The sequence below is a fragment of the Mycobacterium sp. SP-6446 genome, assembly GCF_001954045.1.
Taxonomy (GTDB): Bacteria; Actinomycetota; Actinomycetes; order Mycobacteriales; family Mycobacteriaceae; genus Mycobacterium.
Genome location: NZ_MBEM01000100.1, coordinates 1 through 50,260, shown reverse-complemented (window position 1 = coordinate 50,260; position 50,260 = coordinate 1). Strand labels below are relative to the sequence as shown.

General features: G+C 66.5%; 53 protein-coding genes, 1 tRNA gene and 1 pseudogene. 32 read left to right on the top strand and 23 right to left on the bottom strand.

Annotated elements, in window-relative coordinates; all coding sequences use genetic code 11:
• The first annotated feature begins 112 nt into the window (after positions 1 to 112).
• From A5736_RS27070 to A5736_RS08275, 5 genes are read left to right on the top strand one after another with little or no spacing between them, the layout of a single operon-like run.
• Positions 113 to 1,840, top strand: a complete 1,728-nt coding sequence (locus tag A5736_RS27070) for a serine/threonine-protein kinase PknH/PknJ (protein ID WP_076245559.1) — start codon at positions 113 to 115, stop codon at positions 1,838 to 1,840.
• Between the two features lie 44 nt (positions 1,841 to 1,884).
• On the top strand, positions 1,885 to 2,364 hold the full coding sequence (locus A5736_RS08290; protein ID WP_076245558.1) for a hypothetical protein: 480 nt from the start codon (positions 1,885 to 1,887) through the stop codon (positions 2,362 to 2,364).
• Positions 2,365 to 2,369: 5 nt separating this feature from the next.
• The gene (locus A5736_RS08285; protein ID WP_076245556.1) at positions 2,370 to 3,629 is read left to right on the top strand and encodes a hypothetical protein; all 1,260 of its coding nucleotides are present in this window, start codon (positions 2,370 to 2,372) and stop codon (positions 3,627 to 3,629) included.
• Between the two features lie 47 nt (positions 3,630 to 3,676).
• Positions 3,677 to 4,696, top strand: a complete 1,020-nt coding sequence (locus tag A5736_RS08280; protein WP_076245555.1) for a sensor domain-containing protein — start codon at positions 3,677 to 3,679, stop codon at positions 4,694 to 4,696.
• A gap of 30 nt (positions 4,697 to 4,726) precedes the next feature.
• A complete protein-coding gene (locus tag A5736_RS08275; RefSeq protein ID WP_076245553.1) occupies positions 4,727 to 5,695 on the top strand; it encodes an aldo/keto reductase in 969 nt (322 codons plus the stop codon).
• Between the two features lie 8 nt (positions 5,696 to 5,703).
• Here the strand turns inward: A5736_RS08275 and A5736_RS08270 are convergent, their stop codons facing one another.
• The 4 genes from A5736_RS08270 to A5736_RS08255 form a co-directional block, all read right to left on the bottom strand.
• Positions 5,704 to 6,471: an SDR family oxidoreductase gene (locus A5736_RS08270; RefSeq protein WP_083667260.1), complete on the bottom strand. Its 768-nt coding sequence runs from the start codon at positions 6,469 to 6,471 to the stop codon at positions 5,704 to 5,706.
• Positions 6,472 to 6,525: 54 nt separating this feature from the next.
• Positions 6,526 to 8,691 carry a glycogen debranching protein GlgX gene (gene glgX / locus A5736_RS08265; RefSeq protein WP_076245551.1) on the bottom strand — a complete coding sequence of 722 codons (2,166 nt, stop codon included), beginning with the start codon at positions 8,689 to 8,691 and terminating at the stop codon, positions 6,526 to 6,528.
• A 68-nt stretch (positions 8,692 to 8,759) separates the two neighbouring features.
• A complete protein-coding gene (locus A5736_RS08260; RefSeq protein ID WP_076245550.1) occupies positions 8,760 to 9,941 on the bottom strand; it encodes a zinc-dependent alcohol dehydrogenase in 1,182 nt (393 codons plus the stop codon).
• A 59-nt stretch (positions 9,942 to 10,000) separates the two neighbouring features.
• Positions 10,001 to 10,738, bottom strand: coding sequence for a GAF and ANTAR domain-containing protein (locus A5736_RS08255; protein ID WP_076245548.1), 738 nt, complete (start codon positions 10,736 to 10,738; stop codon positions 10,001 to 10,003).
• A 224-nt stretch (positions 10,739 to 10,962) separates the two neighbouring features.
• Here A5736_RS08255 and A5736_RS08250 point away from each other — a divergent pair, with 224 nt between their 5' ends.
• Positions 10,963 to 12,273 (top strand): NAD(P)/FAD-dependent oxidoreductase, encoded by a 1,311-nt coding sequence (locus A5736_RS08250; protein ID WP_076245546.1) that lies wholly within the window; start codon positions 10,963 to 10,965, stop codon positions 12,271 to 12,273.
• A gap of 117 nt (positions 12,274 to 12,390) precedes the next feature.
• Positions 12,391 to 12,660 carry a hypothetical protein gene (locus A5736_RS08245; protein ID WP_076124220.1) on the top strand — a complete coding sequence of 90 codons (270 nt, stop codon included), beginning with the start codon at positions 12,391 to 12,393 and terminating at the stop codon, positions 12,658 to 12,660.
• Between the two features lie 65 nt (positions 12,661 to 12,725).
• Here A5736_RS08245 and A5736_RS08240 read toward each other — a convergent pair whose 3' ends face one another.
• Both A5736_RS08240 and A5736_RS08235 read right to left on the bottom strand, forming a co-directional pair.
• Complete coding sequence (locus tag A5736_RS08240) at positions 12,726 to 13,277, bottom strand: DUF1360 domain-containing protein (protein ID WP_076245544.1); 552 nt, start codon at positions 13,275 to 13,277, stop codon at positions 12,726 to 12,728.
• A 62-nt stretch (positions 13,278 to 13,339) separates the two neighbouring features.
• Positions 13,340 to 15,082, bottom strand: a complete 1,743-nt coding sequence (locus A5736_RS08235) for a glycoside hydrolase family 15 protein (protein ID WP_254848325.1) — start codon at positions 15,080 to 15,082, stop codon at positions 13,340 to 13,342.
• 96 nt (positions 15,083 to 15,178) lie between these two features.
• Between A5736_RS08235 and A5736_RS08230 the strand changes: the two genes are divergently transcribed.
• Positions 15,179 to 16,648, top strand: coding sequence for an aminotransferase class I/II-fold pyridoxal phosphate-dependent enzyme (locus A5736_RS08230; RefSeq protein WP_076245540.1), 1,470 nt, complete (start codon positions 15,179 to 15,181; stop codon positions 16,646 to 16,648).
• Positions 16,649 to 16,651: 3 nt separating this feature from the next.
• On the opposite strand, the gene A5736_RS08225 is transcribed toward A5736_RS08230, so the two are convergent.
• On the bottom strand, positions 16,652 to 17,008 hold the full coding sequence (locus tag A5736_RS08225; RefSeq protein WP_076245538.1) for a helix-turn-helix transcriptional regulator: 357 nt from the start codon (positions 17,006 to 17,008) through the stop codon (positions 16,652 to 16,654).
• 140 nt (positions 17,009 to 17,148) lie between these two features.
• Between A5736_RS08225 and A5736_RS08220 the strand changes: the two genes are divergently transcribed.
• Together A5736_RS08220 and A5736_RS08215 are read left to right on the top strand one after the other, a co-directional pair.
• Positions 17,149 to 17,598 carry an Hsp20/alpha crystallin family protein gene (locus A5736_RS08220; protein WP_076064549.1) on the top strand — a complete coding sequence of 150 codons (450 nt, stop codon included), beginning with the start codon at positions 17,149 to 17,151 and terminating at the stop codon, positions 17,596 to 17,598.
• A gap of 277 nt (positions 17,599 to 17,875) precedes the next feature.
• Positions 17,876 to 18,562, top strand: a complete 687-nt coding sequence (locus A5736_RS08215; RefSeq protein WP_076124161.1) for a PAS and ANTAR domain-containing protein — start codon at positions 17,876 to 17,878, stop codon at positions 18,560 to 18,562.
• A 79-nt stretch (positions 18,563 to 18,641) separates the two neighbouring features.
• Here A5736_RS08215 and A5736_RS08210 read toward each other — a convergent pair whose 3' ends face one another.
• Complete coding sequence (locus A5736_RS08210; RefSeq protein ID WP_254848324.1) at positions 18,642 to 18,854, bottom strand: deoxyribodipyrimidine photolyase; 213 nt, start codon at positions 18,852 to 18,854, stop codon at positions 18,642 to 18,644.
• 199 nt (positions 18,855 to 19,053) lie between these two features.
• Positions 19,054 to 19,482, bottom strand: a complete 429-nt coding sequence (locus A5736_RS08205; protein ID WP_076124165.1) for a TIGR03618 family F420-dependent PPOX class oxidoreductase — start codon at positions 19,480 to 19,482, stop codon at positions 19,054 to 19,056.
• Positions 19,483 to 19,624: 142 nt separating this feature from the next.
• On the opposite strand from A5736_RS08205, the gene A5736_RS27030 reads away from it, so the two are divergent.
• Together A5736_RS27030 and A5736_RS08200 are read left to right on the top strand one after the other, a co-directional pair.
• Positions 19,625 to 19,747 carry a hypothetical protein gene (locus A5736_RS27030; RefSeq protein ID WP_256386091.1) on the top strand — a complete coding sequence of 41 codons (123 nt, stop codon included), beginning with the start codon at positions 19,625 to 19,627 and terminating at the stop codon, positions 19,745 to 19,747.
• A gap of 65 nt (positions 19,748 to 19,812) precedes the next feature.
• Positions 19,813 to 21,369 carry a succinic semialdehyde dehydrogenase gene (locus tag A5736_RS08200; protein ID WP_076245534.1) on the top strand — a complete coding sequence of 519 codons (1,557 nt, stop codon included), beginning with the start codon at positions 19,813 to 19,815 and terminating at the stop codon, positions 21,367 to 21,369.
• 29 nt (positions 21,370 to 21,398) lie between these two features.
• Here the strand turns inward: A5736_RS08200 and A5736_RS08195 are convergent, their stop codons facing one another.
• The gene (locus A5736_RS08195) at positions 21,399 to 22,289 is read right to left on the bottom strand and encodes a TIGR03619 family F420-dependent LLM class oxidoreductase (RefSeq protein ID WP_076245533.1); all 891 of its coding nucleotides are present in this window, start codon (positions 22,287 to 22,289) and stop codon (positions 21,399 to 21,401) included.
• Positions 22,290 to 22,341: 52 nt separating this feature from the next.
• Positions 22,342 to 22,965 (bottom strand): NADPH-dependent F420 reductase, encoded by a 624-nt coding sequence (locus tag A5736_RS08190; RefSeq protein WP_076245531.1) that lies wholly within the window; start codon positions 22,963 to 22,965, stop codon positions 22,342 to 22,344.
• A gap of 96 nt (positions 22,966 to 23,061) precedes the next feature.
• Between A5736_RS08190 and A5736_RS08185 the strand changes: the two genes are divergently transcribed.
• Complete coding sequence (locus A5736_RS08185; protein WP_076245529.1) at positions 23,062 to 23,544, top strand: MarR family winged helix-turn-helix transcriptional regulator; 483 nt, start codon at positions 23,062 to 23,064, stop codon at positions 23,542 to 23,544.
• 169 nt (positions 23,545 to 23,713) lie between these two features.
• Here the strand turns inward: A5736_RS08185 and A5736_RS08180 are convergent.
• From A5736_RS08180 to A5736_RS08165, 4 genes are all read right to left on the bottom strand, one after another.
• Positions 23,714 to 23,787, bottom strand: a tRNA-Met gene (locus A5736_RS08180).
• Between the two features lie 73 nt (positions 23,788 to 23,860).
• Positions 23,861 to 24,397 (bottom strand): cupin domain-containing protein, encoded by a 537-nt coding sequence (locus A5736_RS08175; protein WP_076124173.1) that lies wholly within the window; start codon positions 24,395 to 24,397, stop codon positions 23,861 to 23,863.
• Between the two features lie 47 nt (positions 24,398 to 24,444).
• The gene (locus A5736_RS08170) at positions 24,445 to 25,140 is read right to left on the bottom strand and encodes a nitroreductase family protein (protein WP_076245527.1); all 696 of its coding nucleotides are present in this window, start codon (positions 25,138 to 25,140) and stop codon (positions 24,445 to 24,447) included.
• Positions 25,141 to 25,170: 30 nt separating this feature from the next.
• Positions 25,171 to 25,818, bottom strand: coding sequence for an HD domain-containing protein (locus A5736_RS08165; RefSeq protein ID WP_076245525.1), 648 nt, complete (start codon positions 25,816 to 25,818; stop codon positions 25,171 to 25,173).
• A gap of 107 nt (positions 25,819 to 25,925) precedes the next feature.
• Here A5736_RS08165 and A5736_RS08160 point away from each other — a divergent pair, with 107 nt between their 5' ends.
• On the top strand, positions 25,926 to 26,891 hold the full coding sequence (locus tag A5736_RS08160) for a GlxA family transcriptional regulator (protein ID WP_371328369.1): 966 nt from the start codon (positions 25,926 to 25,928) through the stop codon (positions 26,889 to 26,891).
• Between the two features lie 3 nt (positions 26,892 to 26,894).
• Here the strand turns inward: A5736_RS08160 and A5736_RS08155 are convergent, their stop codons facing one another.
• Both A5736_RS08155 and A5736_RS08150 read right to left on the bottom strand, forming a co-directional pair.
• The gene (locus A5736_RS08155) at positions 26,895 to 29,885 is read right to left on the bottom strand and encodes a UPF0182 family protein (RefSeq protein WP_076245522.1); all 2,991 of its coding nucleotides are present in this window, start codon (positions 29,883 to 29,885) and stop codon (positions 26,895 to 26,897) included.
• An 83-nt stretch (positions 29,886 to 29,968) separates the two neighbouring features.
• Positions 29,969 to 30,991 carry a PDZ domain-containing protein gene (locus A5736_RS08150; protein ID WP_076124182.1) on the bottom strand — a complete coding sequence of 341 codons (1,023 nt, stop codon included), beginning with the start codon at positions 30,989 to 30,991 and terminating at the stop codon, positions 29,969 to 29,971.
• A gap of 94 nt (positions 30,992 to 31,085) precedes the next feature.
• On the opposite strand from A5736_RS08150, the gene A5736_RS08145 reads away from it, so the two are divergent.
• The 3 genes and pseudogenes from A5736_RS08145 to A5736_RS08130 form a co-directional block, all read left to right on the top strand.
• Positions 31,086 to 32,447: a zinc-dependent metalloprotease gene (locus A5736_RS08145; RefSeq protein ID WP_076245521.1), complete on the top strand. Its 1,362-nt coding sequence runs from the start codon at positions 31,086 to 31,088 to the stop codon at positions 32,445 to 32,447.
• A gap of 631 nt (positions 32,448 to 33,078) precedes the next feature.
• Positions 33,079 to 34,074: a hypothetical protein gene (locus A5736_RS26275; protein WP_076124188.1), complete on the top strand. Its 996-nt coding sequence runs from the start codon at positions 33,079 to 33,081 to the stop codon at positions 34,072 to 34,074.
• 85 nt (positions 34,075 to 34,159) lie between these two features.
• A pseudogene (locus A5736_RS08130) lies at positions 34,160 to 34,741 on the top strand (cyclodehydratase); the annotation flags it as partial.
• A 526-nt stretch (positions 34,742 to 35,267) separates the two neighbouring features.
• Here the strand turns inward: A5736_RS08130 and A5736_RS25895 are convergent.
• Positions 35,268 to 35,960: a DUF732 domain-containing protein gene (locus A5736_RS25895; protein ID WP_175611226.1), complete on the bottom strand. Its 693-nt coding sequence runs from the start codon at positions 35,958 to 35,960 to the stop codon at positions 35,268 to 35,270.
• A gap of 665 nt (positions 35,961 to 36,625) precedes the next feature.
• Between A5736_RS25895 and A5736_RS08120 the strand changes: the two genes are divergently transcribed.
• The 3 genes from A5736_RS08120 to A5736_RS08110 all read left to right on the top strand — a co-directional run bounded on the left by A5736_RS08120 (position 36,626) and on the right by A5736_RS08110 (position 37,760).
• On the top strand, positions 36,626 to 36,850 hold the full coding sequence (locus A5736_RS08120) for a hypothetical protein (protein ID WP_076245516.1): 225 nt from the start codon (positions 36,626 to 36,628) through the stop codon (positions 36,848 to 36,850).
• 152 nt (positions 36,851 to 37,002) lie between these two features.
• A complete protein-coding gene (locus A5736_RS08115) occupies positions 37,003 to 37,248 on the top strand; it encodes a hypothetical protein (protein ID WP_076245514.1) in 246 nt (81 codons plus the stop codon).
• 17 nt (positions 37,249 to 37,265) lie between these two features.
• Positions 37,266 to 37,760 (top strand): hypothetical protein, encoded by a 495-nt coding sequence (locus A5736_RS08110; RefSeq protein ID WP_076245513.1) that lies wholly within the window; start codon positions 37,266 to 37,268, stop codon positions 37,758 to 37,760.
• Between the two features lie 188 nt (positions 37,761 to 37,948).
• On the opposite strand, the gene A5736_RS08105 is transcribed toward A5736_RS08110, so the two are convergent.
• Positions 37,949 to 39,004 carry a hypothetical protein gene (locus tag A5736_RS08105; RefSeq protein WP_076245511.1) on the bottom strand — a complete coding sequence of 352 codons (1,056 nt, stop codon included), beginning with the start codon at positions 39,002 to 39,004 and terminating at the stop codon, positions 37,949 to 37,951.
• A 232-nt stretch (positions 39,005 to 39,236) separates the two neighbouring features.
• Here A5736_RS08105 and A5736_RS08100 point away from each other — a divergent pair, with 232 nt between their 5' ends.
• From A5736_RS08100 to A5736_RS08090, 3 genes are all read left to right on the top strand, one after another.
• Positions 39,237 to 39,530 (top strand): hypothetical protein, encoded by a 294-nt coding sequence (locus A5736_RS08100; RefSeq protein WP_076245509.1) that lies wholly within the window; start codon positions 39,237 to 39,239, stop codon positions 39,528 to 39,530.
• On the top strand, positions 39,531 to 40,547 hold the full coding sequence (locus A5736_RS08095; RefSeq protein WP_076245508.1) for a hypothetical protein: 1,017 nt from the start codon (positions 39,531 to 39,533) through the stop codon (positions 40,545 to 40,547). It abuts the gene before it with no gap.
• 69 nt (positions 40,548 to 40,616) lie between these two features.
• Positions 40,617 to 40,808 (top strand): hypothetical protein, encoded by a 192-nt coding sequence (locus A5736_RS08090; protein WP_076245561.1) that lies wholly within the window; start codon positions 40,617 to 40,619, stop codon positions 40,806 to 40,808.
• 302 nt (positions 40,809 to 41,110) lie between these two features.
• On the opposite strand, the gene A5736_RS08085 is transcribed toward A5736_RS08090, so the two are convergent.
• Positions 41,111 to 41,341 (bottom strand): helix-turn-helix domain-containing protein, encoded by a 231-nt coding sequence (locus A5736_RS08085; protein WP_076245506.1) that lies wholly within the window; start codon positions 41,339 to 41,341, stop codon positions 41,111 to 41,113.
• A gap of 383 nt (positions 41,342 to 41,724) precedes the next feature.
• Between A5736_RS08085 and A5736_RS08080 the strand changes: the two genes are divergently transcribed.
• The 4 genes from A5736_RS08080 to A5736_RS08065 all read left to right on the top strand — a co-directional run bounded on the left by A5736_RS08080 (position 41,725) and on the right by A5736_RS08065 (position 43,290).
• Positions 41,725 to 42,108 carry a DUF732 domain-containing protein gene (locus A5736_RS08080; RefSeq protein WP_083667256.1) on the top strand — a complete coding sequence of 128 codons (384 nt, stop codon included), beginning with the start codon at positions 41,725 to 41,727 and terminating at the stop codon, positions 42,106 to 42,108.
• A gap of 45 nt (positions 42,109 to 42,153) precedes the next feature.
• On the top strand, positions 42,154 to 42,570 hold the full coding sequence (locus tag A5736_RS08075) for a hypothetical protein (RefSeq protein WP_076245503.1): 417 nt from the start codon (positions 42,154 to 42,156) through the stop codon (positions 42,568 to 42,570).
• A gap of 25 nt (positions 42,571 to 42,595) precedes the next feature.
• Positions 42,596 to 42,994: a DUF2510 domain-containing protein gene (locus A5736_RS08070; protein WP_076245502.1), complete on the top strand. Its 399-nt coding sequence runs from the start codon at positions 42,596 to 42,598 to the stop codon at positions 42,992 to 42,994.
• Positions 42,995 to 43,074: 80 nt separating this feature from the next.
• A complete protein-coding gene (locus A5736_RS08065; RefSeq protein ID WP_076245500.1) occupies positions 43,075 to 43,290 on the top strand; it encodes a hypothetical protein in 216 nt (71 codons plus the stop codon).
• Positions 43,291 to 43,605: 315 nt separating this feature from the next.
• Here the strand turns inward: A5736_RS08065 and A5736_RS08060 are convergent, their stop codons facing one another.
• From A5736_RS08060 to A5736_RS27195, 3 genes are all read right to left on the bottom strand, one after another.
• The gene (locus tag A5736_RS08060; RefSeq protein WP_254848322.1) at positions 43,606 to 44,265 is read right to left on the bottom strand and encodes a recombinase family protein; all 660 of its coding nucleotides are present in this window, start codon (positions 44,263 to 44,265) and stop codon (positions 43,606 to 43,608) included.
• Positions 44,266 to 44,570: 305 nt separating this feature from the next.
• Positions 44,571 to 45,059, bottom strand: a complete 489-nt coding sequence (locus tag A5736_RS08055) for a hypothetical protein (protein ID WP_076245499.1) — start codon at positions 45,057 to 45,059, stop codon at positions 44,571 to 44,573.
• A 12-nt stretch (positions 45,060 to 45,071) separates the two neighbouring features.
• Complete coding sequence (locus A5736_RS27195) at positions 45,072 to 45,956, bottom strand: anti-anti-sigma factor (protein ID WP_371328368.1); 885 nt, start codon at positions 45,954 to 45,956, stop codon at positions 45,072 to 45,074.
• Between the two features lie 153 nt (positions 45,957 to 46,109).
• Between A5736_RS27195 and A5736_RS08045 the strand changes: the two genes are divergently transcribed.
• From A5736_RS08045 to A5736_RS08025, 5 genes are all read left to right on the top strand, one after another.
• Positions 46,110 to 46,871, top strand: coding sequence for a YfbU family protein (locus A5736_RS08045; protein WP_076245497.1), 762 nt, complete (start codon positions 46,110 to 46,112; stop codon positions 46,869 to 46,871).
• A gap of 161 nt (positions 46,872 to 47,032) precedes the next feature.
• A complete protein-coding gene (locus A5736_RS08040; RefSeq protein ID WP_076245496.1) occupies positions 47,033 to 47,518 on the top strand; it encodes a hypothetical protein in 486 nt (161 codons plus the stop codon).
• A gap of 401 nt (positions 47,519 to 47,919) precedes the next feature.
• Positions 47,920 to 48,210 carry a hypothetical protein gene (locus tag A5736_RS26725; protein WP_254848321.1) on the top strand — a complete coding sequence of 97 codons (291 nt, stop codon included), beginning with the start codon at positions 47,920 to 47,922 and terminating at the stop codon, positions 48,208 to 48,210.
• 35 nt (positions 48,211 to 48,245) lie between these two features.
• On the top strand, positions 48,246 to 49,421 hold the full coding sequence (locus tag A5736_RS08030; protein ID WP_076245493.1) for a hypothetical protein: 1,176 nt from the start codon (positions 48,246 to 48,248) through the stop codon (positions 49,419 to 49,421).
• Positions 49,422 to 49,568: 147 nt separating this feature from the next.
• Positions 49,569 to 50,042: a DUF488 family protein gene (locus A5736_RS08025; protein WP_076245491.1), complete on the top strand. Its 474-nt coding sequence runs from the start codon at positions 49,569 to 49,571 to the stop codon at positions 50,040 to 50,042.
• Positions 50,043 to 50,260 lie beyond the last annotated feature (218 nt).

Genomic DNA, 50,260 nt, shown 5'->3' with positions numbered 1-50,260 from the left:
ACGCGGGTGGCGCGGGGAGCCTCGTGGCGGGGTGACTTGGCCGTATGCCGGTTTTGGCGCAACATTGCCGGACACGCCCCTACGGAACGGGGTTGACCTTAGGGTGTTTTGCATGCTGACGGTGGGATCCGTGGTGGGCGGTTACCGCGTTGAGCGTGTCCTGGGCACCGGCGGGATGGGCGCGGTTTATCTGGCCGCTGACCCCGGCCTTCCGCGCCACATCGCGCTCAAGGTGCTCTCGGCCCAGCTGTCGCGCGACCCCGACTTCCGGGCGCGGTTCATCCGGGAGGCCGACATGGCGGCGGCCCTCGATCACCCCCAGATCGTGTCGGTGTACAACCGCGGGCAGACCGAGGACGGCCAGCTGTGGATCGCGATGCAGTTCGTCGACGGCACCGACGCCGATGCCGCGCTGCACGCGGGAACCATGAGCCCGCAACGCGTCGTGCACATCCTCGTCGAGGTGGCCAAGGCGCTCGACTTCGCGCATGCCCGCAACGTGGTGCACCGCGATGTCAAGCCCGCGAACTTTCTGCTTTCGGGGCCCATCGGTCCCGGCGAACGGGTCCTGCTCGGCGATTTCGGCGTGGCGCGCGCCCTCGACGACGTCGGCCTGACCGCGACGAATTCGGTGATGGCGACCGTCGCCTACGCCGCCCCGGAAGTGCTGTCGAATTCGCCGATCGACGGCCGGATCGACATCTACTCCCTGGGCTGCACCATGTTTCGGTTGCTGACGGGCAAGACGCCGTTCCCGGATACCAACGGGGTGGCGGGGGTGATGGCGGCCCACCTGTTCGCCCCGCCGCCCCGGGTCACCGAGCCGATGCCCTGGCTGCCGGTCGCGCTCGACCACGTCGTCGCCACCGCGATGGCCAAGGATCCCGCGGCCCGCTTCCCCTCGGCCGGCGCACTGGCCGAAGCGGCGGCCGCGGCGTTGCACGATCGCCCGGTGAGTGCGCCGTTGCCGCCCGTGCCCAGCCGCAAGGTCCGCGCCTATCCGCGGACCGACTCTCCGGCACGACCGGGCTGGGAGCACGGCGGTCCGCGCACCATGACCCCCTGGCCCGGTCCGCCCGCCCGGCGGCGCCGGCGCACCCTGATGGCCCTCGCGCTGTCCACGGTGGCGGTGCTCGTTGTCGGCACGGTCGCCGTCCTGGCCTGGCCCAACGACTCGACCGAGAACCCCGGCGGCGCCTCCCGGTCGGGATCCGGGCCCCAGGCATCCGTGCCCGCTCTGGCCGACGGTCCGCCGGCAACCGATATCACCGCCGCGCAGCTACGGCCGATCCTGCTGACCACCGCGGAGATCGCGGGGGTCGCACACGGCGATACCGTCACCCTCGAGCGAGACGGCGCCGGCCTGCTCGACGACGCCGCGACGATCGACAACCAGCAGTGCCTGCCGGCCTGGGCCCCCGCGCAACAATCCGTCTACGCGAACAGTGCCTACACCGGCGTGGCCGCGCAGGAGTTGCGTGCCATGTACCAAAAGGCGTGGCAAGACAGCATCACCCAGGCCGTCATCGCCTTCCCGTCCCAGGACAAGGGCGGGTTGTCGTATATCTCCCAACGCGAGCAGTGGGGGCTGTGCGGTGGCAAAGCCGTCACGATCACCGCGCCCGGCGAGGGACCCCAGGTGTGGGAATTCGGCCAGCCGTTCACCACCTCCGGCGTCCTGACGATCTCGGCCGGCCTGCGCGGAGGCAACGCGTCCTGCCAGCACGGAATGATGGAGCGCGGCAACGTGATCATCGATATCGTCCAGTGCCATGCCGGCGGCGGGGCCGACGTCGGCGCGCTCGTCACCGCGACGGCCGCGAAAGTGCCCCGGCAGTGACAGGCGCTTACTGGGGCGGGCCCTGTGACAGAGAGGTCGAATCCATGACTGCATCGAATGCATCCGCGTCGATTCTCGCCACCGTCGGGGCCGCGCTGGCCGTCGCCGCAGTCACCGCCTCGTGTTCGAACGTCATCGGCGGCACCCCGGTGGCCCAGCACGGCGGCGCTCCGATGGCGGCGCCCGCGCCCGCCCCCACCACCTCGCTCGCCGCATCGCCCTCCGCGGAAGATCAGGTCCGCCAGACGGTCATGGCGTTTCAAGATGCCTACAACACCCAGAACTGGGACGCCTACACCGAGCTGATGTGCTCGGCGATGCGGGCCCAATTCGTCGGGCCGGTAATGGGTTACGTGAAGAAGGGTCGCGCCGAAACGGGTCTTACCTCGGTCAAAAACATCTCGGTCGCCATCACCGGCGACACCGCCACGGCGACGATGGACGCCCAGAACGAGGCCTTGGGCAGCCGCACGGTCAGCCTGCCCTTGAAACTCGAAGACGGCTGGAAGATCTGCAAAACATGAGCCCAATGCGGACCAGCCAACTGCGACACGGGAAACCAATGGCGGCGCTGCTCGCCGCTGCTCTGCTGGGCTGCAGCCACACGACCACGGCGGGCACCGCGCGTCCGGCGCCCCAATCGCCCTCGGGCCCTTCGGCATCGGTGAACGTACCCCTGCTCGACCCGGGCAATTACCCGATCGTCCCGCAGTCGCCGCTGGGCAATGCGGGTTCGGACCACGACGGCCGGCTCATCGAGGGCAGGCGCATGGCCGACTATGTCGTCGGTCCGTGGCAGGCCGACGCGGGGCTGTCCACCCGGGGATCCAGCAGCGCGGCCGTAGTGATCGAGGACTACCAGCAGCTCTCCCACGTGATGTGGACGCCGATTCTGGGCGGTGCCTATGGCTTGCCCTTCGTGGTCGGGTTTATGTCCGAGCGACAAGGCCCGGGCCCGGATTCACAGATGTTGCTGCGCAACGCGGTGCTGCGGTTTGCGGGTCCGGCCGCGGCATCGGCTGCGGCCCAAGGGATGTACGGGAAGGCGATGGCGATGCCCCGCGTTCCCAGCGCCACGCCCATCGTCACTGAACCCGAGCGCGCGGTCCCGGTCCCCGGCCATCCCGATGCCACCGCGGCGCTGCTGACCTTCCAGGAGGGCCCCCAGACGGTCCGCGAACTGAGCGTTTTCACCGCGCACGGTCCCTATGTTCTGGTCCAGGTCGCCCGGTGCCCCGCCGGCGCCGACTGCGAAGCTCCGCTGGCCGCGCGTAGCCTCGACCTTCAGATTCCATTGATCGACAAGTTTTCGCCGACTTCCGCCGACCAGTTCGCGGCGCTTCCCAGGGATCCCACCGGGCTGGTCGCCCGCACGCTGCCGCTGCCGCCCGATCAGGGCACCTCCACGACCGGGGCCACCTACCAGGTAGCGGGCGCGTTGCATCTGGAAGACAACCCGGCGCGAATCGGTCCCGCCCTGACGACCGCGGGTGTCGATCTCGTGTCGACCAGCCTGACGACCGTGTATCAAGCCAAGGACGCCGCGAGCGCGCAGACCTTGTCGCAGGCCTACAGCGACGCCGTGGCGGCGACGGCCGCGGCGCAAGGCGCCGCACCGGTGCCGGGGCTACCGCAGAGCCGTTGCACCAGGGTCGCCGGGGCCAGCGGGTTGGTGCCGCACTTCTGGTGCCTGGCGACCGCCGGCCGCTACGCCATCAAAGCCGTTGCCCGCCAACTCGATACCGCACATCAACAGATCGCAGCCCAATATCGCATGCTGACCGGATAGCCGGACCGCGTTAAGGAGCGTTGAGGAGCGTTGAGGAGGCAGCTGGGGTGACCGACCCTCAGGATCCGTTCGGGGACAACCCTTTTACGTACGACCCGCTGGGTCGCGTCCCCTTCACGAGCCCGTCCGCCCCGCCGCCGGGCTTCCCGCCGCCAATCTTCACGCCACCGCCGACGCAACCGCCGTACCCGCCCCGCGTCAACGCCTTGGCAACGCTGTCGGTGGTGTTCGCGTTCGTGTTCGCCCCCGCGGGCGCGATTCTGGGGCACCTGGGGCTGGCGCAAATCCGGCGCACCGGTGAGCTTGGCCGTGACCGCGCCCTGGTCGGGGTGGTGCTGTCGTATTCGTTCATCACGATGGCGATCCTCGCCCTCGTCGGATGGGCCACCCTGACGGCGTTCCCGTCACGCCAGAACGCGGCACCGCCGAGTTCCACAACCACCACCACCGCCACGGTGCCGCCACGACCCACCGTGGCGCCGGACAAGATCAGCACGCTGCTGCCCAATCTCGAGGACCTCAAACAGATCACCACCGACGAAAATCTGCGGCCCGGTCAAACGTGGGACCGGCCCATCAAGTCCGACAGGGAGGCAAGCATCGACCGGCCCGAGTGCTGGGAAAGCGTCATCCCCGGGGCCCCGGAGGCCTACAACGCGATCCAGCGCTACCACGCGGCCGAATTCGACGACACACGTAGCTTCCTCAAATCGACCCAAGTCATGCAGGCCGTCGCCGCGTTCGCCGATCCGAACGCGGCCCAATCGCAACTGGCGACACTGCTCGACGGTTGGCGCCAATGCGGCGGGACAACCGTGACGGTGACGGACCGCAGCGGACCGTCGTACCCCCTTTCCCTGAGCGCCCCCGCCGACGCCGGCAACGGCATCACGACGATGGACCTGACGCCGAAGGGATTGAAGGTGTGCTTCGTCCGCGCACTCGCCGCCAAGGCCAACGTCGTCATCGACCTCGAGGTAACCAACCTCGGCAGCACCGACGTCGGCGCCGCCCGGCAGACGGTGGTGAGCATCGCCAACTACATCCTCAACAAGATCCCCGGCTAGGGGTCACACTCGAAGCCCTAGGGTGAACCCATGAAGTATCTCGACGTCGATGGAGTGGGACGGGTCAGCCGGATTGGGCTGGGGACGTGGCAGTTCGGCTCGCGCGAGTGGGGCTATGGCGACAGTTACGCCTCCGGAGCCGCGCGTGACATCGTGCGCCGGGCCCTCGAGCTGGGGGTGACGCTGTTCGACACCGCCGAGGTGTACGGACTGGGCAAGAGCGAGCGGATCCTGGGCGAGGCGCTCGGCGACCAGCGCGCCGAGGTCGCGGTGGCCAGCAAGGTCATGCCGGTCGCCCCCTTCCCCGCGGTGATCAAGCAGCGCGAGCGCGCCAGCGCGCGCAGGCTGGGGCTGGACCGCATCCCGCTCTACCAGATCCACCAGCCAAACCCGGTCGTCCCCGATTCGGTGATCATGCCGGGGCTGCGCGACCTGCTCGACGACGGAAAGATCGGCGCCGCAGGCGTTTCCAACTACTCGCTGGCGCGGTGGCGCAAGGCCGACGCCGCGCTCGGGCGGCCGGTGATCAGCAACCAGGTACATTTTTCGCTCGCCCACCCCGGCGCGCTGGAGGACCTAGTGCCCTTCGCCGAGCGCGAGAACCGCATCGTGATCGCCTACCAACCGCTGGAGCAGGGGCTGCTGGGCGGCAAATACGGCGTGGACAACCGTCCCGGCGGCGTCCGCGCGGTGAACCGCTACTTCGGCACCGAGAACCTGCGCCGCATCGAGCCGCTGCTGCAGACGCTGCGCGACGTCGCCGCGCAGGTCGGCGCCAAGCCGGCGCAGGTGGCGCTGGCCTGGCTGATCAGCCTGCCGGGCGTCGTGGCCATCCCCGGCGCGTCCAGCGTCGAACAGCTCGAGTTCAACGTCGCCGCCGCCGACATCGAGCTGTCGCCGGATTCCCGCGACGCCCTCACCGACGCGGCGCGCGCGTTCCGGCCGGTGTCGAACGGGCGATTTCTGCTCGACAAGGCCCGCGAAAAGTTGGGGGTGTAGGCCGGGTCTCAGGACTGCGCCGTCTCCGCGAACGCCGGAGGGCTGGCTGGCGCGCCCCGTGCCACCACGACAGGCATCGACGTCGTCGCGTTGGTGCGCAGGATCGTGTGCACCACGTCGATGAGGTCCTCGACCGGCATCAGCTTGCCGGGCATGCATCCGCGGGACGCCCACAATGGGGCGGCCTTCATCGCGAGGTCCATGTCCCAGCCGGTGGTCATGCCCGTCGCCGCGTCGCCCTCGCCGCCTCCGCACTCCCCCACGATCAGGTTGGTGAATCCGACGTCGGGGTGTTCGGCCCGCCAGGCCTCCACCAGTCGTTCGAGGGCCGCCTTGCTGACGCCGTAGGCGCCGAGCCCCGGCCAGGGCGGCCCGAAGGTACCGGCGTCGGAGGCCAGGTAGACCACCTTGCCCGTCGACTCGGTCAGGTGCGGCATCGCCGCCGCCGTGACCAGCGCGGCACCGATCACGTTGGTGTCGAAGACGCGCCGCCACGTCTCGGCATCGGTATCGACCATGCGGACCAGCGGTCCGATGGCGGGTGTGTACACCAGGTTGTCGATGCCGCCGAACGCGTCCGCGACAGTGGCGATCGCCGACCGGCAGGAGGCCTCGTCGGTGACGTCGCATTCGACGGCGATCGCAGCCGACCCCGCCTCCTTCGCGGCGGCCTCGATACGCTCTCGGCGGCGGGCGAGCAGCGCGACTTGATCACCCCGTTGCGCCAGGCCAACGCCTATGCAGCGCCCGAGTCCACTCGAGGCGCCGACCACCACTGTCCTTGACATATTCACCCACTTCTGTAACGCAGCCGATGCACGCACAGCGTATCAGCGTGGGTTCAGCCCACCGGGTTCCCGCTCCGCGTGCAGCACCACGGCGGTGTGCGCGTCCACGGTGAGCGTGCCTCCCCCGGGCACTTCCTCCGCGGGCGTCTCCTCCTCGGGCCCGGTGTACACCGTCAGGCGCCAGGCGCAGCCGAATTCCTTTGGCGGAAGGGTGAATTCGATCGGTTCGTAGTGGGCATTGAAACACAGCAAGAACGAGTCGTCGATCACGCGCTGGCCCCGGGCATCGCGGTCGGGAATGCCGTCGCCGTTGAGAAACACCGCGACGGACTTGGCAAAACTCGCCTCCCAGTCCTCCTCGGCCATCTCGGCGCCGTCGGGGGTGAACCACGCGATATCGGGCAGGCGGTCCTGGCCACGGCGGCCCACCGGCTTGCCGGAAAAGAACCGCCGTCTGCGGAAAACCGGGTGGTTCGCGCGCACGGCCGACACCGCACGGGTGAACTCCAGCAGGCCGGCATCGGCGTCAGCCCAATCGATCCAGGTCAGCTCGTTGTCTTGGCAGTAGCCGTTGTTGTTACCACGTTGCGTGCGACCGAGTTCGTCGCCGTGGCAGATCATCGGCACCCCCTGGGACAACAGCAGGGTGGTCAGGAAGTTGCGCTGCTGACGGGAACGCAGGTCGTTGATCTGCCCGTCGTCGGTGGGCCCCTCCGCACCGCAGTTCCACGACCGGTTGTGGCTTTCGCCGTCGTTGTTGTCCTCGCCGTTGGCCTCGTTGTGCTTCTCGTTGTAGGAGACCAGGTCGCGCAGCGTGAAGCCGTCGTGCGCGGTGACGAAGTTGATCGATGCGACGGGGCGTCGCCCGGTGTGCTCGTAGAGGTCGGCCGACCCCGAGAGGCGGTAGGCGAATTCGTCGAGCGTGGCGGGCTCCCCGCGCCAGAAGTCACGAACGGTGTCGCGGTACTTGCCGTTCCACTCCGTCCACTGGGGCGGGAAATTGCCCACCTGGTAGCCGCCCGGCCCGACGTCCCATGGTTCGGCGATGAGCTTGACCTGGCTGACCGTTGGATCCTGTTGCACGAGTTCGAAGAACGCCGCCAGCCGGTCGACGTCGTAGAACTCCCGGGCCAGCGTCGCGGCGAGGTCGAACCGGAAACCGTCGACGTGCATCTCGGTCACCCAGTAGCGCAGCGAATCCATGATCAGCTGAAGTGAGTGCGGATGCCCGACATTGAGGCTGTTCCCCGTGCCGGTGTAGTCCATGTAGTACCGCTTGTCGTCGTCGACCAGGCGGTAGTACGCAGGGTTGTCGACCCCACGCATCGACAGGGTCGGGCCCAGGTGGTTGCCCTCCGCGGTGTGGTTATAGACGACATCGAGGATGACCTCGATCCCCGCCTCATGCAGATCGCGGACCATCGCCTTGAACTCCTGCACCTGCCCGCCCGGCGAGGTGGCGCTGGAATACTTCGTGTCCGGTGCGAAGAAGCCGATCGTGTTGTAGCCCCAGTAATTGTTGAGGCCCTTGTCGATCAGGGTGGAGTCATTGGCGAAGTGGTGCACCGGCATCAGCTCGATCGCGGTGACGCCGATGCTCTTGAGGTGCTCGATGATCGCCGGGTAGGCCACCGCGGCGTAGGTCCCGCGGATCTGTTCGGGGATGTCCGGGTGCGTCTTGGTCAGGCCTTTGACGTGCGCCTCGTAGATGACGGTGTCGGCGTACTCGTGACCCGGCGGGCGGTCGTAGCCCCAGTCGAAGAACGGATTGATCACCACCGACTTGGGCATGCCGGAGGCGGAGTCGACGTCGTTGCGGCTATCGGGATCGCCGAAGTTGTAGCCGAATAGCGACTGGTTCCAATCGAAGCTGCCGTCGATGCCCTTCGAATACGGGTCCAGCAATAGCTTGTTCGCATTGCACCGCAGTCCCGCTTCCGGCTGGTACGGACCGTGCACGCGATAGCCGTAGCGCTGGCCCGGCTCGATGCCCGGCAGGTAGCCATGCCAGACGAACGAGTCGACCTCGGGCAGCGCGATCCGTGTCTCGGCACCCACGTCGTCGAACAGGCAAAGCTCGACCCGCTCGGCCACCTCGCTGAACACCGCGAAGTTGGCCCCCGCTCCGTCGTACGTGGCGCCCAGCGGATACGCCTTGCCGGGCCACAATTCACCGGTGGGCGTGGGGGCGGAGGGTGCTGCGGTCATGGCGCACTTGATACCCGAGCGGTGAGGTGGTCAAACACGAGCCCGAAACCGCTTGGCAGACAACGCGATTAGGGCTTGAGCACCACCTTGACTGCTCCATCCCGCTTTTTCTGGAATATCTCGTAGCCGTGTGGGGCCGCGTCGAGAGGCAGCACGTGGGTGGCGAAGGTGTCGACGCCGAGCGGGTCGTCATCGGTGAGCAGCGGCATTATGTCGTCGACCCACCTCTTGACGTTGGCCTGACCCATCCGCAACGTCACTTGCTTGTCGAAGAGGGTGAGCATCGGCAGCGGGTCGGCCATTCCGCCGTAGACGCCGATCAGCGAGATGGTTCCGCCGCGCCGGACGATGTCGATCGCGGAGTACAGCGCGCTGAGCCGGTCCACGCCCGCCGTTTGCATCAGGCGCTTGGCCACCGCGTCCGGCAACACCCCGGTCGCCTGCTGGGCCAGCCGGGCGGCCGGGGAACCGTGGGACTCCATGCCCACCGCGTCGATCACCGAGTCGGCACCGCGCCCGTCGGTCAGGTCCCGAATCGCATCCCCCAGCGACGTGTCGAGCCGCCCCAGGTCGAGGGTGTGGATGCCGCGCTCGGCTGCGCGGGCCAGACGTTCGGCCACCAGGTCGACGGCGATGACGCGGTAGCCGAGGTGATCGGCGATGCGCGCTGCCATGTCCCCGATGGGCCCCAGGCCCAGGACGGCTACCGTGCCGCCATCCGGGATGTCGGCGTAGGCGACCGCCTGCCAAGCTGTCGGCAGCACGTCGGAAAGATAGACGAATCGCGAATCCGGCGGTCCCACAGGGACTTTGATGTGGGTGAACTGCGCCTGGGGTACCCGCAGCAATTCGGCTTGGCCGCCGGGAATTTCGCCGTAAAGCTCCGAGTAACCGAACAGCGCCGCCCCCATGCCCTGCTCGCGCACCTGGGTGGTTTCGCATTGCGTGAAGAGTTGATTGCGGCACATGTAGCAGCTGCCGCAGCAGATCTGGAACGGGATCACGACCCGATCGCCGACCCGCAGCTCGCCCACCTCCTCGCCGACCTCGCGGACGATTCCCATCGGTTCGTGCCCGAGGATGTCCCCGGGTTTCATGAAGGCCCCGAGGATTTCGTAGAGGTGCAGATCGGATCCGCAGATGTTGGTCGAGGTGATCTCGACGATGGCATCGGTCGGCAGCTCGATCTTCGGGTCGGGCACCGATTCCACGCGCACGTTGCGTTTCCCGTGCCAAGTGACAGCTTTCATGAACGGCTGGCTACCCGCGGCACGCCGGGCGAAACGGTACTGGGCTTTCGGCGACCCCGCTAGCTCGATCGCTTCGACAGTCCCTGGATCACCGCCGCCGGCACTTTGATCGGATGTTCGTTTTCGATCAGCGCCCGCGCGACGTCGAACAACTTCGTGTTCGATTGCTGCGAGAGCCGGGCCAGCAGATCGAAGGCTTCGACGGCATCCAGGTTGAAGCGTTCCATGATGACGCCCTTGGCCTGACCGATGATGTCGCGCGACGCCAGCGCGCTGCGGAATTGATCGTGGCGCCGCATCATCGACCACGCCAGCGCGACGTGCGAGGCGAAAATGCCGCCGAGTTCGATTGATTCGTCGATGAATGCGTGCGGACGGTGGGCAAAAAAGTTCAGCGCCGCAGTGAGTTCGTGGCCATCGAACAATTCGAACGACAGGATCGACCGGATCGGAGTGTGCGCGAGCGCATATTGCCGATAGCGCGGCCAACGGCGGTCGACCGCCAGATCTGCGACGTGCATGACGTGGTGCTGCCAAGCGGCCGCGACGCACGGGCCTTCGCCGCATTGGTTCTGGATTTCGTCCAAGTCCACCGGGTAGCGGTGGGTGGCGACCACATTGGTGATCGCGTGGCCCCGCTCGGCCAGGGTGATCCCGGCGTAGTGGGACCCCGGCACGTGCTGAGTGCCACTCTCGATGAGTTCGCGCAGGCCGGCCCGGGTCTCGGTCCCTTGGCGGTCAAGACTGGCGACTAATTCCGCTAACTGAGCGACGACCGTGTGGTTGCTGTCGGGCATGCCATCACCCCCTCAGGAGTGCCGTTGCGGCCTGCCTCACGATGTCATCGTGGACCTCGGTGGGCGGGGTGGCTACGCAGAAAACGAAGTTCACCATCCAGAAAACGAAGTGGCCGGAAGCGGCCGACCCGGGCTCCCAGGGGCCCCGGCGCGTATTCTCTTGGTGGCTAACGGCTTTCGTGCCAGCTACCGCCCTCGGCGGCGTCCGCCCTACACTCGGGTTGGTGACCTCAATCGTCATTGTCGGCAGCGGCTTCACCGGATTCACCTGCGCCCGTCGCCTCGCCCGGATCCTCCGAAGACGGCGCGCGCCCGTCGACATCACCATCATTTCGCCGGTCGACTACATGCTCTACACGCCGCTGCTGCCCGACGTCGCCGGCGGCGTCGTCGACGCTCGCTTTGTCGCGGTGCCACTGGCCAACACGCTCAAAGGCGTTCGTGCGGTGCGCGGTCGGGTGGATGGTGTCGACTTCGCGCAACGGACCCTGACCTACCGCGATCCCGAGGAACGCGCCCACGGCATGTCCTGGGACCGCCTGGTGCTCACCCCCGGGTCGGTCACGCGCTTGTTCGATGTGCCCGGAATCGCGACACATGCCCTGGGATTGAAGTCCACCGTCGAGGCCCTATACCTGCGCGACCACATCATCGAGCAGCTGGAGCTGGCCGGCCTCGAGGACGACCCGGAAGTGGCGGCGGCGCGGCGCACCATCGTGGTCGTCGGCGCGTCGTATTCGGGCACCGAACTGGTCGCGCAGCTACGGGCCCTGGCCGATGCGGCGGCCAAACAGATGGGCTTTGACGCCGCGGACGTGAAGTTTCTGCTGCTCGACACGGCCGAGCAGGTGATGCCGGAGGTGGGCAAGAGGCTGGGCGACGCCGCGCTCAAGGTGCTGCGCAAACGCGGCATCGATGTCCGGCTGGGCATGACGCTCAAGGAGGCGCACGCGGATCACGTTGTCCTCAGCGATGATTCGCGCATCGACACGCGCACGATCGCGTGGGTGACGGGCGTGACCGGCGCGCCACTGATCCAGGAGCTCGGGTTGCCGACAGAGAAGGGCCGGGTCAAGGTTCAGCCCGACCTGCAGGTGCCCGATCACGAAGGCGTCTTCGCGGCCGGTGATGCCGCGGCGGTACCCGACCTGACGCAACCCGGCAAGATCACGCCGCCCACCGCACAGCACGCGACCCGACAGGGCAAGGTACTCGCCCGCAACGTGGCGGCCAGCCTCGGCTACGGCAAGAGCAAGCAATACAAGCACGGCAACCTGGGCCTGGTGGTCGACCTCGGGCCTCGGTATGCCGTCGCCAATCCGCTCAATGTGCAGCTTTCGGGATTGCCCGCAAAAGCCGTGACGCGCGCATATCACCTGTATGCGATCCCGCGGCTGCTCAACCGCTGGGCGGTGTCGCTGGCGTACCTGACCGACACGATGTTCGACCGCTCGGTGGTGTCGTTCGGGTTGCCTTCGCTGCAGGACGCGCAGTTCGCGGCGAGCGAAGGCATCCCGATGCCCAAGACGAGCTGACTCGCCGTTTAACGGGGGCTGTTTAACTCGACCGTTTAACTCGCCCGTTTAACTCGCCCGTTTAATTCGCACGGCGACGGGCAACCGGCAGTCGTGGGAAACGACTTCGACGACGACATGCTGGAGCAGTCCGAGAGCCTGGACTCTGACGAGGTACGCAACGACGACGGTGACACCGTGGTCGATCCGCCCGACAGGTGGATCAAGGCTGATGAAAACGAGTCTCTCGACGAGAAGCTCGCGGCAGAGAATTCTGGAAGGCCACGGGACGACGTATCGGGGCGCGATGAGTTGGACGGCATCGATCCGGACGCCCACGGTCGCGATAGCGGCCAGATCAGCGGGACGCCGGAGGACGGCGAATCATTCTTCGACGTACAGGAGTGACCCTGTTCGACACGCGGGGGTTCGACACGCGGGTCGAAATGCTGGATCGAAATGCGTTGTGCTGACTAGCCTTCCGCTGATTGTTGCGCCCGCGCGTAGGCAAGCTGCAGAAAGTCGGCCCCCGCCAGCGCGGAGAAGCTGCCGGCGATCAGGCGAGTGAACCTGGGCGCGAAGATCAATCCGATGGCGAACGCCGTGACGACCCACATGTCCAGACAGAACGGGCAGGTCAACAACTCTCCCAGGCTGTGCCGCAATTGGCTGTCCTGCCGGACTTCCTCCTTGACCTCCGCCGGGCCCGCGGTGCCCGTGTAATGAGTAAACGGCGCCCGCAACGGGCTCGTCACGGCGTCCTTGGACAAGGTTCGGGAAAGCTTGTGGGTGCCCAGCGTCACCGTGACCAGGTCCTGCACGCGCCAGCGCGGCGGCAACGTGCGCCCGGTGAGTGCCGCGAGTAGCGCCGCGACGGCCACCACAGTGCCGTAGATGCCCAAAACGGCCAGATACCCCGCCAGCGGGCGCGGATTGTCGCCGCGGTAGGCGGCGGCTTCGCGCCGTGCGGCGTCGGCCACGTCGTCTGCCACGTCCCCGGCGCCGGCCTGCGTGACTTCTCTCATTGCAACTCCTTCAGGGCCGCCCGGATCGGCGGCTCCAGCAGGCGGGATACCCGGTGCTGGCTTCATGAACCGTCCTCGCCGAGCCCACGACCCGCGAGGCGATGTGCGGCTTCGAACAGCAACGCGTGGACGAAGGCCTGCGGTAAGTTGCCGCGCAGCTGACGCTGCTCGACGTCGAATTCCTCGGCGAACAACCCGGGCGGTCCGCAGGCCGTCCGGCTGCGTTCGAACCATCGAACCGCCCGCAGATCGTTGCCCTGCTGATGATCTGCCAACGCCACCAGGAACCCGCACAGGAGAAAGGCCCCTTCGTCGTCCCCCAGCGCCCCGTCGTCCGGACGGAAGCGGTACACGAAGCCCTGCTGGGCCAGCTCCGAGCGCACCGCCTCGAGGGTGGCGACGGTGCGCGGGTCGTCCGCCGGGATCGCACCTCGAATCGCGGGCAGCACCAGCGCCGCGTCGATTCGCGAATCCCCCGGTGCCCGTTGCCATCTCCCGGATGGATGCAGGCAATCCGCGTCGGCGTCGGCGATCAATTGATCGGCCAGGTGCTGCCACTCGGCACCCAGCCGCGGCGGCGCCACCGCCCCGATGCTGCGCATCGCCGCCGCGCACGTCAGGCGGGAATGGGCCCAGCGCCGGTCGTCCAATTCCCAGATCCCGGCATCGGGTTCGCGCCAACGCTGTTCGATGTTGCGCACCAGCGTATGGACCGCCTCCCAGTGCAGGCTGTCGAGGCGGTCGAGCCGGGCCGCCGCGGCAAAGAGCAGCAGGGCTTCGCCGTGGGCGTCGAGCTGGAATTGCTCTGCCACCCAATTGCCGGTCTTCACCGCGGCGCCGGGATACCCGGGCAGCTCGAGGTCGCGTTCGCGCGGCGGCGGACTGCCGTCGACCGCATAGGCCGGCCGCAGCCCTGGACCATCCGCGAGGACGCGCTCGCTGACGAAGCGAACGGCGTCGTCGAGCAACGGGTAGCCCCCGGCGGCGGCCATCGCCTGCCCCGCATAGCACTGGTCGCGGATCCAGCAGTACCGGTAGTCGTAGTTGCGGCCCTGTTCGGCGCGTTCCGGCAACGATGTGGTCGCCGCGGCGACCATCCCGCCGCCGCTGCTCGTCAAACCGCGCAGCACCGCGTACGCGACCTCGCAGTCGCGGTCGGCCAAGGTGCCGGTGACCGCCGGAATCGCTTGCGCCCACGCGTGTTCGGTGGCTCGCCAGGCATCCTGTGCCCGTGTCGGTTCCGCATCCAGTTCATGGTCGGAAAGCTCGAGAACCAGGTCGTGGTCGCGTCCCGCGGCGACGTCCAGCACCGCGTGCAGCGAACCGTCCTCGGCGACTTTCGCGTTTTCGCCTCCCGCCCAACGGAATCGGTGGGGTCCCGACCTCCCGGTCCACACGCGGCCCCCATCGGTTTCGTGGCAGGAGACGTCCGACATGGCGTGCGCGCCGAAGTCGGCGCGGATGTCGAGCGCGATGCGCATTCGCGCAGGGCCGTCGATGACGTGGATGCGGCGCAGCAACACCGCGGTGTGCGCGTCGGTGGGCAGCGCCAGCGCCTCGCGGCACTCGACGATTCCGTCGGTGGTGACCCATCGTGAACGCCAGATCAACGACCGCGGTTCGTAATAGCCGCCCCAGACGAATCGCGACACATCGGGAGCGACGGCATACACGCCGCCGCCGCCGAGCAGGGAATTGAACACCGCACCGTCGTGCCAGCGCGGCAGACACATCCAGCAGTAGTCGCCGCGCGGCCCGACGAGAACTCCGCGTTCGCCGTCCGCCAGCAACGCGTACTGCCGCAATACGTGCGGGGGAAATTCGTCGGATAGCAGTTGTCATCCCTTTCGAAGCGAGCGAGCGCCGATTGGCGCTCTCACCCGCCGGGTACCCGATCCGCCATGGATCAGTCGCAAGCACCACTGTTGGACGCGCTGGCCGACTACCACCGCAGCAACCGCTACGGCTTCACCCCGCCGGGTCACCGCCAGGGCGCCGGGGTCGACGAGCGCGTGCTAGCCGTGATGGGTAAGGACCCGTTTCGCAACGACATCCTCGCCACCAACGGCCTCGACGATCGGATGTCCCGCGGCAAGTTTCTATCGAAGGCCGAGGACTTGATGGCCGACGCCGTCGGCGCGGAGGCGGCGTTCTTCTCCACCTGCGGCAGCTCGATGTCCGTGCGGGCCGCGACGATGGCCGTGGCCGGCGGGGCGGATGGCGGGCTGCTCGTCACCCGCGACTGCCACAAGTCGATCGTGGGCGGCTTGATCTTCTCCGGCGTCCGGCCGAGGTGGATCACCCCGCAGTGGGACACCAAACGGCACTTTTCTCATCCGCCCTCGCCGGAGCGGGTGCGGGCCGCATGGGACAAATATCCCGACGCGGCTGGTGCCCTCATCGTCAGCCCGAGCCCGTACGGCACGTGCGCCGACATTGGAGCCATCGCCGACATCTGCCACAAGCGCGGCAAGCCGTTGATAGTCGACGAGGCCTGGGGAGCGCACCTTCCGTTCCACGAGGACCTGCCGACGTGGGCGATGGATGCGGGCGCCGACGTCTGCGTAGTCAGCGTCCACAAGATGGGCGCGGGGTTCGAGCAGGGATCCGTATTCCACCTGCAGGGGGATCTGGTTGACCCGCAACGCCTTTCGAAGTGCGCCGATCTGCTGATGACCACGAGCCCCAACGTCCTCGTCTACACCGCACTCGACGGTTGGCGGCGCCAGATGGTCGAGCGTGGCCACGATTTGCTCGGCGCCGAACTCGACCTTGCCCGCTATCTGCGCGCACGTCTGGACGAGATCGGCGACGTCGAGGTCCTCGAGGACGAGCTGCTGGGCAAGGAGGCCTCGAGCGATCTGGACATCACCCAGGTGTTGATGGACCTCTCCGCGACGGGAACGTCGGGATATCAGGCCGCGGACTGGCTGCGCGAGCACTGCAATCTCGATCTCGGTCTCAGTGATCACCGCCGGATCTTGGCGACGATGTCGTTCGCCGATGACAAGCAAACCGCGGACCGCCTGGTGGACGCGATGCACAAGTGGCGCGAGGCGGCCGAGGACTTCGACCGGCCGCCGTCCATCAAGCTGCCCGAGCCGGAGGATCTGGAACTTCAGACCGTCTGCCTACCCCGGGACGCGTTCTTCGGGCCGACCGAAATGGTGCCCGCCGCCAAGGCCGCCGGCCGTGTTGCGGCCGAGCTGATCACCCCGTATCCGCCCGGCATCCCCGCGGTGGTGCCCGGCGAACGTCTCAACGACGCCGTGATCGACTACCTGCGGTCGGGTGTCGAAGCGGGCATGACGCTGCCCGACCCCGTCGATGCGAACGCACAACAGTTCCGGGTGGTCGCGGCCCAGCGGTAGCTCCTAGGTCGCGTTGTCGTTCGTCCTCTTCGCGGCACCACGCAAGGTGCGATTGGTGGAACGCAGATCCGTGTTGGCCGCGGAGAGCGCGGCATTGTCGTCTTCCAGGCTGAGGATGCGGGCGATGCCCGCCAGGTTGACCCCGGAGGCGACCAGCTCGCTGATGCGCTGTAGCCGGGCCAGGTCGTCGGCGCTATAGCGCCTGGTGCCTCCGTCGCTTCGCGCCGGGCTCAGCAGTCCGTGACGCTCGTACAGGCGCAGGGACTGTACCGGGATACCGGAAAGTTCGGCGGCCACGGAAATGCCGTACACCCCGTGATCGGATGCCGGCCCACCGTTATCACCAGGTGTGTCGGCCATCGGTCAACTCCTTAACTAACTCGGATAGAAAACCTGTGTACCACACTTGCGATGATGTGTCGATAGTGCTATACCAAATCTATGTCATTAGACATAGGTAATAGCCGCTTCACAACAGATTGGAGTGAGAGGTGACAGCCATGCTGATGCGTACTGACCCGTTCCGTGACCTGGACCGCTTCGCTCAGCAAGTATTAGGCACGGCAGCCCGGCCTGCGGTGATGCCGATGGATGCCTGGCGTGAGGGCGAGGAATTCGTTGTCGAGTTCGACATGCCCGGCATCAACCCCGACTCGCTGGACATCGACATCGAGCGCAACGTGGTGACCGTGCGTGCCGAGCGGCCCGCCGTCGACCCCAACCGCGAAATGTTGGCCGCGGAGCGATCCCGCGGGGTGTTCAGCCGCCAGCTCGTCCTCGGGGAAAACCTCGACACCGACCGGATCGAGGCCTCCTACAACGAGGGCGTCCTGAGCCTGCGCATCCCGGTCGCCGAAAAGGCCAAGCCGCGCAAGATTTCCGTCGCGCACGGCAACGGCCACAAGGCGATCAATGAAAACGCCGGGAAGCGGGAGGTGATCGACGCCTGATCATCGATGGGCGCGCGGCGGCCCGACCGGCACGGCCGACGAATCCCGGCGGCCACGGCCGCGGCCGCCGCCGCCGGCCACGCCACCGCCGATAGCGGGTTGTACCAGCGGTAGTGTGGCAAGATATCGAGCCTGTCCTCGGCGTTCAACAGCTAGCGCCGCTCCCACCACGCCACTGCGCGATGTCACGCACCTACCCCTTCGTGCGGGGTCGCTCATGCGCACATAACGGCGGTCGGTTTTGCCGCAGCGAACTGCACCGAGGAGACGCATCACGATGAATTGGAACCTGGACGGCCAATCGGCCGACGTCGAACAAGCCTTGGCCGGCGGATCGCCGCAGCGCGCGGGCTGGTTCCGGTTCTATTTCGCCGATCAGCGGTGGGAATGGTCCGAACAGGTGCAGCGCATGCACGGCTACGAGCCCGGCACCGTCACCCCGACCACCGAGCTGGTGCTGTCCCACAAACACCCCGACGACCGCGGACAGGTGGCGGCCACCATCCACGAAATCCTGGACACCCATAAGGCGTTCAGCACCCGCCATCGCATCATCGACACCAAGGGAAATGTGCACTACGTCGTCGTGGTCGGCGACCAACTGCACGGCGGCAACGGCGACGTGATCGGGACCCACGGGTTCTACGTCGATGTCTCCCCGCTGTACGACCAGGAGCGCGAGGAGATGGTCACGGCGAAGTTGGCCGAGATCACCGAGCACCGCGCGGGCATCGAGCAGGCCAAAGGCATGCTGATGCTGATCTATGGCATCAGCGACACCGCCGCGTTCGACCTGCTGAAGTGGCTGTCGCAGGAAACCAACATCAAGCTTCGTCTGTTGGCCGAACGGATCACCGACGACTTCCGCGCCATCGGCCCCACGCTGACCTCTCAAACGGAGTTCGACCATTTGTTGATGACCGCGCATTCGCGCGTCGACCCCGACGAACAGCCCGTGGAGTGATTAAGGCACTGGCGTTAGTTTGCTGATGCGCCTGGGGGATTCCCGCCCTGGGACCCGCCTCTAATTGCCGCCAAGGCCGTCATTTCTTGCTCGGAATGACGATTACGACGATTAACGTCAAGATGGAGAAGAACAGTCCGAGTATTCCCCAACCCAAAGGGTTGCGGCCCTTGGTTGCCGCGATGATCGCGCAGACAAACGCCGCGATAACACTGCCGATGGCGACGAATATGCCCTTGATCCCACGGAGAATCATCCCCGCGGCAACCGGGTCCGAACTCGCCAAGATCACCGAGTGCAACATGTCAGGCCTTTCTGATGGGGGCTTTAGGGTGATACCCGCCCAGTGGCGGATTAAAACCGCGATGGGGGGCACCCCATGTTTGACGGGCTTGAAGCCGCACGGCCTATTGCATTAACTCAGGGCGATGATTTCGTCGCCTTTGGCCTTCATGGCCTATTTGCTACGGGACCGCCCGGTGTTCTGCCGCTCAGAGCTCGTCGGAGAAATCGGCGGTGAGCCAACGGTCGGGGCGGATGGTGAACAACACGCTGTCCTGACCCTCCATACTTTGGACGAACTGGCGCCCACCCTCCTCGCCGAGGTAACGGATCGCGATGGCTTCCCGTGCCTCGAGCGGGGCGGGTGAGGTGCTCTCGACGACGGTGCCCTCGACGACCACGTATTGATACGGCGGCTCCTCGCGCTGGACGACCAAGGTCACCGCGCCGGCCCGGTCGATCAGCTTGGCCTTGCGGGTCCCCGGGCCGGTGTTGAACCGGATGTCTCCGCCAGGGGTGTAGTCGTACCAAATCGGGACGCTGGCCGGCGGCCGGCCGTCGGCGGCGTCGACGGACAACACGCCCACATGCTTCGCTGCGAGGAATTCCTGACGTTCGGCTTCGCTGAATGGATGCATGGCCGCGTCAACGCCCCAGCGGCGCGCGGGTATTCCCGAGACCCTGGGCGAAAACGGTTTGGCGACAACCGTGTTAGCCCGGTTTTCCGAGCGCGAACCGGGGTAGCTGACTATGCGAACACCCCGTACGGATGGAGACCCAATGACCACCGCTGAACAACCGGCACCCGAAGGCGACAAACAACCCCCACAAGCCGCGGACGTCGATTCGCCTGAGGACGGTTCCGACGACAACGACGCCGATTCGGAGGACGAGTCTTCCTGACGACCGGCGACCTGGCGTTGCAGGCGGAATAGTCTGGTGAGGTCTTGCTTTGGGAGGAGAACGTTATGCCCGCACCGTCCGCCGAAGCCTTCGATCGCTTGCGTCAGCTGGCGGCGATCAAAGACCTCACCGCACGCGAGACCAAAACCATCGAAGAGGTGTTCACCGGCAAGCCGCTGACCACAATCCCGATCGGCACGGCCGACGACGTCGAAGCGGCATTCGCCGAAGCTCGTGCGGCACAGATCGACTGGGCGAAACGCCCGGTCACCGAGCGCGTTGCGGTCATCCGCCGCTATCGCGACCTGGTCATCGAGAACCGTGAGTTCTTGATGGACCTCCTGCAAGCCGAGGCGGGCAAGGCCCGATGGGCGGCGCAGGAGGAGATCGTCGACCTGATGGCGAACGCGAACTACTACGTCCGGGTCGCCGCGGACCTGCTCAAGCCGCGCAAAGTGCAGTCGCTGCTCCCGGGGATCGGCAAGACCACGGTCGGCTATCAGCCCAAGGGCGTCGTCGGCGTGATCTCGCCGTGGAACTACCCCATGACGCTCACGGCCTCGGACTCGGTGCCCGCGCTCATCGCCGGCAACGCGGTGGTGCTCAAGCCGGACAGCCAGACACCGTATTGCGCGCTCGCGTGTGCCGAGCTGTTGTACAAGGCCGGTTTGCCGCGCGCCCTCTATGCGGTCGTGCCTGGCCCCGGGTCAGTCGTCGGTACCGCAATCACCGACAACTGCGACTACTTGATGTTCACCGGCTCGTCCGCAACCGGCAGCCGGCTCGCCGAGCACGCGGGCCGTCGGCTCATCGGTTTCTCGGCCGAACTCGGGGGCAAAAACGCCATGATCGTCGCGCGGGGAGCCAACCTCGACAAGACCGCCAAAGCGGCCACCCGCGCATGCTTTTCGAACGCGGGCCAGCTCTGCATCTCCATTGAGCGGATCTACGTCGAGAAGGACATCGCCGACGAGTTCATCAGCAAGTTCGGTGCCGCAGTGCGCAATATGAAGCTGGGCACCGCGTACGACTTCTCGATCGACATGGGCAGTTTGATCTCCGCGGATCAGCTGGAGACGGTCACCGACCACGTCAACGACGCAACCGCCAAGGGCGCCAAGGTGATTGCGGGAGCCAAAGCTCGACCCGACATCGGGCCACTATTCTACGAACCCACGGTCCTGACCGACGTGACGCCCGAGATGGAGTGCGCGGCCAACGAGACGTTCGGGCCACTCGTGTCGATCTACCCCGTCGCCGACGTGGACGAAGCCGTCGAGAAGGCCAACGACACTGAGTACGGACTCAACGCCAGCGTCTGGGCCAGCTCTCCCGCGGAGGGCCAGAAGATCGCCGCCCGCTTGCGCTCGGGAACGGTGAACGTCGACGAGGGCTACGCATTCGCGTGGGGCAGCCTCAGCGCCCCGATGGGCGGGATGGGCGTCTCCGGCGTCGGCCGCAGGCACGGGCCAGAGGGCCTGCTGAAGTACACGGAATCGCAGACGATAGCGACCGCCCGCGTGTTCAATCTCGATCCGCCCCTTGGCATTCCGTCGACGTTGTGGCAGAAGTCGCTGTTGCCGATCGTGCGAACGGTGATGAGGCTCCCGGGTCGGAACTGACGTAGACCGGCCCGCGCCATACCGCGAGGTCACAACAGACCGGTGCGCGCGATTACCTGGCCGGCGAAGTCAAGCATCTGGTCAAGGGTGGGGAACATTGCGAAGGCGTCCACGATCGCCTCATCAGCACCGGACCCGGCGAGGCGCCCCAGCCTGTCGGCAACCGAGCTAACGGACGTGCCCGGTTCAAGGTTGATCCGCATGGCCGTCTTCAGTGCGTCTGGATCACGGCCGGCGTCCTTCGCCGCACGACGTGCAATCGACCACAAGTGGTCGGTGACCTCGTCCTGCAACCCCTCAACCCCGAGCCAGCCGGTGCCGCCGCGGCCGACCCGGCGCATCGCGGCCTCGCTGGCACCACCGATCCAGATGGGCGGACCGCCGGCCTGGACCGGGCGCAGATCGGCATGGACCGGCGGCAGCGAGAAGAACTCGCTGTCCCAGGACACCGGGGTGGTCGTCCACCACTCGCGCAGGAACGCCAGCAGGTCATCGAGCATCCGCCCGCGCCGGCGCCAGTCCGCGCCGCGGGCGATGTCGTGCTCGTCCTTCATCCACCCGATGCCCACGCCAACATCGAGGCGGCCGTCGCTGAGCACGTCGAGCGTGGTCAGCAGCCGGGCCAGGTGCACCGGCTCGTAGTAGAACGTGCTGAGCGTGCTGGCGTTCAGCCGCACCCGGCTGGTCGCCGTCGCGGCGACCGTCCACAACAGCACCGGATCGAGGTAGCGGGTCATCTGCGGCGGGTACGGCTGCTCTTTGCCCGGATAGGTGCTGTGCATATCAACCGGCGTGACCAGGCGATCGCCGACCCACAGCGTGTCGTAGCCCAGGTCCTCGAGTCCGCGGCAGAACGCGCTCAGACCAGCGGCGCTGCTGATAGCGGGACCGACGATGGGAAGTGCGAAACCGAGCTTCATAGCGGCTCCTTTCGGTGATCCATCAACCATTGTCTGGGCGCGGCGGCGCGGCTTAGCCGGGAACGGCGACGCCCAGGGCGAAGTCGAAGTTCCCCACCCCGTGGCGGGCGAGGCCCATCATGACCAGGCCCGTTGCTTCCAGCCAGTGCGCCATGTTCAAGCCGCCGACGTCCAGCGGGCGCAGCCCGAGGCTCTCGATGAACTCCGCCACGCCCGCCTTGGCGCGCGCGTCGTCGCCGGCCATGAAGACGTCGAGCGGCCGGCCCTGGGCCAGGACCACACCGAAGATGGTGTTGAACGCCTTCACCACGCTGGCGCTGGCCGGGGCGACCTTGGCAACTTCCTGCGCGACCGAGGTGTCGTCGGGGATGGCCAGCCCGTCGGCCTCGGCATTGAAGGGGTTGCTGATGTCGACGATGACTTTGCCCGCGAGGGCGTCGCCGTACTGGGTGACCACCGGAACGACGTCGGCGTACAACACGGAAACGATGACGATGTCCCCGGCCGGGACGGCGCCGAACTCTCCCGTCGTCGCGCCGTCGCCAAGCTCCTTGGCCAGGTCAGCGGCCTTGGCCTGATCGCGGCCGATGACCTGGACGGTGTTGCCGCCCGCGACCGCCAGCGCGCCGATGGCGCGGGCCATGTTCCCGGTGCCGATGATGCTGATGCTGCTCATGAGGTGTCCGTCCTGACTTGATACCGAAAAGGTTGACTACTCAACCTTAGGCATATGTTTGTTGATGCGTCAACTAATCAGATAACATCCCAGGTGATGGAACCGAATTGGCTGAACGCTCGTGAAGACCGCGCTTGGCGGGCCTTCCAGCACGCGAACCATCAGCTCGCCGTGCACCTGAACCGGGGCCTGCAGGAATCGGGCATGTCCGGCGCCGACTACCAGGTTCTGGCGGTGCTTTCGGAGCACGACGCTGATCGCATGCCTGCGCACGAGCTGTGCAATGCACTGGGTTGGGAGAAGAGCCGCGTCTCCCACCAGGTGCGGCGCATGCAGCAGGACGGGCTGATCAGCCGCGAGCCCAACCCCGACGACGCTCGCAGCACCATGGTCTGCCTGCTGCCGGCGGGCCGCGCGGCGATCGAGAAAGCGGCACCCAAGCACGTGGCGGACGTGCGCCGGAACTTCATCGACCTACTCTCCCCGGCCGAGCTCGACATGCTCGCCGCCCTCAACGAACGAGTCCTGCGCCACCTGGCCAAAGACGATGACTCCCCCGCCGAAGACGAGCCCTCGTAGATGGTGATCAAAGTTCGAGTGCGTAACCATCCTCGTCGCGCGGCGTTTGTTCGTTGCGCGCCAATAGTTTTAGACAACCGTAGGGAGCAGCTGCGACGTGGGCCGAAAGTGTTGTCACTAGGCATGAAAGTGGCCCCCGGAGGAGAGTCCGGGGGGCCACTTCCCTTAGTAGCGGGGACAGGATTCGAACCTGCGACCTCTGGGTTATGAGCCCAGCGAGCTACCGAGCTGCTCCACCCCGCGTCGGTAAATGCCAGGCTACCGAACGCCGGGTGGCGCCTCCAAATCGCGCGTGGACCAGGCACGTTCCCCGTTGTCAGTGCGACGGCGGATTGAGCCCGTATCGCCGGGCGATGTCATCCATCCATTCCGGGTCGCCGTAGGTCAGCCCGTACTTCTCAGCGAGTTCGCCGAACTCAGGCAGCTCATGAAGCGACTTGCCGCCCGCGCCGTTCGCGTGGTCGAGGAGCAACTCACCGAGCTCGCGGAAGTAATTCTCGAATCCACCCGGCGTGATGATCTCGACGATGCGGCCCGGCTCGCTGCCCGCGTTCCACATCGCATGCATCTGCCCCCGCGGCTTGGTGATGTAGCCGCCCGGGCCCAGGACCACTTCGCTGTCGTCTGAGCGGAAGCCGATCTCGCCCGCCAGCACGATCGAATGCTCGTCCTCACGCGTGTGACGATGAGCCGCGGTGAGCAAGCCGACCTCGAACGGATGCTCGACGATGGACACCTCGCCCCCATTGGTCTTGCCCGACAACTTGAACACCGCGCCGAACCCGGGAAGGGCGACGCGCTCGCCCTCCCCCGGCCGCACCACAGTGACCCCGATTTCGTTCGGTTCGGTCATCTGATAGAGCCTCCTCCGAATACCGTTGCGCCGCAAGGCTTAGGCCGCTATTCCGGCCGCGCTGTCGTGTCGCTGCGAGGCGGCCACAGCGGCTGCGGCACTTCGATACCGAACGGCTTGCCCCAGCTGTTTCGGGATGAAACCTCGTGCACGGGGCGCCGATTGGCCGCCACCCCCCACTTGCCCCGCGGGTAGCCAAGGGTCAGCATGGCCGACATCTTCCAGCCTTCCTCGACGGGCACACCCAGCATCTCGTTCACCCTGTCCCGGAAATTGTTGAGCACCATCGTCATGACGCCGCCGACGCCCTCGGCACGGGCGGCGAGCAAGATGCTCCAGATCGCCGGGTAGATGTTGGCGCCGCCGAGGTCGTCGATCGCGAAGACGAAGAGCAGCAGGGGAACCTCATCGAAGTGGTCGGCCAGGTAGTCCCCCGAGCCTTTGATGCGGCGCATCGTCTCGGCGTGAGTGGCCGCGTCCGCGCCGGGCGCCGGCGCCACCATCGGTCCCGCTCCTGTCGCGAACTTCTCGTACTCGAGGGCGCGGGCTTGCCGGAACAGCTGTCCGAACTCGCGTATGAGTGCCGGGTCGTCGACGGCGACGAAATGCCAGCGTTGGGTGTTGCCCCCATTCGGGGCACGCACCGCCGCATCGAGGATGCGGGCCTGCACGTCCATCGGAATCGGGTCCGGCCGCAACCGCCGCATCATCCGGGTGGTGTATAGCGCCTCATGAATTTCCATTTGTCCGCTCCCTTCCGCTATTCGGGCCAGTTATTCGGGCCAGGTGTTGTTGAGAATGTTGTCGACGAAGTCGACACGCCTGAAGGCGGGATCGAAGTGCGCCAGCACGTCGTCGTTCATCGTTCCGAAGGTGGTCTGCGGGCGGTGTTTCATGCCGTCGTTGAACGCCGCCAGGATGCGCTGTTTGAACTGTGGGCGCGGGTGAGCGGCCGTCACCGCGGCCAGCGCGTCGGGGGCCAGGTCCTCCCGCCCGACGCCGACCACGTCGACTTCCACGCCGGCTTGGAGCAAGGCGACTTCGGGCGCGAGGAATTCGGGCACGCCGGGGGTGGTGTGCAGGGCAATGCCGAGCCACACCTTGTCGATGTCGGCTTTGTCGACGCCGTGGCCAACCAGGAAGTCCCGGGCAGCGTTTGCGCCGTCGACCTCGAAACGAACCGTCGAGCTGCGGAAGCGCTCGGTAAGCCCGAGGTCGTGAAACATCGCCGCGACGTAGAGCAGCTCCAGGTCCGGTTGCAGTCCGCGGCGCAGGCCCTGCAGTGCGCCGAAGAGAAAGACCCGCCGCGAATGGTTGAACAGCAGGTCGTCCTCAGCGCGGCGAATGAAATCGGTGGTCTCGCGCACCAGCGGCGAATCCGGGATTTGGATGCCGGCAATGCTTTCGATCGACCTGGTCATGATGTCGTCTCCTTCGGGTGAGCGTGATAGCTAGTCTGCGGCGGCACGGTCTTCCCGACCGCGTGCGTTCGGGCCGTCCTCTCCACAGAAAGCGACACAATGGCTTGGTGACTGCAGCGGATTCGCGGGTGGTGGTGATCGTCGTCTTCGACGACGTGACGATGTTGGACGTCGCCGGCGCGGGTGAGGTCTTCGCCGAGGCCAACCGGTTCGGCGCCGACTACCGGCTCAAGATCGCGTCGGTGGATGGACGCGACGTGACAACCTCGATAGGCACGCGGTTGGGCGTCACGGACAGCCTTTCGTCGATCGAGTCGGCCGACACCGTGCTGGTCGCCGGAAGCGACAACTTGCCCCGGCGGCCGATCGACCCCGAGCTGATCGAGGCGATCAGGTCTTTGTCGGCGCGAACCCGGCGGATGGGATCCATTTGCACGGGATCGTTCATCCTCGCGCAGGCGGGCCTGCTCGACGGTCGTCGCGCCACCACGCACTGGCACGATGCCCGGTTGTTGGCCCGGGCCTTTCGGGAGGTCACCGTCGAGCCGGACGCGATCTTCGTCCGCGATGGCGATGTCTTCACCTCGGCGGGGATTTCATCGGGCATCGATCTGGCGCTGGCGTTGGTCGAAATGGATCATGGGACCGAACTGGTCCGCGACGTGGCCCGGTGGCTGGTCGTCTACCTCAAACGCGCCGGCGGCCAATCACAATTTTCGGTGCTGGTCGAGGCCGATCCGCCGCCGGAGTCGCCGCTGCGCGCGGTGATCGATGCGGTGGCGGCCGATCCGGCCGCGAACCACAGCGTGAAATCCCTTGCAGCCCTTGCCTCTCTGAGCACCCGCCAGCTGACCCGCCTCTTCCAGTCCGAGCTCGGGATGAGTCCGGCACGGTATGTCGAACTGGTTCGAATCGATTTCGCCCGCAACGCACTCGAATCCGGCCGGTCCGTCACCGAGACCGCGGGCATGGCGGGCTTCGGCAGCATCGAAACGCTGCGACGGGTCTTCGTAAGCCACCTGGGCATCAGCCCGAAAGCCTATCGAGACAGGTTCCGAACGGCCTACGCCTGAAAGCTACTTGGTGGCGTTGTACTTGTTGATGGCGTCGTCGAGCCGCTGCAGCGCCGCGCCGTAGGCGGCGAAATCGCCCTTCTTTTGCGCGTCGCGCGCGGCGCCGATCGCCGCCTGGATGTCCTGCAGCGCGGCGGCCTTGGCCGGCGACAACGTCACCGACCCATCGGGAGAGGGCGGCACCACGGCCGCTGCCGGCGGCGGCGCCGGTGCCGGCGGAGCCCCGGCCGGCGGCGGCGGGCTCGCGGGCGGGTTGGCGGGCACACCGCCCTCGGTGGGTTGGATCCCCGTCGCCGCCGCACCCGCACCTGGCCCGAACAGGCCGGTGAGCGCGTCGCCCACCGTCGGGCCGTAACCGATCTTGTCGTTGTACATCATCGCCACCCGGATCAGGCGCGGGTACGACGAGGCGGCGTCGCTGGCCCCCGGGGAGGCATACACGGGTTCGACGTAGAGCAGCCCGCCCTGGCCGACGGGAAGGGTGAGCAAATTGCCCCAGCGGATCCGGTTTTGGTTGTCGCGCCCGATCACGCCCAGGTCCTGAGATACGGCCGGGTCGGTGGTGATCGCATTGTTGGCCAGCTTGGGTCCGTTTACCTGCCCGGGGATGGTCAGCACGGTGATCTTGCCGTACGTCGCCGGATCGGAGCTGGCGCTGATGTAGGCCGCCAGGTAGTCGCGCTTGAACCGGTTCATCGCGCTGATCAACTGATACGAAGACGAATTATCGTTCTTGCCAATGTTTTTCGCGACGATGTAATACGGCGGCTGATAGCTGCTGGCGGTCGGATTGGGGTCCAGCGGCACGTCCCAGAAGTCCGACGTGGAGAAAAACGTCACCGGGTCGTTCACGTGATATTTGGCCAGCAGCATCCGCTGCACCTTGAACAGGTCTTCGGGATAGCGCAGATGCTCGGCGAGCTCGGGCGTGATGTCGCTCTTGGGTTTGACCGTGCCCGGGAACACCCGCATCCAGGCTTTGAGCACCGGGTCCTGCTCGTCCTGCTGGTACAGCGTCACGGTGCCGTCGTAGGCATCGACGGTGGCCTTCACAGAATTGCGGATGTAGGAGACCTGCTTGTCGGGCGCCAGCCGGTTGAATGCCACCTCGGTGGAGTCGGCCGTCGCCGACGACAGCGAGGTGAGTTCGGAGTACGGGTAGTTGTCCAGGGTGGTGTAGCCGTCGATGATCCACACCAGCCGCTTGTTGACGATCGCGGGGTACACGGAGCTGTCCGTCGTCAGCCACGGCGCCACCGCCTCGACCCGCTGCGCCGGGTCGCGGTTGAACAGGATCTTGCTGTTGGAGCCGATCACGTTGGAGAACAGGAAGTTTCGCTCGGCGAATTTGGCGGCAAACACGCTGCGGGAGATCCAGCTGCCGATGGGAACACCCCCGAGCCCGGTGTAGGTGTAGTTCTTGGTTTCGGTGCTGGTCTCGTAGTCGTATTCGCGATCGTTGCCGTTGCGGCCGACGATCGCGTAGTCGGCGGACGTGTTGGAGATGACGGGCCCGTAGTAAATGCGGGGCTGGTCCAGGGGCGCCGGCCCGTCGGAGACGACGCTGCCGTTGGCGCCCACGACGTTGACCAGAAATTCCGGGTAGCCACCGTTCTGGTTGGGGTCGTTGGCGATTCCGCGCACGGTGTTGGCCGGCGAGGCGATGAATCCGTTGCCGTGCGTGTAGACCGTATGCCGGTTGATCCAGTCCCGTTGGTTGTCGATCAGCCGGTCCGGGTTGAGTTCCCGGGCCGCGACGACGTAGTCGCGCAGCGCGCCGTTGCGGTCGAGGTAGCGGTCGATGGATAGCTGGTCCGGGAAGTGGAAGAAGTTCTTGCCCTGCTGGAACTGGGTGAACGCCGGGCTGACGATGGTCGGATCGAGCAGCCGGATGTTCGACGTGGTCGCGCGGTCGGACGCGACCTGCTGGGCGGTCGCCTGCGCGTCACCGGTGTAGTTGCGGTAGCTCACCACGTCGGACGTCAGCCCGTAGGCTTGCCGCGTCGCGGCGATGCTCCGGCTGATGTATTCGCTTTCCTTTTGCGCGGCATTGGGTCGCACGCTGATCTGCTCGACGATCAGCGGCCAGCCCGCACCCACGATCAACGACGACAGCAGCAGCAACACCAGCCCGATCGCCGGAATCCGCAAGTCCCGCAAGGTAATCGCCGAGAACACCGCGGCGGCGCAAATGATGGCGATCGCCAGCAGAATCAGCTTGGCCGGCAACACCGCATTGATATCGGTGTACCCGGCCCCGGTGAACGGCTTGCCGCCACGCGTATGCGACAGCAGCTCGTAGCGGTCCAGCCAGTACGCTACGGCTTTGAGCAGCACCAGCATCCCAACCAGGCTGACCAGCTGGATGCGCGCCGAGCGGCTCAGGGCGCCGGTACGGCCCGACAGTCGGATGCCGCCGAAGATGTAGTGCGCCAACAGGTTCGCGACGAATGCCAGGAACACGGCCACGAACATGTAGCTGAGCAGTAGCCGATAGAACGGCAGGTCGAACGCGTAGAAGCCGAGATCCTTGCCGAACTGCGGATCCCTGACTCCGAAGTTGCCGCCGTGCAGGAACAGCTGGATCCGCACCCAGTAGCTCTGCGCGATAATGCCGGCCAACAGGCCGATCGCCACCGGAATTCCGATGCCCACCAGTCGCAGCCGTGACATGACGACGGTGCGGTACCGCGCCACCGGATCGTTGTCGTTGCTCGGGACGAAAACCGGGCGGGTCCGGTAGGCGATCGCCAGCCCGGCGAACACGATGCCGCCGACCAGCAGACCGGCGACTAAGAACACCACGATGCGGGTCACCAGCACGGTGGTGAACACCGAGCGGTAGCCCAGCTCACCGAACCACAGCCAGTCGACGTAGGCGTCGATCATTCGGGGACCCGCGAGCAGCAACACGATCACACCCAGTGCGATCAAGATCAGAATCCGGCTACGCCGAGTCAGCTTCGGCATTCTCGCGGTGGGCCGCATCCCCACTGGCTACGCTCCCTGATCGATCTGGCGACTCGATGTGGCGACAACAACTCTACGCATTGCGCGACGTGCGATCCCGGGCTCGCCTAGCAGGTCGGCGGCTGACCCCCGGTCTGGATCGCGTGCAGCGCGTCCACCGCTTGGTTGAGGGTCTCGACCTTGATCAGGCGCAGGCCGGACGGATTGTCCGAACTCGCCTCGTAGCAGTTCTTCGCCGGCACCAGGAACACCGTGGCGCCCGCCGCGTGGGCGGCAACCATCTTGTGGGTGATGCCGCCGATCTGGCCGACCTTGCCGTCGGCGGAGATGGTGCCAGTCCCGGCGACGAACGTCGACCCGGCAAGGTCACCGGTGGTGAGCTTGTCGACGACCGCCAGGCTGAACATCAGGCCCGCGGAAGGCCCGCCCACGTTGGCGAGGTTGAAATCCACCACGAACGGCGCCCACGGCGCGTCGAGCACCGCGACACCCAGGAAGCCGTAGTCGCGATCTTTGTTTGTGCCCAGCGTGATCTGAGCTACCCCCGCGGGCTCGTTCTTGCGGCGGAAGTCGATCGTCACCACCTGGCCGGGCTTGGTGTTCTTCATCAATCCCGTGAATTGCTCGACGTTGGCGACCGGGGTGTTGTTGACCGCGTCGATGGCGTCACCGGCCTTCAGCTTGCCCGCCGAAGGACCGGGATCGTTGACCGTCGCGACGGTCACCGCGGGCGCGTACTTCAGGTATCCCAGGGCGGCGTAGGCGGCGCTGTCCTCGGACTGTTTGAAGTCGGCGTTGTTGGCCTTGTCCACGTCTTCGCGCGACTTGCCCGGCGGATAGATGAGATCGCGCGGGATCAGTTGTTCCTGCCCCGACAACCACAGGGTCAACGCCTCACCCAGGGTCAGGTCGTCGCGCTGGGACACCGTCGTCATGTTGAGATGACCGGTCGTCGGGTGCGTTTGCGTGCCCTCGATCGCGACCACCTGCTTGCCGTCGACCTCGCCGAGCGTGTCGAACGTGGGGCCCGGGCCCAGCGACACGAACGGCACCGTCACCACCGCCAGCAACACACCGAAGACCACGATCGGCACCAGCGCGACCAGCAAGGTCAGAATCCGCCTGTTCACGCCGCTACACTATCGGGGCCCTGCCGCGGCGGGTTCAGCTGTAAGCATGACCGCAGACCGCGCCTTCCCTTCGACCGGTGAGTACCGTTGAGTTATGGCTGACCTGCCTTTCGGCTTCTCCTCTGGAGATGACCCCGACCCCGAGAAGCGCGGGAAGAACGATCCCGAGTCCGGCGCGTCCAACCCGCTGGGCGCCTTCGGCATGAGCGGCGACTTCAACGTGGGCGACCTGGGACAGATCTTCACCCAGCTGGGTCAGATGTTCTCCAGCGCCGGCACCATGACGCAGGGCGGCGAAGCGGCGGGTCCGGTCAATTACGAACTGGCCCGGCGCGTGGCGACAAGCTCGATCGGGTTTGTCGCGCCCATCCCGGCGACGACGAGCTCGGCGATCGCCGACGCGGTGCACCTCGCCGACACCTGGCTGGACGGCGTCACCGCGTTGCCCGCGGGCACCACCAAAGCGGTTGGCTGGACGCCCAGCGACTGGGTGGACAACACGCTGGACATCTGGAAGCGGCTCTGCGACCCGATGGCTCAACAGATCTCGACGGTGTGGGCGTCCGCCCTGCCCGAGGAGGCCAAGAGCATGGCCGGCCCCCTACTGGCGATGATGTCGCAGATGGGCGGCATGGCGTTCGGCTCGCAGCTGGGGCAGGCGTTGGGCCGGTTGTCCCGCGAGGTGCTGACCTCGACCGATATCGGTCTGCCGCTGGGACCCAAGGGGGTCGCCGCGATCCTGCCCGAGGCCGTCGAATCGTTCGCCGCCGGGCTCGAGCAACCTCGCAGCGAGATCCTGACCTACCTCGCCGCACGCGAGGCCGCGCACCATCGACTGTTCAGCCACGTGCCGTGGCTGTCCAGCCAGCTGCTCGGCGCGGTAGAGGCCTACGCCATGGGCATGAAGATCGACATGACCGGGATCGAGGAGCTGGCGCGCGACTTCAATCCGGCCACCCTGTCCGACCCGGCGGCCATCGAAAACCTGCTCGGCCAAGGCGTATTCGAGCCCAAGGCGACCCCGGCACAGACTCAGGCGCTGGAACGGCTCGAGACGCTGCTCGCGCTGATCGAGGGCTGGGTGCACGTCGTGGTGACCGCGGCGCTGGGCGACCGGATTCCGGGCGCGGCCGCACTGGCCGAGACGCTGCGCCGGCGCCGGGCCAGCGGCGGCCCGGCTGAGCAGACGTTCGCGACGCTGGTAGGCCTCGAGCTGCGGCCCCGCAAGCTGCGCGAAGCCGCCGCGCTGTGGGAGCGGCTGACCCAGGCGGCCGGCGTGGACGCCCGCGACGGCGTCTGGCAGCACCCGGACCTGCTGCCCAGCGGGGAGGATCTCGACGAGCCGGCGGGCTTCATCGACCGTGTTATCGGCGGGGACACCAGCGGCATCGATGAGGCGATCGCCAAGCTCGAGGACCCCGACTCCGAAGACCCGCGCGGCGGTTCTGGCCGCTAGGGTCAGGAACCGGCCTCTCCGAGCAGGCGTAGTCGGGCCGCTGCTATTACGGCCTCGGCTTCAACAATGACTGCTTCAGCCGCCCTGGCTTCAGCCGCCCTGGCTTCAGCCGCCCTGGCTTCTGCTGCCTCGGCTTTTGCTGCCCCGGCGCGGTGCACAGCGTCTGCGCGTGCCACCGCCAGCACGTAAATCAATACCCCGGCGCAGGCTACGACGGACACCACTGGCCCCGCTGCGGCGGTCACGATGAACGCAAACGAGAAGCTCGAAACAATGAGCCAAATAAGCCTTCTCAGCATCATGGACGTTTAGTCGCCTGGTGCCGCACTGACGTTACCTAGGACGTCCCTGCCGACGTCCTTCCGACAGCGTGAAGTGCTATCGCCGGGCGCAGGGACCCACGCACGAGCGCGGCGGGACCAAGCTCTCCCTAGGACACGGGACGTAGCGCTGGACGAGCGCCGCCAGCTAGTGGGAAGCTCTGAAGGTGGTCAAGCACGCGGGCCCATACGCTGCCATCGAGTCGGGCGACGCGATGCCACCATCTCCGCGAAGCGGAGGGACCACGCGGCGGTCCTCGTGGTCTCCGAGCGCGGTTATTAGATGGCTGGATCGCGATCCGTGGGTCGCCGTGGCGCTCGTGGTGCCGATGGCGATATTCCTCGTAGGCGCATTGATCGGGCATCCATTCCTGTTCGTGTTCGTGCTGCCCCTGGCGCTGACCGTGCTGGCCGGCATGGCTTTCGTCGTGATGGATTTGTACAAAGGGGCCGAGCGAAAGCTGGCGCGAGCGGAGTCGGAAGCCGAGGAGCGGACGCGGGCCCAAGCCGCCGAAGCCAAAACTCTGGCCACGGAAGCCAAAACTCTGGCCGCCGAAGCACGGGCACGAGCACAAGCCGCCGAAGCCAAAGCCGTCACCGCCGGAGCCAAGGCTGTCTCCGCCGAAGCCGAAGCCATCGCCGCCGAAGCCAAAGCTGTCACCGCCGAAGCCGAAGCTCTGACCGCCGAAGCTCTGACCGCCGAAGCGCGGGCACGAGCTGAGGCCGCCGAAGCCGAGGCTCTGAACGCTGAGGCCCTCAAAGCCGAAGCGCGGGCACGGGCAGAAGCCGCCGAAGCCGCCGCGGTGAACGCCGAAACGCGCGCGCGAGCACTAGCGGCCGATGCCGACGCTCTGACCGCCGAAGCGCGGGCGCGAGCGCAAGGGCGGGCAGAGGCCGCCGAAGCCGCCGCGCTGGCCGCCGAAGCCCGGGCCCGAGCGGAAGCCGCCGAAGCCGCCGCGCTGGCCGCCGAGGCCCGGGCCCGAGCGGAAGCAGCCGAAGCCGAAGCGCTGGCCGCCGAAGCCCGGGCCCGCGCACAAGCGGCCGAAGCCGCCGCTCTGAACGCCGAAGCCCGGGCCCGAGCGCAAGCCGCCGAAGCCGCCGCTCTGACTGCCGAAGCGCGGACGCGGGCGCGGGCGCGAGCCGAGGCCGCCGAAGCCGCCGCGCTGGCCGCCGAAAGGCGGGCCCGAGCCGAAGCCGCCGAAGCCGCCGCTCTGAACGCCGAAGCCCGGGCCCGAGCAGAAGCCGCCGAAGCCGCCGCGCTGGCCGTCGAAGCGCGGACGCGAGCGATCCGGCTGCGAGCTGCTTGAGCCGAACCCGGGCCCCGAATCCAACGGGCGGTTCTGTGGATAACTGAGCGGGGCGTTCGCCCTCGGCGTGGCACAGTCTGAACTCATGCCGCGGGCCGCGCCTCCCCTGTACGCGTTGAACCCGGCGATGCCGGTGCTGCTGCGACCCGACGGGTCGGTTCAGGTCGGCTGGGACCCGCGCCGGGCCGTGCTGGTCCGCCCGCCGAGCGGCCTGGCCGCGGCCGAGTTGGCCGCCCTGCTGCGGTCCATGCGATCACCGCTACCGATCACCGAGCTGCAGCGGCAGGCCGCCGACCGTGGGCTAACCGACGCCGACGGTCTGACCAGCCTCGTCGCGCAGCTGGTCGGCGCGGGAGTGGCGACCCGCGGCCGCCGGCAGTCCGGCGGCCGGGCCGCGTCGATCCGGGTGCACGGTCGCGGCCCGCTGTCGGACCTGCTCGTGGACGCGCTGCGCTGCTCGGGTGCCCGCATTGCGCACAGCAGCCAGCCGCACGCGACCGTGTCGCCCGACGCCGTCGACCTGGTGGTGTTGTCGGACTACCTGGTCGCCGACCCCCGGATGCTGCGCGACCTGCACTTCCAGGGCGTGCCGCACCTCGCGGTTCGGGTGCGCGACGGCACCGGCCTGGTCGGGCCGCTGGTCATCCCCGGCGTGACCAGCTGCCTGGGAAATTACTAGGGGGAACTACTCCAAAACCTTGTCTGGCTCGTCTGCCCATTCAGCGTCAGCGAGGTCCCGGTCTGCTTCGGCGGCCAAACGGTCGCTGCGGGCGGCGTCACGGTGCTCCTGAGCGGCCTGCTGGTGAGCGTCGGGGTCGCCAACGTGGGCCGCTAGTGCGCGTTCGTGTATTTCGGCGGCTAGCTCATGTATGGCGGCGATCGATCGTGCAGCAGGGCCGCTGTGCGATGCGCATCTTCAGAGTATTTACGCGCCTCCATAGCGCGCCGGGAGGCGAGCTCAGCGCTCTCTGCAGTGGCCGGTGTGCGCTGTCCGAGCTCAGTGCGGCGGCGAGCAAGTTGGTCTCTTCGCGCGCGATAATCGTCGATCGGCGCCGACATGTAGACCACGTTAGACCTGAACTGGTGCTCAGCACCTCTTCCAGCCGTCAAGAGCGCCCCGGCCACGTCGGGAAGATCACCCGCTCAGGGGAACTGCCTGGGGCATTCTCAAAGGGGACGACTCACCTATTTTGTTAGCAATTTGAGTACGCACCTTGGGCGCTGGCAACCAGCTGCATCGCATCGTGCAGAGACACGTCGGTCTCGGCGGCGATGATGTTAGAGACCTCCTCGGGCTGGTGGCCTTCGTGCATCAGTAAGCACGCAGTGCGAGCGGTGTCGACAACTACCGGCGGGTTGTGGATGTCCCATCCCAGCGCTCGTAGTCTGCTGAGAAGTTGTTCATCTTCGGCGGGGCTGAAATGCCTCGGTGTCATGGGCCGCGGAGGCAACGTAACCGTCGTCGGCGGCAGCGTCACAGTTGTCGGCGGGAGTACCACGGGCACTGCCACCTGCGGTGGCGGATTTGCGTTGGATGGCGTCAGCGTCACGGTCGATGGTGGTGGCGCCGGCATAGTTACGGTTGCTGGTGGCGACGCGGCCGGGGTCGGTTTGCGGAACCCGGCCAGCGTCCACGCCATCCAGGCAAGGGTGACGATCGCGACCATGAACACTGCTGTCGCAGCCGCCCAACGTATTCGCGTCGGCCACATGTTGGGTGCGTGTAGTTCAGGTTGTTCGAAGGACCAGGCGTCGGCTTGGGATGGTTGAGACGCTGGGGTGGTGGGGGCGATGGCGGTCGGTGCTACCGATGCTGGCGTTTCGGTGATCGGCTCGGATTCGTCCGCGGGCGTGGGCTTCTCCCCCGGTGATGGGGTGTCGGGCATAGCTGGACGGTACATCTGCGGGCACACGTTGTGGCATCGTTTCGCCGTGGGAATACGACGGCGCGCCGGTCTAGTGGGCCGCCGGTGATGCTCGGCGTTACCAACTGCCTGGGCAAGCACTAGCGGGCAGTTCATGTCCGGACCACGGGAGTAGCTCAGGGTGACTCACGCAGGCACAGACCAGCACGCAGACGAGGACAACGAACCACACAAAGCCTAGAGTCAGGCCGATCACGTCGATCGGGTCACCGTCGTTCCACACTGCTTCATCCGCTCACGCTGGTAGGCCCAGAACCCCTCGGTTCGCGCCTGGTTCAGTTCAATCGCTCGATGCGCTGGACTTCTCGTGAACTGCCATCGTCAGGACCGCGCGATCATCGTCCCGAATGTGCTCAGACTTATCCAGGATCTCGGCCAAGATCTTTTTTGGCCGGATCGGTAGGCCACCGTGGCGGTAATCGCCGCTGCAAGGACAGCACCGCCCCAGCCCAGAATCTGCCACCAGGGCGAAGGCGCGGCGGCCGGTGTCATCAGGGCAATGGTGTCAGATGCCCGCCGCTGCCGGAGGAGAGACCGGCAGCGGCGGGCACCCGGTGACGTTAGCGGACTGGGCCGCCGCGCGATTACCGTCGGCGTTAAGCGAGGGGCATTAGCGAAGGAGTCGTATGACCGAACTACCCGCACAGATCAAAGGGCTGGTCGATGGGTTCGCCATCGAGCTGCGCCGAGCGGAGGACAGCAAGGACGTGCTGATCGTCAGGGCGACCGACGATGACGGTGAGTACATCGACGTCGCGCTGGGGCAGGCCATGGCCAACGCGCTCTGGAGTGCGGTCCGTGAGTGGACGTACAGGTCCGTGGGCCAGGAGCCGCCGACCGACAAGCCGTAGCGGTTCTCAGCCGATCAGCGCCACCGGGCCAAGCATTGTCGCCGACTATCGGCCCCTAACAAAGCACCGCCGCTCGGCGCGCCTTACAGGCCACCGTCCGCATCCGGTCGTAAGCTCGAAGCCATCGAACACCTATTCGATGGGATGCGAAAATGACCAACGCCTTGATCGCCCGCCAGGCCGCCGCCATCGCCCGCGCGAAGCAGGGGCCCATCACGCCGTTCCCCGGCGGCGTGGCCGACCGCGCGGCATTTGAGTACGCCACCGCGGCTGTGCTGAAGGCTCGTCACGATGCCGCGATCTACGAGAACGCCATACGCGGACACGAGATGTGCGGTCAGGCGTTGGCCGAGGTCGCCATGCTGGCCGCGCGTCCACACACCCCACACATCACATAACAAGGAACTGGAAACACATGCATCCCTACGACCCCCACGCCCAGGCCCGGTTTGTTGAAGCGTTGCAACAGATCCGGCAAGAAGGGCGCAAGCTGCACGACGCCGCCATCGCGGTCGGATTCAAGGTCGGCTCCGGTATCGGCACCGAACTCGCCGACCTGCGGACCATGGCGGCAGCGGCCGGCGGCCAGCCGGTGAACCGCACATTCCACATCTGGCGACTTGACCGGACGCCGAACACCGCAAGCGTTTTCGGTACCGTCGCCGAGGTACAGCAACACCTCGACCACCTCAAGACGCTGCCCTGCTACACCCTGGACCTCGACGCGAACCCCCGCATCGTTGAGGACACCGACGCCAACGGTGCGCGAACCCTGCTGTCGGACAAGCTGACCGGCGAAACGCTGGCCGTCCTGACCGAGGACTTTGAGGCGTCCCGCCGCCTGCTGGTCCACGCCGCCGACGACGATGCGCCGACATTCGGCGGGGCGTGGGAGCGCAACGCGGCATAGGCGGCGCCGACGACCCCGGCCCTCGGAGGTGCCTATTTGGTTACTAGATGAAGTTACTTCGGGCGATGCGCTGTGCACAGGCTGCTGGTTCGCTTTGCCTGGCTAGTCCGTTCTCCCATCGACCTTGCCAGTCCGTGACCGCCTACGCTACGGGCTCGGCGCCCGCGCTCGGCTCGATCAACGCAGGGTCATGCGCCACGATGTGCCCGCAGCCAGCACGCCTCGCATATGCCGCGGTCGCGGCTGACCGGTGCCAAGAGCGGTTCCTGGCACGTCGAGCATCTCGCTTCAGGTTCCGACCGTTTGGGGGCCGGGCGCGGTGACGGTGCCGACGGGGCCGGCGGTAGCGGTGGTGGATTTCGGACTGCCGGGCGGTCGGTCGGGTGCGCGGCGCACTCGCGGGTGACGGCTTGCACGATTTCCCGCTGCCGTGGTGTCGAGCCGTCCGGTTTCCACTGCGACGCGCCAGGCCCAGCGCACGAGTCGATAACTTCGATGGCCTCTCTGTAGGCGAGGCTGACTTGGCCTTTGGTACCTGTAGCGACGGCGACGATCTCGCCAGCCGGCATCAGGGTGGCCAATTCGTCGAGGAGCACCGCGGTCGGCTCCCGGCGAAACCACCAGCCCGACGGGCGGCTGCGGTCGCGTTCGCGAACCAGTTGGCCGATGATCACGCGGGCGCTGTTGGCCGGCGGCATGACGTCCCAGCCTCGCACGGTAAGCCGGGCGGTGGGCACGTGATCGGCCCAGTCGGGGTCGCGTTCGGTGTCAGTGACCCACGCCGTGGGCCAGCCCGCCTCAAACGACTTCATCGCGCGGATTTTGGCCCGGGCTCGTGACAGCTGAGAGCGCTGGACTTCAAACCCAATATCGTTCAACCCGCTAACCGCGACGTCGAGGCGGGTTCCGTTCCCGGTCGACTTCTCCAGCATGGCGGGCAGGCCCGCCTCGGCGGCGGCCCGGCGGGTGTATTCGGCTTGCCGGCGGTGCTCGTCGGACATGGTGGTTATGCGGTGACAGTGCCCGTCAACGTTCCCCCCGGGGTAATGCCGCGCGTAGAAGCGGCCGGTGTGGTGTCGGTAGACGTACATCGGCGCACCGTTGCCTAGACAGGTGAGCACGGGGATCGCCGGCGGCGGGTCGATCTGCCCGTGCAGGCTGACGATCTCGCTGTACAGCTCGGTGGGCAGTTCGGCGAGGTCAATGTCGATACCGCGTGGGTGGTAGCGGACGAGGGTGGTCATGCAGTCTGGTTTCTGTCGGGCTCGTCGGGTTCGGCGCCGTCGATGACGGGGATATCGGTCGGCATCCGCGACGTCACTAAGGATATCCCGCGCATCCGTGTCGGTGATCAGTCGCGGCGACGTCGATACGGGCCGAGTGGTAACGCCGCATCGCGGCGCCGGAGTCGGCGATGCCCGCCGTACCGGCCGGTGAATAGCGGTCCACGAGTGACCCGCATACACTCCTGCCGTTATGGGGCAAGATGCATTGCAGGTCGTCCCCGCCGAGCTAGAAGCCACGGCTGGCCAGTGGGAAGCGCTGACCTCCGAACTCGTGGGGGCGCCGCCGTCGCCGGGGCAGCCGTTCCAGGCCACCACGGCGGCAGTGAACGGTGTCAACGCGGCGATTGGTGTTGCCGCAGCGGCGTTTACGGCGCGAACGCAGGCGACGGTCGGCGGGGTGACCGCGGCTGTCGGTGGATACACCAGCCAAGAGGCCGCATCGGCGGCCGAGATGTCCGGTGTGACTCAGGTGACGGTGGTGTAGATGCCCGCCACCCTCTCACAGATCCAGGCATGGAGCACCGAGCCTCTGATCGACGCTGCCGGCTACTGGACGCAAACGGCCGACCGGTGGGAAGACGCCTTTGTGACGATGCGCAACCAATCGCATTCCATGTCGTGGCAGGGCGCTGGCGGCGACGCGTTGCGGGAACGCACCGGGGCGGATCTCTCTGTGGTCAGTGGCAAAGCCGATCAGCTCCGACAGGCAGCTGGGATAGCCCGCAACGGTGCAAGTGACATCAGCGCGGCCCAGCGGCGAGTCCTGTATGGAATCGAAGACGCGCAGAATGCGGGATTCACTGTCGGCGAAGACTTATCGGTCACCGACACCCGCAGCACTACCGCCCGAGAACGGGCCGCACGTCAAGCTCAGGCGGAAGCGTTCGCCACTGATATTCGGCTGCGTGCCGAGCAACTCGAGGGGGCAGACGCCAAGGTCGCAAGTGAGCTCACCGCCGCCGCAGGCGGTGTCGGTAGTGTCGGCTTTGCGCAGAACCCGATCTCCAATCCTGTCTCGCAGCGTCCGACAAACGACCGCAACGGGGTCCAGTCACCAGCGCCGACCAATGGCCACAACGGGGTCCGGTTAGTGGACTTCACCCAAGACAACGCCGCTGGGCCTCCCAACCCGCCGTCGATCGCACCGTGGGATACCCCTGATGGGACCCCGCCGCCACCTCAGCCATTCATTTCCCAGTACCAGCAGGCCATCACCGCACCGCCAGCGGCCCCGCCGTCGCCTGGCGTGCCGATGCCCGCATCCCCAGTGCCAAACCCCGGCGCCGCGGCGGGTCCGGCCGCAGCGGCCGCCAAACCGCCATGCAGCATCTACGACGCGACGAAAGCGATCTTGGAGCCCCCAGTCGGCACGGTTGGGATCTTGACCGCAGTCCCTGAGAGTCTGACCCTCGCGGGGATTCCTGCCGCGCTCGGTCAAGTCGCTGTCGGTACGGCGGCGGTCGCTGACGGCCTGGACGCCGCCAGCAAATGCCTAGATTGAGGCCGCGCAACTGGAATGATGACTGGCATGCTGAACACCAGAGACGCCGACGACAGGGAGGCCCCCCACGTGAAGAGGAACTCCCTGTACAGCCCAGCGTTGTATGCCGTGGTGGCTGTGCTCTCCCTGGCCCTGTTCTTGCTGAATCTGTGCACCCACGGCACGGCGCTGGGCCTGATCGGGACCGGAGGCCTCGCCGTCTTGATGGGCTACCTGGCATACCGCGCCTGGTCCAGCAAGCACCGCATGGACCAGGAATAGACCCCGCAACGCAACTTTCTTCTTTTGGCTCCTGCTGCTGCGGTCGAGTCTCAGACAAGTGGTACTTATTGGCCCGATATTTGAAATGAATTTGGTGCCCATCATGCAAATCGCAGGCACAAACCCCAGCTCACGACATAATTGCGCAATTTTCCAGTGGATGAACGCCTCCCGGAGCTCGTACCTATCCTGAAGACAGATTTTGCGTGAAATTTAACTCGGCGCGACCCCGGGCAGCGACATTAATAAATCTCCGCGTCACCTCTCTACCCCGCAGCAGGTCGAAAGACGGCGGCCCGTCTTTAGTCGAGGCGTTCGACGATCGCTTCAAGCGTTGTGCCGATGGCCCCGGCAACGTGGCGGAGTTCTATGACATCGAGTCGACGTTCGCCGGACTCGTACTTGCTGACGAACGACTGGGGGACGTCGAGCCGCTCGGCGACGTCGACCTGGGTGAGTCCAGCGTCCCGGCGCAACTCCCGCAGCAACGCGCACAGTTGCTGGTATTGCGCGGAATAGATGGACTTTTCCACCCGGCCAGCGCACCGTGCACCTGCTAATATCCCAATTTAGGATATTCATCCCCGCTCGTTCCGACCGCCTCGACCTGGACTAAATCAAAGGGCCCAAATCATGCTGAAGACCATCGCGGCGGTAGGTGTCGCGTTCGCGTTGGTCGCGGCGCCCCTGGGTCCGCTGGCGCCGCAGGGATGCCCTGCGAACTGGGTGGCCAGACCCTCCTATACGTGGCCGTACCAATTGGGGTGCTACCCGCCGGAGCCACCGCCCGGCTATAACCCGCCATCCGCCCCAATTTGGGGGCAGCGCCCGCCCACGCCACTACCAATGCCCCCGCCATAAAACCGCGGGCCCCACGGCTTTAGCGAAGTTGCCCCATGAAGGAGCGGCCGGTCTTATGAGGGTTATCGCCACCGCGCTTGCTGCGGCTGTACTTGTTTTGCCGCCCTTGTACGAGTCGGGCAGCGCCCACGCCGACGCCGCGCAGGCGGGTTACGTCAACCAACTGCAGGCCCACGGCACCCCCGGAACGAGCGACCAGCTGCTGAACAACGGCTACGTGATGTGCCACGCGCTGGACGCCAACCCTCAACCGTCGTGGGCCAACGTCGCAGCCAATTCGGTAGGCCCGGCAGGGCTGCCCTTCCTGGAGACCGCCTACGAGGTCGGCGCCGCGATCCGGTGGCTGTGCCCGGCCCAGGGCTGGCAGATACAGGAACTGGCCCAGGCGGTCCAGGCGCCCGAAGTCCGCGCTGTGCGGGCCGGGTACGCAGGCGGGTGAATCCCGTTGCGGCGGTTACCGCTCGGCTCAACGGGGAGGAGAAACATGCACATCAAACGTCGTCTTTCGGTGGCGGCAGGTGTCGCGGCAGCCGCCGTTGGTTATGCCTGTCCCGCGTGGGCCGACGACGGGCTAAGCGGCACCTACAACTACGTCAACCAGACCGGCTTCACCTCGACGTGGACCGCCACCCCCTGCGGTCCCGGGTGCGCCCACGTGTTCACGAGCCACAGCGCGGCCAACTACGACCTCAAGTTGAGCAACGGCCGATCGGTCGCCACGGTCGATTCACCGGACGCCGTGCACTGCAGGGACGGCACCACGGCCCCGGCGACAGTCACCATTTCGGTCGCCGCCGCCACACTCAGGGGCACGAGTACCACGTCGACCACGGTCGGGGTGTGCGGCGACCCGCCCCGGACGTACGGCCCCGACACGTTCACCCTCACCAAGGTGTCGTAATGCCTCTTCGTGCAGGGAACGGCCGATGACCGCCTTCAGGATCGTGTTGCCGCTCGGCATCGTCGCGATCATCGCAGGCCTCGTCATCGGCAACACCAACATCTCGCTCTCCTCGGCGCAGGGCATCTCGTGCGGCTCCGCGTTCGGCGGGGGCTCCGGCACGCTCGACCCGTACGTGGAGACCGCGTGCGCGCCCCTACTCTCCGAGCACCAGCTGTGGGCGACAGTCTTCATTGTCCTGGGCCTCGGACTACTGATCAGCTCCCTGGTGCTCTACCGGGCCAACCAGCCCACGGCGGCGCCCACGAAGATCCTTCCGCCGCCTTCGGGAGCCACGAAGCGTGGCTGGTACCCCGACCCGGCGAGCACCGGCAAAGAGCGTTACTGGAACGGCAAGGGGTGGAGCGACCTACCGCCTCGGTGATTGACAGCGCGGCCAATCCGCAAGCGCCCTGTGAGGGGCGGTATGCGTGTGGTCTAGCAGCGCCCAGCGAGGAGAAACCCATGGCCAACGTTTTCGTCGAACCGCGGCCCAAAGGCCGTGATGGAGACCCTATTTCTCACTATGTGGTGGAAGACCACGCGGATAGCGTTCTTGCCGAGTTGGACACCCAGGAGGAAGCCATCGCGTGGGCGAAGCAGCAGGGGCACACACCTCATGTCGCCCGCGTTAGACACCTGAATGACAAGAAGAAGCCTGACCAGTGGCGGCAGATCTAGGGCATCCCCGGGCTCCGGCGATAATGATGATGCCCGGACATCGCAGAAGGCCCCACCGTGATCGAAGTTGAGGAGTGCCGAAGTGGTTAAGCAAAGGAGGGCCGGCGCCGCCGCCTCGCACGGCTGGGCATGGGCGTGGCAGCGGTGTGGCCGCTCCGAGTACCGGAAGTGCTTGACGCACTTAACGAATCCTGACCACCTGGTACCTAGCGCACCGAAGCGGACGGGCGTGCGGTCCCTCCGGATCACCGCTCGGTATGCCGGTGGGATGTCCTCGGCTCGGCGGCCTGCGCGTTAATCGTCTGGCCAGGCGCTTCATCGAGTCGGTGGAACGAACTGCATCAACGACACAGCGCTGACGCTCCCTCCGTGATGGTGCGGTTGCTTGGCCGCCTGTACCGCGACGTCCTGTTTCTTCAAAACCTTTAGGGTCCTGAACACCGTGCTGCGACTGATTCCGAACATGGAGGTCAACTCGCTCACCGGTTCGCCCTGCTGATATAGGCGGAGAAGCTGCTTCTGCTGGGCAGTATCTAGTTTCATGGGCTTGGTAGCGGCCAAGCCGCGAGCGAGCCGAGCCTCGCGGGAGGCGGCGCGGCGCTCCTTGCCGAGTTCCAGTTCCAGCTCCGCGATGGTGGCCATGATGCTCGTGACGGCTCGCCCCGTTGGAGTGCTCGTGTCCACCCCCTCGCGCAGCGACCGTACATGGACACCGCGACTGGTCAACTCGTGTAGTGCAGTTGCGACTTCCCGAACGGACCGTCCGAGCCGGTCCACGGCGACGACTACGAGGTGATCGCCTTCGCGAAGCCAGCCCATGCACTCGCGCCAGCCGGGCCGGTCACTGCCAGCGCGGCCCGAGGCGGTGTCGCTGAAGATCCGGCCGGGCGTGATTCCTGCAGCGGCGATTGCGTCGTGCTGCTGATCGACGGACTGCTGCCCGGTGGACACCCGGAGGTACGCGGCGGTGCTCATGGTCACAATGAACTACCGGAGCCCGACATTTAGTTCGATGTCAGATCCTGAGTAAGTCGGACTCGCCTTGTGACACTAGGAAATCAGACTCGGCGACCTGCGCAAATCTGACGGTTGCCGTAGAGCGCGCGCTCGGTCCCAGATCTTTAGAAACGAGACCGGAAAGCCAACCTGCCGCTTTGCTTGTGGTTTTCGGCCAATACCTGCAGGAGAGCAGTGGGCGCCGATGAGGTTGCATCCACAGGCGGCCCGATGTTTGGCGAGGAGGGACGACCCTTCCATTCAGCAGACAGCGCTTTTCGCCGCTACTCGCCGCCCTGCGGTGGATTTCGCGAGTCCGGTTCCGGCCGGTCATTGTGTGCTTGCGATGCCTTCACCCAAGCCACAAAGTCCGTTCGCGCGGACTCGAGAGCGCGGGCCAACCGGTATTGGTCGTCAATGTCGCCTTCTTCACACATATCCAGCTGGGCTTGTAGGGCCGCGGCGCCGCTGACGTATCCCGCGGCCCCGAACTGCGCGATGAGTTTCTGCGCTTTCTTCCTGGCCGTGCGCGCTTGTTTTCTCCGCTTCCTGGCGTCGCGGCCGGCGTCCCACGACTTCTTTATCGAATACAGGCCGCCGGCGCCAAGTACGGTCGCTGTCGGTGTCGGGATTCCACTGTGTACGAACACCACTGCGTCGAGTGCCAGCCCGACAGTGCCGCCCACGACGATTGATGCGTAATCAGCGGGGGTTCTCGCACTTTCCCATAGGTCCTTGAGGGACGGCTTGTCTGCGTCCTTCTCCTCAGCCACAGTTGGTTGTTCCTAGGATGTCGGTCTGCGGGGCGATGACGGCGGCGTGGTCGATTGCACAACGAAGCTGGCAATCTCCGGTGCCTCGGCGCGCCGGCTGCTTCTCCACGCTGCCCCTAGGGCCGACACCACAACCAACAATGCCGGCAGACCCAGCACGACGGCCCAGAAGGCAATCGCGGCTGCCCCCGCACCAGCCAGGGCGTAAACGAACACGAACGCCACGAACGCCAGCACGATCAGAAATCCGACTGGGTTAGAACCCACGATCCCAGGGACCGAATTCCCTGCGCGCGTTGTTACCGCCGTCGACAAGGCATCCGTGGGCCGCTCGGGCGGCTGGCTACTCGGAAGCGCGGCTTCCGAGGGCGCCCGCGCGGTCGACGTGGACAGCTCTCGCATCGCCTCCTCCTGCTGCCGACGGATGCGCTCGCGCGCTTGGACGAAGCTGACAACCACGGTGTTGGCGATGCGGTTGGCCGCCGGCTCGTAGGCGTCCAGCACCCGGTTGAGCATCTCGAAGTCGTTCTGATACTTCTCGAACAGCGAGCGAGCCAGCACGTCACGCAGTAGCAGCACGATGCCGAGCACCTCGTCGGTCTCCACGCCTTCGGGGATGATGCGTTCCGAGAGGTCACGCGCGTACGCCTGCAGCGTCTCGACGCTACCGCTCTCAAGCACCTCGACGTAGTTGTCGTAGACGGCGGTGACCTCAGAGAAGAACTCCTCGGGGGTCAGCGCGGTAAGCAACCGCGCCTGGTTAATCCTGCGGGCCCACTCCTCACGCAAAACGGTCCGGTTCTGCCGCAAATGCTGGAGCAACTCCGGCAGCAGACCCTCGCTGGACGTGGCTGCCTGCGCAGCCTCGCTGACCGCAAAATCGCTCGATTCGCTCATTGTCGTCTCCTCGCCTCCACTCATGGATTAGCGCGAGTCGCTCTCTGAAGTCGAGCGTAGCTTGTGCTCAACTAATCCTCCTCTGAGAGTTACCTGGACATCGTGTATGACGATGCTACGATTAGTGTCATACATAACTACGAAGGAGCTGGTATGGCCGTCCTGAACATCCGCGTGGAAGACCGGATCCGCGATCAGCTCAAGGAGATGGCCGACGCCGAGGGAGTCACGCTCAGCGAGTTCGTCCGCGATCTGGTCATGGCGGCGGTCGTCCCCGTGTACGAGCAGCCGGTGAAGCACGGAGACGAGCCGGCACCGGAAACCATGCGGATCGCCGACCGGCAGATGCTCTCGATGCTTCACCGCATCCTCGCCCGTGTACTGCCCCAGGACGCCAATGGCGATGACGGGGACGCAGATGACCAGCTGGAGCGTGCGCGGGTGATCGAGGCGGGCTTCACCGGGGAGTACTGGCGGGAAGTCGCCGGGTTCCGCACAGAGCTGTCCAAGCGCGACTGCGGCCGCGTACTGGACATCCTCGACATGTTCCGCGCGATCACGTTCAGCGTCAGGCGGCTGGAGGAGCAGGGGACCTCGGTCAACGAGGAGGCGGCGTACGGACTGGAGTTCCGGGGCTTTGACCACAACGACGGGCTCGAGCACCACATGGCCAGCTACGTCGAGCACCTGATGGACGATGGCCACCGCTGGAGTGAGCTGCGGCCGCAGCTGAAACGCAACGACGACGGGAACTCCCATCACCGGATGCTCGACACCTACATGCGGATGCTCGCTGAGTACCGCCGCATCATGGACGCCCGCAGCCGGGGGTTCGACCCGGACGACTACCTGCTGTCCTCGGACGAGCTGGAGCAGATCGCCGCGGCTCGGGTTCACCCGTCGCACCGCGGGTAGCGCGGGTGCGGTCCTCGCGCACGGTGACGGTGACCAAAAGTGCTGCCCCCCTCGCGAGGTTGGTGACACCACTGTTCTCCTCGGGGATGTGTCGGTGTTGCGGGTTAGGTTGAAAACGGGGTCCAGCGCGCGAGGCGGGGCCGACGAGTCGGAGGTGGTAGATGGAGCCGGTCACTATGATTGCGGCGGCGGTCGCGATCGGAGCGTCTGATGGCGTGCGCAAAACGGCCAAGGAGGCGATCACCGATGCGTACAGCGCGCTGAAAAGCTGGCTGACCAGTAGGTACGGCTCGGTGGCCGCCGAGGTCACCGGTCTCGAGCAGGAACCGGAGGAAGAGCTGCGACGCGCTCTTCTGGCCAAGAAGCTCGCCGCGGCCGGCGCCAACGACGACGAGGACCTTCGCGGCCTGGCGCAGACCCTGTTGACTTTGGTCGAGGAGCAGGAGCCCGACGCGCCGGCGACGGTGGGGGTGATGTTGCGGCGCGCTTCTGTCGGCGGCGACATCGAGATCGCCGACATCGCGGTCGAGGGCGGCAGCGGAGTCGTCGCCGAGGACATCACCGCGGACGGCTCGATGCGAGTCAGCGGTGTGTCGGCCCGCGGCCCTCAGGAGCCGCCCCACCCTCCGGTGGCGCGGGAGCAGTAGCCAGCGAGCTTGCTTCCGCGCAGACCTTCACCTCGACCCAGCGGAACGTCAACGTCGGCCGCGACAACATCACCCACGTCACGATCGGCGCGGGAGCCGCAGCTGGCAACAGTGGTGGCCGCATCCGCGCGGTCACCGTCTCGGCCGAGAGGGTCCCGATCGGACAGAACCTGTGGAAGGTCACGGTCAACAACGGCACCACCGGACCCATCACGGACCTCGAGGTCGACGCCTACCTCGTTGACGAGTCCGGCCACCCTTCGGCGGGCAGATGCCTGCCCGCCAAGGGGAACTTTTCGATAGAGGACCTCGCACGCGAGCTGTTCGCGCAGGGCCTCAGCGGGGCACTGGGCGCCGCCGGGCAACATGCCCAGTCGATTTACTCGGGACCGCCGCAGGGCATGGGGTTCGGTGGCCAGCTCTCACAGCTCGGGCAGCTCGGTTCCTACGGCCCGATGATGGCCAACCATCTTGTTGGCTCGCCGCAGTTTTCGGCGTTTCTGCGAGGCATGCAGCAGCAGATGGTCGATCAATTCCCGCGGGTCATTCCCGCGGGCCAGCCCGCCGCCGTACTGTACGTCGCGGCTGCTGGGGAAGTGCGCGCCGACATTCAGTTCGCAGACGAGGTGGGAGACCTGTGGCGCCGCCGGTTCGGGGAACAACCGGAACCGGTGCTTCTTGAGGGTGAGTAGGTTGCCCTGTCGGTGGCCCGCCCTAAGCTGCGCTGATGACGCGTAGCCGGAGCAGGTCCCGCAAGCCGAAGAGCGGGTCTCCGGCCGGCCCCCGGCTGGCGCATGAACTGTTCTCCGAACTCAACGCGACCTTCTACCAGGACGACCCGAGCGAGTACCTGCTGACCAAGATCGAGGCCGTCACCTTGATGCTGGCGCCGCCGGAGGCCCTGGCGTCCGCGTACGCGTCGGAGCGGGCCGTAGGTGTCTTTCGCCGCGCCGCCGTACCGGTCCCGTCGAAGCGGGCCCGCGACCGCTACGTGCGCACCGAGTGCGTCCTGGTCCTGCACCACGCCTGCGAGATGCTGCTGCGCCTGTACTTCGCGCACGTCGACAAGCAGGACTGCCCGTGGCTGGGCATGGCCGCATCAGTCAGCTTTGCCGACTTCAAGGCGAAGGTCAGCACGGCCCTGCGGACGGGGTTCGATCGCGACTACGTGGCCCGGGTGTTCCTCGGCGGCGCGGACCCGGGCGAAGCGGAGCTCGGTGTCGGAGTCGACGAGTTTGACGACACGGTAACCGCGTGGCAGCTGCTCCTGGGAACCGCCGCCAACACGGTCCTGTCGGAGTCGTTTCTGTACAACTCTGCCAAGCACGGCCTCACGGTGGTGCACACCGACGAGAGCACCAGGATGGTGTTTACGCCTCCCGACGGTGGAGACCCGATTCACCTCGCGTCGGGGTCGCAGCTCACGTACCTGCACAAGCCCGAAACGCCCGGAGCTAAGGGCGGGCCGGAGTGGTGGGTGTCGTTGACTCACACTCTCCCGGATCAGGACATCGAGGTGTCGGTCCTGATCCAGCTGGCGGTGTCGTCGCTGTGGAACGTCGCCCGCCGCCGCTACACGAGGCAGGCCGGGGAGGTGACGATCATCGGGGCCCGTGTGGTGCGCGACGCCATCTACGGCCCCGTCGCTGCGGAGGGATCGGTCGTTCGCACGATGTCCCACGAGTTGACGAAGAAGGATCTTCAGGGCCAGTTCAGCGGCATCAACATGCGCATGACGGGTGCGGGGCTGCCGGACGAGGACGAGTGGGATCCCGAAGCTCCTGACGACTGCCCGCCGCCGCGGCGGGTCGTTCTACCCGTCCGGCAGCAGGATCGGCGGATCATCAGCACGTCCAAGCGGAGGTTGCTTCCGTTCTCGCCGAATTGGTCGACGCGCGTGTGATTCGCGGGGACACTGCGGGCACGCGGCGTTCGCCGCACCATCACACCGCGGCATGGGCCAGACCGGCCGATACTACGGTCACGGTTCCGTCGCGCACCGGCGGGGTTACCGTCGGCCGCCGGCGGCGGCGCTGCACCATAGTGAGCCATGGGCACCTCTGACACCAACGCCGCTCACATGGCCGCAACGGGAACCCTGGTGAGCATTGGCTACGAGGGGAAGACCGTCGAGGATCTCGTCGCCCAGCTCCTCGAAGAGGGCGTCCGCGTGCTGGTGGACGTGCGCCTGACCCCGCTGAGCCGCAAGCCCGGGCTCTCGAAGACGAAGCTATCCGCGGCCCTTGCCGACGTGGGGATTACGTATGTGCATCACCGCGCGCTCGGCAACCCGAAGGACAACCGCGCCGGATTCCGCGCCGGTGAGCTTAGGTCCCGCGCCCGGTACCGCGACGTCCTCGAGACTGCCGCCGCGACCGATGCGCTGGCCCACGTGTCCGAGCTGCTGGACGGCGGCGTGGTAGCGCTGCTGTGCTTCGAGTTCGACCACGCCGACTGCCACCGCGACATCGTCGTGCGCAGGCTGCTCGAAGCCCGACCCAACGCCGCCGTCGTACACGTCTAGAACAGGGCGGTGGTTACTAGCGCCCAGATCCTATTGTCCTCAAGGGCAGGTGACCGGAACCAGTGAACTGAAGACGACCGGCGGGGTTGTCCAGGCCGCCAGGGGAGATCTCAACGGATGGCTTGTCTGAAGCACTGCGCAGGGGTGTGTAGGGGTAAGTCGGAGATTTCTATATTTGCGTCTTCACGAGAAATTCCGAAAAACCCCTACACACCCCT

What these genes read in the sequence shown, in the direction of transcription:
- A5736_RS08165 (WP_076245525.1), bottom strand. Translation starts at nt 25,818, where the DNA reads ATGACCAGGTCGATCGAAAGCATTGCCGGCATCCAAATCCCGGATTCG.
- A5736_RS08100 (WP_076245509.1), top strand. Translation starts at nt 39,237, where the DNA reads ATGGGGCAAGATGCATTGCAGGTCGTCCCCGCCGAGCTAGAAGCCACG.
- A5736_RS08190 (WP_076245531.1), bottom strand. Translation starts at nt 22,965, where the DNA reads ATGAGCAGCATCAGCATCATCGGCACCGGGAACATGGCCCGCGCCATC.
- A5736_RS08095 (WP_076245508.1), top strand. Translation starts at nt 39,531, where the DNA reads ATGCCCGCCACCCTCTCACAGATCCAGGCATGGAGCACCGAGCCTCTG.
- A5736_RS08075 (WP_076245503.1), top strand. Translation starts at nt 42,154, where the DNA reads ATGCACATCAAACGTCGTCTTTCGGTGGCGGCAGGTGTCGCGGCAGCC.
- A5736_RS08070 (WP_076245502.1), top strand. Translation starts at nt 42,596, where the DNA reads ATGACCGCCTTCAGGATCGTGTTGCCGCTCGGCATCGTCGCGATCATC.
- A5736_RS08240 (WP_076245544.1), bottom strand. Translation starts at nt 13,277, where the DNA reads ATGAGAGAAGTCACGCAGGCCGGCGCCGGGGACGTGGCAGACGACGTG.
- A5736_RS08220 (WP_076064549.1), top strand. Translation starts at nt 17,149, where the DNA reads ATGCTGATGCGTACTGACCCGTTCCGTGACCTGGACCGCTTCGCTCAG.
- A5736_RS27195 (WP_371328368.1), bottom strand. Translation starts at nt 45,956, where the DNA reads ATGAGCGAATCGAGCGATTTTGCGGTCAGCGAGGCTGCGCAGGCAGCC.
- A5736_RS27070 (WP_076245559.1), top strand. Translation starts at nt 113, where the DNA reads ATGCTGACGGTGGGATCCGTGGTGGGCGGTTACCGCGTTGAGCGTGTC.
- A5736_RS08115 (WP_076245514.1), top strand. Translation starts at nt 37,003, where the DNA reads ATGACCAACGCCTTGATCGCCCGCCAGGCCGCCGCCATCGCCCGCGCG.
- A5736_RS08205 (WP_076124165.1), bottom strand. Translation starts at nt 19,482, where the DNA reads ATGCATCCATTCAGCGAAGCCGAACGTCAGGAATTCCTCGCAGCGAAG.
- A5736_RS08065 (WP_076245500.1), top strand. Translation starts at nt 43,075, where the DNA reads ATGGCCAACGTTTTCGTCGAACCGCGGCCCAAAGGCCGTGATGGAGAC.
- A5736_RS08245 (WP_076124220.1), top strand. Translation starts at nt 12,391, where the DNA reads ATGCTGGAGCAGTCCGAGAGCCTGGACTCTGACGAGGTACGCAACGAC.
- A5736_RS08200 (WP_076245534.1), top strand. Translation starts at nt 19,813, where the DNA reads ATGCCCGCACCGTCCGCCGAAGCCTTCGATCGCTTGCGTCAGCTGGCG.
- A5736_RS08275 (WP_076245553.1), top strand. Translation starts at nt 4,727, where the DNA reads ATGAAGTATCTCGACGTCGATGGAGTGGGACGGGTCAGCCGGATTGGG.
- A5736_RS08025 (WP_076245491.1), top strand. Translation starts at nt 49,569, where the DNA reads ATGGGCACCTCTGACACCAACGCCGCTCACATGGCCGCAACGGGAACC.
- glgX (WP_076245551.1), bottom strand. Translation starts at nt 8,691, where the DNA reads ATGACCGCAGCACCCTCCGCCCCCACGCCCACCGGTGAATTGTGGCCC.
- A5736_RS08080 (WP_083667256.1), top strand. Translation starts at nt 41,725, where the DNA reads ATGAGGGTTATCGCCACCGCGCTTGCTGCGGCTGTACTTGTTTTGCCG.
- A5736_RS08060 (WP_254848322.1), bottom strand. Translation starts at nt 44,265, where the DNA reads ATGAGCACCGCCGCGTACCTCCGGGTGTCCACCGGGCAGCAGTCCGTC.
- A5736_RS25895 (WP_175611226.1), bottom strand. Translation starts at nt 35,960, where the DNA reads ATGCCCGACACCCCATCACCGGGGGAGAAGCCCACGCCCGCGGACGAA.
- A5736_RS27030 (WP_256386091.1), top strand. Translation starts at nt 19,625, where the DNA reads ATGACCACCGCTGAACAACCGGCACCCGAAGGCGACAAACAACCCCCA.
- A5736_RS08230 (WP_076245540.1), top strand. Translation starts at nt 15,179, where the DNA reads ATGGATCAGTCGCAAGCACCACTGTTGGACGCGCTGGCCGACTACCAC.
- A5736_RS08145 (WP_076245521.1), top strand. Translation starts at nt 31,086, where the DNA reads ATGGCTGACCTGCCTTTCGGCTTCTCCTCTGGAGATGACCCCGACCCC.
- A5736_RS08170 (WP_076245527.1), bottom strand. Translation starts at nt 25,140, where the DNA reads ATGGAAATTCATGAGGCGCTATACACCACCCGGATGATGCGGCGGTTG.
- A5736_RS08030 (WP_076245493.1), top strand. Translation starts at nt 48,246, where the DNA reads ATGACGCGTAGCCGGAGCAGGTCCCGCAAGCCGAAGAGCGGGTCTCCG.
- A5736_RS08175 (WP_076124173.1), bottom strand. Translation starts at nt 24,397, where the DNA reads ATGACCGAACCGAACGAAATCGGGGTCACTGTGGTGCGGCCGGGGGAG.
- A5736_RS08255 (WP_076245548.1), bottom strand. Translation starts at nt 10,738, where the DNA reads ATGCCCGACAGCAACCACACGGTCGTCGCTCAGTTAGCGGAATTAGTC.
- A5736_RS08110 (WP_076245513.1), top strand. Translation starts at nt 37,266, where the DNA reads ATGCATCCCTACGACCCCCACGCCCAGGCCCGGTTTGTTGAAGCGTTG.
- A5736_RS08045 (WP_076245497.1), top strand. Translation starts at nt 46,110, where the DNA reads ATGGCCGTCCTGAACATCCGCGTGGAAGACCGGATCCGCGATCAGCTC.
- A5736_RS08105 (WP_076245511.1), bottom strand. Translation starts at nt 39,004, where the DNA reads ATGACCACCCTCGTCCGCTACCACCCACGCGGTATCGACATTGACCTC.
- A5736_RS08040 (WP_076245496.1), top strand. Translation starts at nt 47,033, where the DNA reads ATGGAGCCGGTCACTATGATTGCGGCGGCGGTCGCGATCGGAGCGTCT.
- A5736_RS08225 (WP_076245538.1), bottom strand. Translation starts at nt 17,008, where the DNA reads ATGGCCGACACACCTGGTGATAACGGTGGGCCGGCATCCGATCACGGG.
- A5736_RS08120 (WP_076245516.1), top strand. Translation starts at nt 36,626, where the DNA reads ATGACCGAACTACCCGCACAGATCAAAGGGCTGGTCGATGGGTTCGCC.
- A5736_RS08195 (WP_076245533.1), bottom strand. Translation starts at nt 22,289, where the DNA reads ATGAAGCTCGGTTTCGCACTTCCCATCGTCGGTCCCGCTATCAGCAGC.
- A5736_RS08290 (WP_076245558.1), top strand. Translation starts at nt 1,885, where the DNA reads ATGACTGCATCGAATGCATCCGCGTCGATTCTCGCCACCGTCGGGGCC.
- A5736_RS08185 (WP_076245529.1), top strand. Translation starts at nt 23,062, where the DNA reads ATGGAACCGAATTGGCTGAACGCTCGTGAAGACCGCGCTTGGCGGGCC.
- A5736_RS08215 (WP_076124161.1), top strand. Translation starts at nt 17,876, where the DNA reads ATGAATTGGAACCTGGACGGCCAATCGGCCGACGTCGAACAAGCCTTG.
- A5736_RS08285 (WP_076245556.1), top strand. Translation starts at nt 2,370, where the DNA reads ATGCGGACCAGCCAACTGCGACACGGGAAACCAATGGCGGCGCTGCTC.
- A5736_RS08260 (WP_076245550.1), bottom strand. Translation starts at nt 9,941, where the DNA reads ATGAAAGCTGTCACTTGGCACGGGAAACGCAACGTGCGCGTGGAATCG.
- A5736_RS26725 (WP_254848321.1), top strand. Translation starts at nt 47,920, where the DNA reads ATGGGGTTCGGTGGCCAGCTCTCACAGCTCGGGCAGCTCGGTTCCTAC.